46 protein-coding genes (1 of these 46 running past the window's edge) are annotated in these 57,671 nt (G+C 46.5%); 28 read left to right on the top strand and 18 right to left on the bottom strand.

Annotation, left to right across the window (positions count from 1 at the left end):
* Positions 1-3,432, bottom strand: partial view of a pullulanase-type alpha-1,6-glucosidase gene (gene pulA, locus OQJ86_RS16860; protein WP_265988514.1) — the 5' portion only. 558 nt of this gene lie to the left of the window's left edge; 3,432 of the gene's 3,990 nt are visible here — the first part of the coding sequence; its start codon is at positions 3,430-3,432; its stop codon lies off the left edge, out of view.
* A 515-nt stretch (positions 3,433-3,947) separates the two neighbouring features.
* Here pulA and OQJ86_RS16855 point away from each other — a divergent pair.
* The 6 genes from OQJ86_RS16855 (at position 3,948) to pdxY (ending at position 11,369) form a co-directional block, all read left to right on the top strand.
* A complete protein-coding gene (locus tag OQJ86_RS16855; protein WP_265988512.1) occupies positions 3,948-5,153 on the top strand; it encodes a tetratricopeptide repeat protein in 1,206 nt (401 codons plus the stop codon).
* A 473-nt stretch (positions 5,154-5,626) separates the two neighbouring features.
* A complete protein-coding gene (locus OQJ86_RS16850; protein ID WP_038868929.1) occupies positions 5,627-6,073 on the top strand; it encodes a helix-turn-helix domain-containing protein in 447 nt (148 codons plus the stop codon).
* A gap of 443 nt (positions 6,074-6,516) precedes the next feature.
* Positions 6,517-8,697: an ornithine decarboxylase SpeF gene (gene speF / locus OQJ86_RS16845; RefSeq protein WP_265988509.1), complete on the top strand. Its 2,181-nt coding sequence runs from the start codon at positions 6,517-6,519 to the stop codon at positions 8,695-8,697.
* A gap of 63 nt (positions 8,698-8,760) precedes the next feature.
* Positions 8,761-10,071 carry a putrescine-ornithine antiporter gene (potE, locus tag OQJ86_RS16840; protein ID WP_038868932.1) on the top strand — a complete coding sequence of 437 codons (1,311 nt, stop codon included), beginning with the start codon at positions 8,761-8,763 and terminating at the stop codon, positions 10,069-10,071.
* 138 nt (positions 10,072-10,209) lie between these two features.
* Positions 10,210-10,392 (top strand): AbrB/MazE/SpoVT family DNA-binding domain-containing protein, encoded by a 183-nt coding sequence (locus OQJ86_RS16835; RefSeq protein ID WP_038868933.1) that lies wholly within the window; start codon positions 10,210-10,212, stop codon positions 10,390-10,392.
* 107 nt (positions 10,393-10,499) lie between these two features.
* The gene (pdxY, locus tag OQJ86_RS16830; protein ID WP_005429237.1) at positions 10,500-11,369 is read left to right on the top strand and encodes a pyridoxal kinase PdxY; all 870 of its coding nucleotides are present in this window, start codon (positions 10,500-10,502) and stop codon (positions 11,367-11,369) included.
* Positions 11,370-11,458: 89 nt separating this feature from the next.
* On the opposite strand, the gene OQJ86_RS16825 is transcribed toward pdxY, so the two are convergent.
* The 4 genes from OQJ86_RS16825 to OQJ86_RS16810 all read right to left on the bottom strand — a co-directional run bounded on the left by OQJ86_RS16825 (position 11,459) and on the right by OQJ86_RS16810 (position 14,686).
* A complete protein-coding gene (locus tag OQJ86_RS16825; protein WP_054755460.1) occupies positions 11,459-11,953 on the bottom strand; it encodes a hypothetical protein in 495 nt (164 codons plus the stop codon).
* A gap of 169 nt (positions 11,954-12,122) precedes the next feature.
* The gene (locus OQJ86_RS16820; RefSeq protein WP_265988502.1) at positions 12,123-12,800 is read right to left on the bottom strand and encodes a 3-oxoacid CoA-transferase subunit B; all 678 of its coding nucleotides are present in this window, start codon (positions 12,798-12,800) and stop codon (positions 12,123-12,125) included.
* Entirely contained in the window at positions 12,800-13,453 is a 654-nt protein-coding gene (locus OQJ86_RS16815; protein ID WP_265988528.1) for a CoA transferase subunit A, read from the bottom strand. The genes OQJ86_RS16820 and OQJ86_RS16815 overlap by 1 nt, the downstream gene beginning before the upstream one ends.
* Before the next feature lie 27 nt (positions 13,454-13,480).
* Entirely contained in the window at positions 13,481-14,686 is a 1,206-nt protein-coding gene (locus tag OQJ86_RS16810; RefSeq protein WP_265988500.1) for an acetyl-CoA C-acetyltransferase, read from the bottom strand.
* 180 nt (positions 14,687-14,866) lie between these two features.
* Here OQJ86_RS16810 and OQJ86_RS16805 point away from each other — a divergent pair, with 180 nt between their 5' ends.
* Complete coding sequence (locus OQJ86_RS16805) at positions 14,867-15,754, top strand: TIM barrel protein (RefSeq protein WP_265988498.1); 888 nt, start codon at positions 14,867-14,869, stop codon at positions 15,752-15,754.
* A 31-nt stretch (positions 15,755-15,785) separates the two neighbouring features.
* Positions 15,786-16,535, top strand: coding sequence for a sulfite exporter TauE/SafE family protein (locus OQJ86_RS16800; RefSeq protein WP_265988526.1), 750 nt, complete (start codon positions 15,786-15,788; stop codon positions 16,533-16,535).
* Positions 16,536-16,547: 12 nt separating this feature from the next.
* Here OQJ86_RS16800 and OQJ86_RS16795 read toward each other — a convergent pair whose 3' ends face one another.
* Positions 16,548-17,438, bottom strand: coding sequence for a LysR family transcriptional regulator (locus tag OQJ86_RS16795; protein WP_265988496.1), 891 nt, complete (start codon positions 17,436-17,438; stop codon positions 16,548-16,550).
* Between the two features lie 70 nt (positions 17,439-17,508).
* Positions 17,509-18,951 carry a sugar porter family MFS transporter gene (locus OQJ86_RS16790; protein ID WP_265988494.1) on the bottom strand — a complete coding sequence of 481 codons (1,443 nt, stop codon included), beginning with the start codon at positions 18,949-18,951 and terminating at the stop codon, positions 17,509-17,511.
* A 537-nt stretch (positions 18,952-19,488) separates the two neighbouring features.
* Here OQJ86_RS16790 and iolE point away from each other — a divergent pair.
* The 9 genes from iolE (at position 19,489) to iolG (ending at position 29,435) form a co-directional block, all read left to right on the top strand.
* Positions 19,489-20,382 carry a myo-inosose-2 dehydratase gene (iolE, locus tag OQJ86_RS16785; RefSeq protein WP_265988492.1) on the top strand — a complete coding sequence of 298 codons (894 nt, stop codon included), beginning with the start codon at positions 19,489-19,491 and terminating at the stop codon, positions 20,380-20,382.
* Positions 20,383-20,475: 93 nt separating this feature from the next.
* A complete protein-coding gene (gene iolD, locus OQJ86_RS16780) occupies positions 20,476-22,347 on the top strand; it encodes a 3D-(3,5/4)-trihydroxycyclohexane-1,2-dione acylhydrolase (decyclizing) (protein ID WP_005437835.1) in 1,872 nt (623 codons plus the stop codon).
* A gap of 98 nt (positions 22,348-22,445) precedes the next feature.
* Entirely contained in the window at positions 22,446-23,621 is a 1,176-nt protein-coding gene (locus OQJ86_RS16775; RefSeq protein WP_038881300.1) for a Gfo/Idh/MocA family protein, read from the top strand.
* A gap of 12 nt (positions 23,622-23,633) precedes the next feature.
* Positions 23,634-24,620 carry a 5-dehydro-2-deoxygluconokinase gene (gene iolC, locus OQJ86_RS16770; protein WP_039840559.1) on the top strand — a complete coding sequence of 329 codons (987 nt, stop codon included), beginning with the start codon at positions 23,634-23,636 and terminating at the stop codon, positions 24,618-24,620.
* 180 nt (positions 24,621-24,800) lie between these two features.
* A complete protein-coding gene (locus tag OQJ86_RS16765; RefSeq protein ID WP_045405835.1) occupies positions 24,801-25,670 on the top strand; it encodes a 5-deoxy-glucuronate isomerase in 870 nt (289 codons plus the stop codon).
* A 10-nt stretch (positions 25,671-25,680) separates the two neighbouring features.
* Entirely contained in the window at positions 25,681-26,508 is an 828-nt protein-coding gene (locus tag OQJ86_RS16760; RefSeq protein ID WP_005437843.1) for a class II fructose-bisphosphate aldolase, read from the top strand.
* Between the two features lie 72 nt (positions 26,509-26,580).
* Entirely contained in the window at positions 26,581-27,414 is an 834-nt protein-coding gene (locus OQJ86_RS16755; protein ID WP_005437844.1) for a MurR/RpiR family transcriptional regulator, read from the top strand.
* Positions 27,415-27,599: 185 nt separating this feature from the next.
* Positions 27,600-28,427, top strand: coding sequence for a sugar phosphate isomerase/epimerase family protein (locus OQJ86_RS16750; RefSeq protein ID WP_265988486.1), 828 nt, complete (start codon positions 27,600-27,602; stop codon positions 28,425-28,427).
* Positions 28,428-28,448: 21 nt separating this feature from the next.
* Complete coding sequence (gene iolG / locus OQJ86_RS16745) at positions 28,449-29,435, top strand: inositol 2-dehydrogenase (protein ID WP_265988484.1); 987 nt, start codon at positions 28,449-28,451, stop codon at positions 29,433-29,435.
* Positions 29,436-29,529: 94 nt separating this feature from the next.
* Here iolG and sstT read toward each other — a convergent pair whose 3' ends face one another.
* The 8 genes from sstT to malT form a co-directional block, all read right to left on the bottom strand.
* The gene (gene sstT / locus OQJ86_RS16740; RefSeq protein ID WP_038868957.1) at positions 29,530-30,747 is read right to left on the bottom strand and encodes a serine/threonine transporter SstT; all 1,218 of its coding nucleotides are present in this window, start codon (positions 30,745-30,747) and stop codon (positions 29,530-29,532) included.
* 358 nt (positions 30,748-31,105) lie between these two features.
* Positions 31,106-32,182, bottom strand: a complete 1,077-nt coding sequence (gene rsgA / locus OQJ86_RS16735; RefSeq protein WP_042600543.1) for a ribosome small subunit-dependent GTPase A — start codon at positions 32,180-32,182, stop codon at positions 31,106-31,108.
* Positions 32,183-32,439: 257 nt separating this feature from the next.
* Positions 32,440-32,748, bottom strand: a complete 309-nt coding sequence (locus OQJ86_RS16730; protein ID WP_265988480.1) for a glucose PTS transporter subunit EIIB — start codon at positions 32,746-32,748, stop codon at positions 32,440-32,442.
* Positions 32,749-32,926: 178 nt separating this feature from the next.
* The gene (locus OQJ86_RS16725) at positions 32,927-33,394 is read right to left on the bottom strand and encodes a copper chaperone PCu(A)C (RefSeq protein ID WP_042604779.1); all 468 of its coding nucleotides are present in this window, start codon (positions 33,392-33,394) and stop codon (positions 32,927-32,929) included.
* A complete protein-coding gene (locus OQJ86_RS16720) occupies positions 33,384-33,995 on the bottom strand; it encodes an SCO family protein (RefSeq protein ID WP_045405864.1) in 612 nt (203 codons plus the stop codon). The genes OQJ86_RS16725 and OQJ86_RS16720 overlap by 11 nt, the downstream gene beginning before the upstream one ends.
* A 9-nt stretch (positions 33,996-34,004) precedes the next feature.
* Complete coding sequence (locus tag OQJ86_RS16715) at positions 34,005-34,430, bottom strand: hypothetical protein (RefSeq protein WP_005437869.1); 426 nt, start codon at positions 34,428-34,430, stop codon at positions 34,005-34,007.
* Positions 34,431-34,613: 183 nt separating this feature from the next.
* A complete protein-coding gene (locus OQJ86_RS16710; RefSeq protein ID WP_265988477.1) occupies positions 34,614-35,531 on the bottom strand; it encodes a DUF368 domain-containing protein in 918 nt (305 codons plus the stop codon).
* Positions 35,532-36,228: 697 nt separating this feature from the next.
* On the bottom strand, positions 36,229-38,937 hold the full coding sequence (gene malT / locus OQJ86_RS16705; protein WP_038881313.1) for an HTH-type transcriptional regulator MalT: 2,709 nt from the start codon (positions 38,935-38,937) through the stop codon (positions 36,229-36,231).
* Positions 38,938-39,506: 569 nt separating this feature from the next.
* Here malT and OQJ86_RS16700 point away from each other — a divergent pair.
* The 5 genes from OQJ86_RS16700 (at position 39,507) to OQJ86_RS16680 (ending at position 50,053) form a co-directional block, all read left to right on the top strand.
* Positions 39,507-41,960: a glycogen/starch/alpha-glucan phosphorylase gene (locus OQJ86_RS16700; RefSeq protein ID WP_265988476.1), complete on the top strand. Its 2,454-nt coding sequence runs from the start codon at positions 39,507-39,509 to the stop codon at positions 41,958-41,960.
* 375 nt (positions 41,961-42,335) lie between these two features.
* Entirely contained in the window at positions 42,336-44,516 is a 2,181-nt protein-coding gene (gene malQ, locus OQJ86_RS16695; protein WP_038868971.1) for a 4-alpha-glucanotransferase, read from the top strand.
* Between the two features lie 250 nt (positions 44,517-44,766).
* A complete protein-coding gene (gene glgB / locus OQJ86_RS16690) occupies positions 44,767-46,971 on the top strand; it encodes a 1,4-alpha-glucan branching protein GlgB (RefSeq protein WP_038868973.1) in 2,205 nt (734 codons plus the stop codon).
* A gap of 166 nt (positions 46,972-47,137) precedes the next feature.
* Entirely contained in the window at positions 47,138-47,812 is a 675-nt protein-coding gene (gene mtgA / locus OQJ86_RS16685) for a monofunctional biosynthetic peptidoglycan transglycosylase (protein WP_265988473.1), read from the top strand.
* A gap of 180 nt (positions 47,813-47,992) precedes the next feature.
* On the top strand, positions 47,993-50,053 hold the full coding sequence (locus tag OQJ86_RS16680) for an alpha-amylase (RefSeq protein WP_265988471.1): 2,061 nt from the start codon (positions 47,993-47,995) through the stop codon (positions 50,051-50,053).
* 88 nt (positions 50,054-50,141) lie between these two features.
* On the opposite strand, the gene OQJ86_RS16675 is transcribed toward OQJ86_RS16680, so the two are convergent.
* Positions 50,142-51,314 (bottom strand): MFS transporter, encoded by a 1,173-nt coding sequence (locus tag OQJ86_RS16675; protein ID WP_265988469.1) that lies wholly within the window; start codon positions 51,312-51,314, stop codon positions 50,142-50,144.
* Between the two features lie 192 nt (positions 51,315-51,506).
* On the opposite strand from OQJ86_RS16675, the gene OQJ86_RS16670 reads away from it, so the two are divergent.
* Positions 51,507-52,304, top strand: coding sequence for an AraC family transcriptional regulator (locus tag OQJ86_RS16670; protein WP_038868977.1), 798 nt, complete (start codon positions 51,507-51,509; stop codon positions 52,302-52,304).
* A gap of 129 nt (positions 52,305-52,433) precedes the next feature.
* On the opposite strand, the gene OQJ86_RS16665 is transcribed toward OQJ86_RS16670, so the two are convergent.
* Both OQJ86_RS16665 and OQJ86_RS16660 read right to left on the bottom strand, forming a co-directional pair.
* Positions 52,434-53,150 (bottom strand): DsbA family protein, encoded by a 717-nt coding sequence (locus OQJ86_RS16665; RefSeq protein WP_038881328.1) that lies wholly within the window; start codon positions 53,148-53,150, stop codon positions 52,434-52,436.
* 97 nt (positions 53,151-53,247) lie between these two features.
* A complete protein-coding gene (locus tag OQJ86_RS16660; protein WP_265988467.1) occupies positions 53,248-53,616 on the bottom strand; it encodes a hypothetical protein in 369 nt (122 codons plus the stop codon).
* Positions 53,617-53,992: 376 nt separating this feature from the next.
* Here OQJ86_RS16660 and OQJ86_RS16655 point away from each other — a divergent pair, with 376 nt between their 5' ends.
* The 5 genes from OQJ86_RS16655 (at position 53,993) to OQJ86_RS16635 (ending at position 57,550) form a co-directional block, all read left to right on the top strand.
* Positions 53,993-54,733 carry a nucleoside recognition domain-containing protein gene (locus OQJ86_RS16655; protein WP_038881332.1) on the top strand — a complete coding sequence of 247 codons (741 nt, stop codon included), beginning with the start codon at positions 53,993-53,995 and terminating at the stop codon, positions 54,731-54,733.
* Positions 54,733-55,200 carry a YjiG family protein gene (locus tag OQJ86_RS16650; protein ID WP_005374849.1) on the top strand — a complete coding sequence of 156 codons (468 nt, stop codon included), beginning with the start codon at positions 54,733-54,735 and terminating at the stop codon, positions 55,198-55,200. The genes OQJ86_RS16655 and OQJ86_RS16650 overlap by 1 nt, the downstream gene beginning before the upstream one ends.
* Before the next feature lie 9 nt (positions 55,201-55,209).
* Positions 55,210-56,334 (top strand): M20 family metallopeptidase, encoded by a 1,125-nt coding sequence (locus OQJ86_RS16645; protein ID WP_265988460.1) that lies wholly within the window; start codon positions 55,210-55,212, stop codon positions 56,332-56,334.
* Positions 56,335-56,555: 221 nt separating this feature from the next.
* A complete protein-coding gene (locus OQJ86_RS16640; protein WP_009698021.1) occupies positions 56,556-56,930 on the top strand; it encodes a YkvA family protein in 375 nt (124 codons plus the stop codon).
* 176 nt (positions 56,931-57,106) lie between these two features.
* Positions 57,107-57,550, top strand: a complete 444-nt coding sequence (locus tag OQJ86_RS16635) for a DUF6795 domain-containing protein (protein ID WP_061035292.1) — start codon at positions 57,107-57,109, stop codon at positions 57,548-57,550.
* Positions 57,551-57,671: the final 121 nt, after the last annotated feature.

Raw genomic sequence — 57,671 nt, 5'->3', positions numbered from 1 at the left:
GTAATCACCAGCTTCAAGTACACCCGTTACCGAGTACATACCGTTGCCAATGAATGACATTTCCCATTCTTCTGATGGATTCCAACCGTTCATGTCACCACGAACATAAACCTTGGTTTCACCGTAAGGAGGAATGCTCGATACGTCTTTGTTATCTGTATCAACAGGCAGACCAGCACCTTGTGCGTTACCTTGAGGTTGTACAAATACCGCTGTTGTAAGTGCTGGAACCGTGAAAGTCTCACCGGAGAAGCTTGCGCTCTTAACGGTCATGTCAGCGGAGTTCTTCTGAACGTCATGCAGTTCGAAACCCGTCGCGCCCTCAATTTTGAAAGATTTCTCTTCTGCTGTTGAGTTCACTACCGCGACGATGGCGTCGTAGTTTGTATCTAGATCTGCACCAGCTGACGTACCGTCGTCAATAGACATCACAATCAAGCCTTCAACTTGGTCTTTGCCTACGTTGCGGAAATCAACGCGGTTCATGACCTCTTGAGCAGTATCTAAACGGAACAGTTCGCTTGAGCTACGGATAGTTAGTAGTTCTAGGAATTGTTGTTTAGTAAGTTCAATATCAGTCGAGTCTGGTTTTGCTGTGCCATCCGCAACGATGGTTTTGATTAGCTCCCAGTTCGCGCCGTCTTTGTCTTCACGAGGTAGGCCTACGTTCCAGTTGTTGTCGCTACCGTCGAAGTAAACACGGTTGAACCAGTCACCTGAATCGTAAGAGTCACGCTGCATTGATTTAGAGCGTAATAATTCTGAACCCATGTGAATGAACGGAATACCTTGACCAAGCATTACCGTAGATAGAGATACCGTTTGCATACGAGCGCGCTCAGCGGAAGAAGTGCCAGTCGCAATCTTGTAAGCGTTGTTGTCCCAAAGGGTTTGGTTATCGTGCTTAGATACGTAAGAGATGTTCTCAGAAGGCATCTTAGTGTAGCCCGCAGGTGCACCGTTGTAGTCTACGTTCTTACCAAGCTTCGTATCCCCTTTGTAATCGAGTAGAACGAATTCTGCTAGGTTGCCAGCCATGCCTAAACGAACGATATCTTGGTTGTGTAGACGACCGTTTACTGAATCTGCATCTGTCTTTGTTTCTTCGTTAGGGTACCCTGCGTTACCAAAGCCCTGGTTGAAGCGAAGTGGGTGTTTACCTTCAGAGTCCATGCCGCCATCGAATGGGCTACCACCACGGACCGCATCACGTAGACGGTCAGAGAAGGTGCCGATTTCTGTGCCAGCCATATTTAGCTGTGTTGCTTGGTCGAAGCGCGCGTTGTTCGCGACTTCACCGAAGTCCCAACCCTCGCCGTAGAACAGCGTATTAGGATCAACTTTACGTACTTGTTCTAGCGCGTACACCATCACGTCTTTTGGTTGGTGGCCCATCAAGTCGAAGCGGAAACCATCGACTTTGTAATCATCTGCCCACACAAGCAATGAGTCAACCATCAGTTTACCCATCATTAAGTTCTCAGTTGCTGTGTTATCACAACAAGTTGAGTTCTCAACGCCACCTGTGTTGACGTTTAGACGGTGGTAGTACCCTGGGACGATTTTATCGAGAACTGACTTGTCGTTTACGCCAGATGCGTTGGTGTGGTTGTATACCACGTCCATAACCAGCTTCAGATCCATTTTGTGTGTCGCTTGCACCATTTCACGGAATTCAAGGATACGTTTAGAACCGTTTGGATCAGTCGCGTAGCTGCCTTCTGGTACAGTGTAGTGGAATGGGTCGTAGCCCCAGTTGAAGCTGTCTAGCATGCGTAGATCGTTCATCAGAGCTTGTGCAGCACCTGTTGCTGGATCGTAGCTATTTAGGACATCTTCAATCACTTTTGCATCGTCTTCGGTTTCACAAACAGAGGCTTCAGGCTTAATGCCACATAGCTTGCCTACCGTATCCGTGATATCAACGCGTTTAGCTTCGTTTTCATCAACGGTTGCGATATCGAAGGCAGGAAGAATGTGAAGCGTTGTTAAACCAGCATCTTTCAGAGCTTGAAGGTGAGTAACAGATTCACGCTCAGCTTCCGTCAACGCAAGGTATTTGCCGTTTAACGATTCTGTGCCTTTCGTGTCACTAAAGCTAAAATCACGTAAGTGTGATTCATAAAGGACATGGTCTTCGTCTTTTTCAACCGTTGGGCGATCGTAATCATTCCAGCCTTGTGGTTGCAGGCTAGCACTGTCTAGATCCACAACTTGTGAGTAAAGCGAGTTTTCAGAAAGGCTTAATGAATATGGGTCAGTCACAAGGCGCGTTTCTACCACACCTGTTGTTGGGTGATAAACCTTCACTTCGTAGCGGTAGTATTTATTCAATGCATCGCTTTGCGCTTCAGAAGCCCAGATACCAGTAGTTGGGTTTTCTGTCATCGCAACGGTGGATTCTTCTTTCAAATCGGCATCGTAGATGATCAGGTCAACGTCTTGGGCTGTTGGTGCCCAAAGTTTGAATGTTGCTGCATTGCCTTCAACAATGGCACCAAGTTCCTGACCAATGGCGTTACCTGCGTCTGCATCTGCGAATACCGCATCAAGCACACCTGGCTTTTGGACTTCAGTGGCAGAGATAACATCGCCACTTGCGTTGTATGCCACCATCACGATTTGTGACTTCAGAATAGAGCGTAGCGTATCAGAATCCACATCAATGCCTGCGGCTTGTAAGCTCGCAAGGTGACGGAAACGAGATTTCAGTTCTTCAGACAGGTCTCCTGCTTTCGTCAACTCAACGGCTGTACCGCCAGAAATCTGCTTGTCTTCGTCCATCTTGATGTCGTTGGTTAAGCTGTAGAATAGCTTCATCGAGTCGGCGTTTGCTGCCGCTTCCCAAGCGATAGTGTCGGCATCTAACCAGTGTGCTTTCTGGCCATCAATATCAACAGGACGATCTGCAATTGGCTCATAGTAAAGCTCACTGCTGCCGTGGAAGCCGAATAGACCTTGAGACTCACCCAGTTTGGTTAACTCCACTTTAGAGTTCGCGCTGCCAAAGGCTTTTTCATCGCCTTTGTGCAAGATGAAGTTCATACACTCGTGTGGGTCTGATGCGTCAGGGTTCACTTTAAGTACGTAGTAAGCGCCGTAAGTTTCGCTGATGCCTTCGAACGGAAGCGGTGCTGCCCAATCCGTACCGCCGTCAGCGATCCCCATTGCTTCTAGGTCAGTACTGGTACAGCCTTCGCCATTCCAAAGGTGTAGGCCCCAACCGTCGTAATCACTTGCTGTTGAAGCCGAAGCAACATCGCGTTTGTAATAGATGACAACTTCGTTCTCTCCCGCAGGGTGAAGGCCGGAGCCAGGGTTCGTAGTGTCATCGCTAGAGCTGTCACTGCCACAGCCGCTGATCACTGCTACAGAAAGTAGAGGTAGCACGGTTTTGGCAATCGCTGATAATTTAAATGTTTTATTGTCCACGTTTACAAATCCATTGTTATTGAATTGAGAATAGATTGGGCAAGATGCCGAAAAGGAAATGTTCAACTAAATGCTAATACACTGAACTATCAGCAAAATGTGAGAGCAGGCGGTTAAGTTTTTTACAAGAGAAAATTTTCTATCACACTAGATTTTGTTCACAAATTAAATAATAAAACGAGCGCATAGTGAGATGTTAAGCACAGCCTAAAAATGTAAATTTCTATAGGAGGAGATCGGGGGGATGATAGGGGAGGAGAATGTCTAAGCCCCAAAACTGTGATTAGGTTCTATAAAAGTAAGGATGATATTTTTCTTTAAAAAATAAGTTTAGGTGATATTGAATAAATTGCCCTCACAGTAAAATTGTAAACTTCAGATTTTGCCTACATGGTCGTTATATAATAAAGGCGGTGTACAGTGGAATGATTGCTTTCACACCCAAATTAACAATTTTCTAGATTCCCCGAGCTACGGGAAATCCTTATGGGCCCTGACCTAAAAAGAGGCTATTTATGAGTAGTATGGGCATTGCCATTGTGGCAACTGGCCTTTCACTCGTCCTGATATTTGTGTGGATGATCTCGTTGTCGATGCGTAAGCAACGTCTCGAGACCGAGAGGAAAGCTCGTGAAGCGGCATACCGCAAAGCGTTGCAGAAGGCGCGAGAGCAAGAGCGTAAAGAACGTGCGTTTAAGGCGGAAACGGGGCATATCCCGACCATTCTTTATTTAGCAAAAGAAGCGGAACGAGAGAACATTAAACAGGCGCTCTATTGGTATGATAAAGCGGCCAAGTTAGATAATGTCACTGGTATGTACGGTGTAGTAAGACTTGCCGAACGTATGCGTGAAGATGTGATCTTAAGAGAGCAGGCAAACTTCTGGCGTACGGCTATTTCGGGCATGGAAGGCGATATCGATGCGAAATTCGCGACCGGAAAGGCGCTTGTGTTTGGGCGTGGTACTGAGAAAAACATTCCTAAAGGTCACCAATTAATCGAAGAAGCTGCCGATGAAGGCTGCATTCCAGCCATGCTGTATATGGGCGAATGGCAGTTGTCACCAGAAAACACATCAGGTCAGCGGGCTGATGCATTGTTTTGGTTTATGAAAGCTGCAGAGCAAGACAGTGCGGATGGCAAAATCCAAGTAGGTCTATGCTATCTCAATGGCATTGGTACTGAAAAAAGTATGGTCAAAGGCTGTTATTGGTTAGAAAGAGCGGCGGAAAGCGGCAGTGCTGAAGCCATGTTCCATGCAGGTGAAGCGTGGAAGGACACTGGTAAAACCGGTAACGCGATTGCTTATGTTTGGCTATTTTTGTCTGCTAACATGGGCTACGAGCCAGCACGTGTAGTAAGAGATGAAGTCGCCAGTAACATTGGGGTTGATGTTGTGGTCGGTTTGCAATCTATTGCGAAGCCACTACAAAGAAAGTTGGCTTCTGGCGTGGTGAAAAAGCACTCAATCATCAGAGCCTTAAACAAGGTTTACAAGCGTGAGCCATATTTCCCTGGAGAAGAAGAACTGAACGAGTTGCTTAATGAAGAGCATCATGAAGAAGTAAACGTACCTGATGGGATGCCAGAGTTAAACTTCGAAAGCGAAGTGTCCGCACAACAAGAATTTGCGCCTCCACCAAAACAACCTTCCAAAGAAGTGCTCGATTTTACGCAAAACTTCTTACAGCCACAGAATCTCAACAAGCCTCATTCGTGAGGCTTTTTTATCACTCAAATTCTTCTTTACTCTATCGATTGCATAATTGTTGGGTGATCTTTATGCAAAGCTTCAACAGAATTTTACCTGCCATCAATCTATTCTTATATAAAACGACAAATAGAGGGAAATCCCCCCTTGCTGCCAATACATGAATTAAGCTCCAATCCGTTATTATTGATTAGCTCGTACTATAGCTATGAAAATAATTTTTTAGCCTAAATTGTGTTTTTCTAATGACACTCATTACTTTAGTTAATATTTGGTATTAAGTTTTATATTACTAAATCTTAATTTCTATTTTTGATTTCAATTAGTGTCTGTTGATCTTTAACTAAATTAAGCGCAATATACCCAAAAATAAAAATAGCGCACACTCTGCGTATAAATACAGTAAGAAGCAACCTGTTATTATCCTTTTTAACATAAAGGGGCCACGTCATGCTCTTTTTATGTCCATTAGAGATTTGTGTATGTTGAGAATCATTAGTGCAGATAAGTTCATCTCTTCAAGGTTTATCTTGGAATACAGCAAAGTGGAGTTTGCATCTTTGTTGGGTGTTTCCGTAGCTAAGATAACCAATATCGAGAATGGCAAATCTTCGATTCCCCCGGTGTACGATTACGCCATCAATCATTTGCTCAGTGAGCATCCGTTTAAAGATAGTGCAGTGGACGCCTTGTGCTCCCATGAGACACTTAACTTCGCTCGTCGTGTTGATGTAAACAGTAAGGTTCAGCGTCTTTCTTGTAAGCGCTGTGACAGTCGAAGGTTACACGTTATGGCTGGTATGAGTGGTTTGTATTTTGTCGAATGTATGGACTGCAAGCACACCATGTATTCGTCAGGTAATGCGGTGAAACGGTATCAATTGTGGTCAAATAACGGCGTTAAACTCGATAGCCATTTGTTCGATTAGACTTGATCTCTACGTTTGTCGAAGAAAGCACCAAAGAAAAAACAATAACGTGAAAAGCCATCAGCAGAAATGTTGATGGCTTTTTGTTTATGGTTTATAAATTGTTAAATATAAGCGTGTTTATTGTGTTTGTTATTGCTAATAAATCAATCCTGTCAAATATAGAGTGATGAAAATCGCAAAATTTTATTTTCTTTTGATTCCTTTTTTAATAATAACTGGTGAGGTCACATAATTCTTCACCTGAATTCAATTTAAACCAAAATTCAATATCATTGGCTTATTGAAAGGAAAGTGATAAAGATCGCGAAATTTTATTTCGAGAAAATAAGAGTTATAAATATGAACGAATAATCACGAAATTTGTTTTTTTAATTTTAAATGTTAAATTCATTTGTAATATCTGTCTTATCGTTTTTACAGAACAAATAAGAGATATTTCAATGAAACGTTTAATTATCGGTGTTAGTAATTACATGCCAGAAGACTTCAGTTTATTATCTGAATCTTTGGATGAACAATTTAACCGAACTTTAAAACCGCTAGAGCATGTCGAATTAACTGACGTTGGCGCTGCAATTATTACTTCTTCAGATATTAAGGCTGGTCTGCACAAAATTATTTCTGAGACGGGTTATGGTATCCCGGTCTTCTTAGTAACAGATGAAAATCCGGTCTCCGCCGACGATTATGTCTGGTTAACCGGTGTTATTGATCTAGAAAGACAATCAATTGAATACTACGGTCGTCAAATCAATGAGGCGGTGACCAAGTACGAATGCCGCCTATTACCGCCTTTCTTCAAACAATTGACTCACTATGTGGAAATGGGCAATTCTGCATTCGATTGCCCAGGACACCAAGGCGGTCAGTTCTTCAAAAAACACCCAGCGGGTAAACAGTTCTACGATTTCTTCGGTGAAAACCTATTCCGCAGTGACTTATGTAACGCGGATGTTGATTTAGGTGACTTGCTGATCCACGAAGGTTCTGCTCACCAAGCTCAAGCGTACGCAGCAAAAGTGTTCAACTCCGACAAAACCTACTTCGTACTCAACGGTACTTCGGCTTCAAACAAAGTGGTTTGTAACGCGTTAGTGACCGAGGGCGACTTGGTGATGTTTGACCGTAACAACCACAAATCAAACCACCACGGTGCGTTAATTCAAGCGGGCGGTACGCCAGTTTATCTAGAAACGGCACGTAACCCTTGGGGCTTTATCGGTGGTATGGATGAGCACTGTTTTGATGAAGAATACATTCGTGCTCAAATTGCGAAAGTATCACCAGAGCGTGCGCGTGATGAACGTCCATTCCGTCTTGCGATCATCCAATTGGGTACTTACGACGGTACCATCTACAACGCACGCTACGTGATGGATAAGATTGGTCATCTTTGTGACTACATCCTATTTGACTCTGCATGGGTAGGCTACGAGCAGTTCATTCCTATGATGAAAGACTGTTCTCCATTGCTACTGGATCTGAAACCAGAAGATGCGGGTGTGATCGTGACTCAGTCTGTTCACAAGCAACAGGCTGGCTTCTCTCAAACCTCGCAAATCCATAAAAAAGACCACCATATTAAAGGTCAGGCTCGCTACTGTAACCACAAACGCTTCAACAACGCGTTTATGATGCATGCGTCAACCTCACCATTCTACGCGCTGTTCTCTGCTCTAGATGTGAACGCGAAGATCCACGATGGTGAAGCAGGTCTACGTCTATGGCGAGATGCAGTTAAGACAGGTATCGAAGTACGTAAAGAAATACTGAAAAGCTGTGAGCTGATCCGTCCATTCATTCCGGATGAAGTTGAAGGCCAGCCATGGGGTAGCTACGACACCGATCTTATCGCAACCAATAAGAAGTTCTTCATGTTCGAGCCAAATGCAAGCTGGCATAAATTCGAAGGCTACGGTGAAGGTCAGTATTTCGTTGACCCTTGTAAATTGCTATTAACCACAGCTGGTATTGCAGAAGATGGTAGCTACGCAGACTTTGGTATTCCTGCAACGTTATTGGCTAACTTCCTACGCGAAAACGGCATCATCCCTGAGAAGTGTGATTTGAACTCTATCTTGTTCCTGCTTACTCCAGCAGAAGATATGGGCAAGATCCGTCATCTTGTGGCGCAAATCAACCGCTTCGAGAAGTTCATTCGTGATGATGCACCGCTAAACATCGTGCTGCCTCGCGTTTATGAAGCAAACAAAGAACGCTACCGCGGCTACACCATCCGTCAGCTATGTCAGGAAATGCATGACATGTACAAAGAGCTGAATGTGAAACAGCTACAAAAAGCGATGTTCCGTAGCGAATACTTCCCAACCATGGTGCACAAACCAGATGTGGCAACACGCAAATACTTCCGTGGAGAGTGTGATTACTTACCACTTAAAGAAGCGGTAGGCCGTGTCGCAGCAGAAGGCGCGCTTCCTTACCCTCCTGGCATCATATGTGTGATCACTGGTGAGGTTTGGACACAGCACGTTGTCGACTATTTCTTGTCTCTAGAAGAAGGCATCAACCGATTCCCAGGCTTTGCACCAGAGATCCAAGGTGTGTACCTAGAAGACGTCAATGGCCGCACCACCGCCCATTGTTACGCCCTAAAAGATTAATCTACCCGTTCGCACCGTGCGTGAAAACCGCGGTGCGAACCGTTTATTCGTGGAGAATAATTTATGAGTACTGAAACCAAAAAAATGTCGGTGGTGCAGCTTACCATTCTGACGTTCATTAACATGGCTGGCTCGGGCATCATTATGCTGCCAAGTAAGCTAGCGCAAGTAGGCACCATTTCGATTTTGTCTTGGTTGATTACGGCTGCTGGCTCTTTGGCTCTCGCGTATGTGTTCGCAAAATGTGGTCGCTTTAGCAAACGTGACGGTGGTATGAACGGTTATGCGTCGTACGCGTTTGGTAAATCGGGTGCGTTTATGGCGGGTTGGACCTACGGCTTATCATTATTGATTGCCAATATCGCAATCGCCATTACCTGTGTCGGTTACGGCTCAGCGTTTTTTGAAGTGACTTTGTCGCCAGTAGAAACCTGTCTGTACACCATCGCTATCCTTTGGATTTGTACCTTCGCTAACTTTGGTGGTGCGAAGATCACAGGTCAAATCGGCTCGTTTACGGTTTGGGGCGTTATTCTTCCTGTCTGTTCTTTGGGCATTGTTGGTTGGTTCTACTTCAGCCCAACCATGTACATCGAAGCGTGGAACCCACACCACCTACCATTTGGTGAAGCGGTAAGTGCGTCGATCGCGATGACACTTTGGGCATTCCTAGGCCTTGAATCGGCTTGTGCAAACTCAGAAGCGGTAGAAAACCCAGAGAAGAACGTTCCAATCGCAGTATTGGGCGGTACGCTGATCGCGGCAGTGGTTTACATTGTTTCAACCAACATCTGTTCTGGCATTGTGGCGAACTCTGAGCTTGCTGCATCTACGGCGCCATTCTCAACGGTATGGACAGTAATGCTAGGTTCTACGGCAGGTAAAGTGGTTGCGGGCATGGCAGTGCTAGCTTGCGCGGGTTCACTACTTGGTTGGCAGTTCACCATCGCGTCGGTATTTAAATCGTCTTCAGATGCGGGCTTCTTCCCGAAACTGTTCTCAGAAGTTGATAAACGCGGTACGCCAATCAAAGGTATGCTTGCTATTACAGTCATTCAATCCGTCTTGTCGCTTATGACGATCTCTCCGACGTTGAACGAGCAATTTGAAGCATTAGTTAACCTTGCGGTTGTGACTAACGTTATTCCTTACATTCTATGTATGGGGGCGATTTTCATCATGCAAAAAGTGGCGCATGTACCTGACCGAGAAATGAAAACCACCAACATCATCGCTTTGGTTGGCTCTCTCTACAGCTTCTACGCGTTGTACGGCTCTGGCTATGAAGCCATGATGTGGGGCTCTATCGTTACCTTCCTAGGTTGGAGCGCTTATGGTCTGATTGCTTCTAAGCATGAACCGCTAGTGAACTAAGTTTTTTCAATCGAGCCTTCCCATACGCGGTGTGGAGGGCTCTTTTGTTTTTATCCATTTGGCAGATTAAGGACACAAAAGAAAGTTACTCGCTACTCGTAACGTGAAAACTCATTTTCGACAATTGGGGGACGAAAGATGATTAGCCAACCTGTTAAGATCGGTGACGATACCGTCGTAGTCATTCCAAGCGTGATCCTGAGCGAGCTCGGGATAAGGGAAGGGGACACCCTCGAAATTGCGCTCAATAAAGACAAAATGGAAATTAAGAAAATGGTACTGAAAACCAGCTCTCCAACCGATTCCAGCGAAGAAGGCTAGAATTGAGTTAGAGAATCTTGGTTTGTCGGATACACTACTGGTTTCGCAAATCTGGCGCTCGCCGCTGTCTTTGAACTATTGATAACAACAAGAAGAGGTCTGGTACTATGCAAGGTATCCTCTCTATACAATCTCATGTTTCTTTTGGTCACGCTGGTAACAGCAGTGCCGTTTTCCCAATGCAACGCATGGGTTTCGAAGTGTGGCCTATTCACACGGTTCAATTTTCTAACCACACCCAGTATCAAGAAGGCTGGACGGGTCGTGCGTTTTCGGCTGATGACATCAGCGAATTAGTTCGTGGTCTTGGCAACATTGGCGCGCTAGAGAAGTGCCAAGCGGTTCTGACTGGTTACCAAGGCAGTGCTGAGCAATGTCTGGCAGTAGAAGATACCGTCACTAAAGTTAAACAAGCGAATCCAGAAGCGCTTTACGTATGTGACCCAGTGATGGGCGCGCCAGACAAAGGCTGTATTGTGGCGCCGGGTATCGCAGAAAACTTGTTGAATCGTCTCATGCCAATGGCGGATGTGATCGTGCCTAACCAGTTCGAGCTAAGCCAATTTGCAGAGATGGAAATTCACACGTTGGATGACGCGATTAACGCTTGTCAGCGTGCGCTAGCAAAAGGCCCTAAAGTGGTGTTGGTGAAGCACCTTTACTGCCTGTCAGATGACAGCTTCAATATGCTGCTTGCGACACCAGAAGGCACTTACCTAGCTAAGCGTCCTCATTTTGAATTTGCCAAAGCACCTGTAGGCGCTGGCGATTTGATCTCGGCAATCTTCACTGCTGGCCTGTTGAAAGGTTGGACGCCAAAACAAGCGTTCCAACACTGTCACGATGCTTGCTATGGCGTACTTAACGCGACTTACCAAGCGGGTGAATGGGAACTTCAAACCATCGCAGCGCAACAAGAGTTTGTAGAGCCAAGTGCGCACTTCCCATTGGAAGAAGTAACACTCAGCCAAGCGTAAATTCAGGCTGTAAGCAGTAAAAAGGGAGCATTGAGCTCCCTTTTTGATTTCTATAGCCTGTTCTACACAACCACAACGTTAAGTCTGCCCTAACAGCGAGAGGTATCAACCTTAAAGCTGTGTCCATCAGCGCCTTTTCCATCTAAGCGGTAATACGCATAGCATTTGCCTACCATGAGCGCTTCTGGTGATTCGTCATTGCCATACCCAACCATGGAGTATTGATTGTTCTCGATGAAGACTAAATCTGTCTGTTTCATCTCATCGGTGATGGTTAGGTTATCGAAGAAGCTAACCTGCTCACCGCACTCACTTTGGGTTTCTGGGTAGCCATTGTAAAACTCTTGATACCCAGCAGCGGTTAAGACGCACTGGTCGGCCCCTTGGTCTTGCTTAAAGGCTTTCGCATTCTGATTGAGAATAGAAACGTGATACTGCATGTCGGCAAAGATTACTTGAATGGCGGCTGTGCGGGCATCAGAAGTTCGTTGATTGGAGTGATAAACGGCATACGCGGTTAAGCCTCCGAGCACGACAGCCGTTAGCAGCCACTCTTTTGACGAAAATCCAGACAACAATCTCATTGGTTTTTACCCTAAATACAACTCAACCATGCGCATAACAGGGCGGGATTCTACGCATGGTTTGAGGGAATTTTAAGGGCAAACTGCGTGTTTCAGAAAAACCTGACACAAACTTGAAGAACGATCAAATTATGAAGAGAGGAGCATATTGCTCCTCTTGCATTTAGAGTTAATTTGGTGTCGGCATTGGAATAAGGTTAGGCGATACAATCAGTTGAGCTTCCGTCGCTGCTTGTACCTCTTCAACGGAAAACTCCGGCGCGAGTTCGGCTAACATCATGCCTTTATCGGTGACTTCGAATACGCCCATCTCGGTAACAATCAAATCCACCTGACCCACAGCGGTCAGCGGTAAAGTGCAATGTTTGAGTAGTTTCGGATTGCCTTTCACCGAGTGTTCCATGGCGACAATCACTTTCTTTGCGCCGACCACAAGATCCATCGCGCCGCCCATTCCCGGTACCATTTTGCCCGGAATAATCCAGTTGGCGAGGTTACCACGTTCGTCTACTTGCAGCGCGCCAAGTACGGTTGAATCCACGTGACCACCACGAATGATGGCAAAAGAGTCGGCGCTGTTGAAATAGCATGATCCTGCGATTGCTGTAATGCTCTGCCCGCCAGCGTTGACCAGATCAGGATCGATTTCTGCCTCTGATGCGAGTTTATCGATGCCAATTAAGCCATTTTCCGCTTGCAGTAGTAGCTCGACGTCTTTGTCTACTTCATTGGCAACCAGCGTTGGTAGGCCGATCCCTAGGTTAACGATGTCGCCATCTTGCATCTCTTGAGCAACGCGCCATGCAATGCGGCGGCGAACGACTTCTTTATCTAATTGTGCAGTCATTAGTTGTCCTCCACTAAGATGTAATCGACGTACAAACTTGGGGTATGCACGGCTTCGGGTTCAATGTCGCCCAATTCCACAATCTGCTCTGGTTCCACCACCACGGTTTCTGCCGCAGTTGCCATTAAAGGGTTAAAGTTTTGAGTGGTTTTGCTGTAAAAAACGTTGCCTCGACGGTCAACTTTTGAACCACGAATCAGCGCTAAGTCGGCCTTCAGTGGCATTTCTAAGAGATATTGTTTGCCATCAACTTCAATTACGCGTTTGTTCTCTGCGACGATGGTGCCAAGTCCTGTTGGTGTTAGTACGCCACCCAAACCAGCGCCTGCACTGCGAATGCGCTCTGCCAATGTACCTTGAGGAACCAGCTCTACTTCAAGTGTGCCTTCGTTCATTTGCTTGCCCGTTTCAGGGTTGGTGCCGATGTGTGAGGCATACAGTTTCTTCACCCGTTTTTCCGCGATGAGTCGGCTAGAACCACGACCGGGTGAACCTGTGTCGGTACTGATTAAGGTAATGTCTTTGATGTCCTTTTTGATCAGCAAGTCAATCAAACGCTCCGGGGCTCCCGTCGCCATAAAGCCACCAATCATGATGGTCATGCCATCGTGTAGTAGGTCTCCAATTTGCTCTGTAGTGGCTGCTTTTTTCATGTTTTTCGTGTCCATGAGAGGCTCCTTCTAGCAACGTTTTAAAATCAACGCCGTGCCCATGCCGCCGCCGATGCAAAGTGATGCCAAACCGTAATCGCGGCGAGTGCGTTGTAGTTGATAAATCAAGGTGGTCACAATGCGGTTACCTGATGCACCGATTGGGTGACCCAGTGCAATGGCACCGCCACTTAAGTTACTGCGTTCTAGCAGCCACGCTTCATCTATATTGTGTTGCTCGGTAAGAGAGCGAACCACGCCAAGTGCTTGTGCAGCAAACGCTTCGTTAAGCTCAAAAACGTCGATATCTTCAATCGCCATTTCGGCTTTGGCTAAGGTATTGGCAATCGCAGACACCGGACCTAAGCCCATCACCTCTGGAGCGATAGCACCTTGTCCGTATTCGATGAGTTCAGCTATTGGCTTGAGGTTGTGGCGTTTCACTGCGCTTTCGGAAGCGAGCAAAATTGCGGATGCGCCATCGTTAATACCGGATGCATTGCCTGCGGTAACGCTGCCTTCTTTATCGAATGCAGGGCGCAGCGCCTGTAGACCTTCAAAGGTGCTGTCGGCTTTCGGATATTCGTCGTTCTTCACTTCGAATTGGCGCTTGCGATCCACAATGGTAATTGGCGCAATTTCTGCTTCAAAATGACCATTTTCTATCGCGCTGACGGCTTTACGTTGGCTTTGTAAGGCAAAGGCATCTTGGTCTTCTCGGCTGATTTGGAATTGCTTAGCGATGTTTTCTGCCGTAACACCCATGTGGTAGTTGTGGAAGGCATCCGTCAGACCATCTTTGATGATGCTGTCTTCTTGGAGTTGATGACCCATGCGGTAGCCGCGACGAATCTGGCCAGAAGAGACATAAGGTGCGTTAGACATGCTCTCCATGCCGCAAGTAAGCACTAACTCAGCATCACCCGCTCGGATGTGGCTTGCACCGTCCATAATCACTTTCATGCCACTGCCACAAATCATATAGAGGGTGTAAGCCGGAACGGATTCTGGAATTCCTGCTTTCATTGCGGCTTGGCGACCCGGCCCCATGCCTGTGCCTCCAGTCAGTACGTTGCCCACAATCACCTCGTCGATCTGTTCTGGGGCGATGTCCACTTGCTCCAAGGCTGCCTTGATGGCATGAGCGCCTAATTCCACACCAGACAATGACGCTAACGAGCCATTAAAGCTGCCAATTGGGGTGCGCTTTGCCGCCACAATAAAGATTCGTTCCATACCGCTGTTTACTCCGTAGTCGTTCTGTCACAACCAGTGTAGGAAGTGCGATGTGGTCGCGATATAGCCAGGAATTCAAAGCCGCTTTGCGAAAATGCAAAGTACAAACGAGGCGCAAATCACGAACTTTTACCCCTACCAATCTTAAGGTGAAAGGAAATCAACTTAGGAGAAAAACACATGCTTGATCGTATTGCTTGCGCCCCATGCTGCTGGGGAGTGGAAGAGGCATATCATGCGACCAACCCAAGCTGGGGAAAGGTGTTAATGGATGCGAGTGACAGTGGTTATCGTGGCATTGAGTTAGGGCTAGATGGCTTCTTCCCTGAAGATGCGGAACTGTTGAAAAGTGCGTTTCGTGTACGTGGATTGCAGATGTGCTCTGGCAAGGTACAAGTGCCATTTTGCGATTCTGCAAACATGTCTGCCATTTTGGAAGATGTCGATACCGTTTGTCAGCGTTTAGATGCATTGGGTGTAAAGAACTTACTGGTGATGGAAGGCATTCACGCGGAACGCTATGGCTATATAGGACAAAGCGTCACTGCACCGCGTTTGAAAATGGAAAGTAAACGAACCATGATTGCCAACCTTGAACGCATCATTAACGTGGCTAGCCAATATGGTTTGCGTTGTTTACTTCATCCGGGCATCGGTGGTTACATCAGTTATAAAGACGAGATCGATTTTGTCATGAGTCAGATTCCAGCGAGCAAACTTGGATTGTGCATCGATATCGGGCATGCATTTTTAGATGGGATGGACCCGCTGGGGCTTATCCGTCAGCACGGAACGCGCATCGAGCATATTCATGTTAAAGATGTGTCGACGGACAAATTGAGGTTAGCTATTCGCGATAAGTTGGAGTGGGTTGACGCATACAGCAAAGGGCTGATTACGCCACTAGGGGATGGTGATATCAAGCTACAAAAAGTGATGAGTGCACTTAAAGCGGCTGACTATCAAGGTTGGATCGTAGTCGAGCATGAACACGGTACGGCAGACGTGAGTCAGGTTTCGCGTGATTTAAAACGCAGTCGCGATTATCTCGCTCAGATTGTGGCGTAGTTCGATATTCGATTCTAAGAAGGTGACGATGATGCTCAGCGATCCTTGGTTCTATCTTTTGGCGATTCCTGCGGTGTTAATCTATGGCATTGGTAAAGGTGGGCTCGGTGGGGCACTGGGCATTTTGGCTGTTCCTATGATGGCGCTGGTGGTGCCGCCAACACAAGCCGCAGCGATTTTATTGCCCATTCTGTTGGTGATGGATGCCTTTGCGGTGCGTCATCATTATCGAAATGCCGATGTTCGAGTGCTTAAAACCATGCTGCCTGGGGCTTTGCTTGGCGTGGTATTAGCGGGCTTATTTCTGAGTATCACCCCAGAGTCGGGGTTGAAGAGCACCGTTGGCATGCTGTCTTTGCTGTTCTGTTTTCAGTATTGGCTAAGTGGTGACTCACCCTCTCAATCAGGGAAATTAGGTGCTTGGATTTGGAGTACTCTGAGCGGCTTTTCCAGTACTGCAATTCATGCTGGTGGCGGTCCAGCGAGTATTTATTTACTGCCATTGAAACTGCCTAAAATCACCCTGATAGCGACGATGGCGGTATTATTCGGCATAGTGAATGTAGCGAAACTCGTGCCTTACATTTGGCTTGGTGAGTTTGATTCGACCAACTTGATGACTGCGCTAGTGTTGATTCCACTCGCGCCTGTTGGCGTTAAGATGGGTGTGTATCTTTTGCATCGCGTCAGTCAGGAAAGAATCTATCAGCTCTGTTACTTGTTCTTGTTTCTTTCAGGCGCCAAGCTGACTTACGATGGCGTCAGCAGCTTATTGTTTTAAATCCAATCCGTCTTAACAAGGGGTTTTTAATAAGAACTCTTTGAACTTTATCGCCACTGGAGATGCAGTTTTGGGTGAATGATAGTACAGATTCAAACTCCAAATACTGGTCTCATACTCTTCCAATAACGGTACTAACTCGCCTTTATCTACTGCTTCTGTTGTGACAAATTGCGGTAAGTACGCGACGCCTGCACCCTTTAAGGTGCCACTGAGCAACAGGTCACTGTCATTCACTTCAATAGTTTTTGGCACTTTCAGCACCATGTTTTCCATTCCTTGACGGAAGATCCAATCATTGCTGCCTGTCAGTGTGGTTGCAATCAAGCAAGCGTGGTCTCTTAGTGCTTCTGGATGCGTAGGCAAGCCATGCTTTTCAAGGTATTGAGGCGAAGCCACGACGATAAATGGGCACTGCATCAGCTCACGTTTCACCAGTAATAAATCTTTTTCGCGGTAGCCTTGGAAGCTAGCGTTAGCGCTGATCATCAGGTCACAAGTACTGGCATGATCCAATGCCCAAGGAGTGACGTTGATGTTGAAGGTCACCTTTGGGTTAAGCTTGGAATAATCGGCGATTTTGTCCATCAGGTAGTGATTGGCGTACACGGGCGTGCACGCGATGTTGATATGACCTTTTTCGCTGTCTTGGAAGTCTTCTAATTTGCGGCTGATACGCTCGGCACTGTCAACAAGAGGAGAGAACTCTTCATATAAGGTTTGGCCTGCTTGAGTGGCCTCCAATAATCGGTTCGAGCGGTGGCATAGGGTAGTACCGAAGTGTTGTTCCAGCTCTTGCAGCCAGCGACTTCCAGCGGAGACTGAAATATTGAATTTGCGCGCTGCGGAGGAGATAGACCCAGAGCGGATCACATAGACAAAGAACGCCATTTTATCGAGCATGAGGTTTGCCTCCAAAAGCAAAAGGGAACAAGTGCTAACACCTGTTCCCTTTGTAAAACATTAAGTTATCTTATGCACGTGCTTCAGTCGCAGTTCCAGATACTTTTTTACCCAGTTTTTTCGCCATCGCTTCTTCCATTTTCTCCAAGCTGACGCCTTTGGTTTCAGGCACATACTTGACGACCACGAACATACAAATGAGCGACAACACACCGAATAACCAGAAGGCAAAGGCACCGTTGAAGTTCTCTTGTAGGTAGGCGTTTTCATTGAACATTGGGAATGACTGCGTCACGATAAAGCCAGTAAACCATTGTGCACCGACCGCGATAGCCATGGCACGAGAGCGGATACTGTTCGGGAAGATTTCTGAAATCATAGTCCAACATGCGCAGCCCCAAGAGGTCGCGTAAGACACCACGTACAGACAAAGTGCGAATAGCGCCGCGTAACCTTCCGTTTGCTGGTAAAGCACGTAGCCAACGATGAACATACCGAACGCACAGCCAAAGGTGCCGTATTTCATCAGTGGCAAGCGGCCGACTTTATCGATCAGGTACATACCCAAAGCGTTACCACCGATAAATACGATACCCACGAACGTGGTTTGGAATAGCGCGTTTTCAGTAGAGCCTGTGATTGGTTTTAAGATCTCCGGAGTGTAGTACATGATCACGTTGATACCGGTTAGCTGCTGGGCTGCCGCGACAAACGTACCGATAACCAAGATTGCGAACAATAATGGCGAACGCAGGCTGACCTTGTTCTTCTTCGCGCCATGACTTTCTACTAACGACTCTTGGATCTCTTTGATCAAGCGGTCCGCGTGTTTCGGGTTAGAAATTCGAGAGAGAGTATCTTTTGCTTCGGCGACTTTGCCTTTTAGTACCAGCCAACGTGGAGATTCTGGGATGAGGAACAACAACATTGCGAAAAGCGCGGCAGGAATTACTTCAGAGCCGAGCATCCAACGCCAGCCCATGTCTACTAGCCAAGCTTCTGACATGCCTTTTGCGATGAGGTAGTTAACGTAGAACACACCAGTCTGGCCAATAACTGCCGATTGCTGGAACATGCTCACTGCGCGACCTCGATAATCTTTTGGCGCCACTTCTGACATGTACATTGGCGATACTACACAAGCAAGGCCAACGGCGACCCCGCCGACGATGCGTAGAACAGTGTAGAAGGTGAAGTCGGTTGCGAGGGCGGAGCCTATAGCGGAAATAATGAAGAGGATGGCGGCGATAAAGAGGGTGTTGCGTCGACCGTATTTAAGGGCTGCCCAACCTGCGCTTACTGCGCCAATAATACTCCCTAGTACAACGCTGGATACGGCCCAACCGGTTTGTGCTGCTGACAATCCGAAATATTCACGGATTGGTCCAATTGCCCCAGAGATAACAGCAGTGTCGTAACCTAATAAGATGCCTCCGAGTGCAGCGATACAACAAATCCTAATGATGTAGGCGAGGTTGTGCTTTCGAGCTTCGGCCTTGGATGTAGCTTCCATTGTTTTTTCCTTTATTAGATCCCCAATCCTTCCCTTAACCATCGAATAAGAGCCAGTTGGGTAGCGGCCAATACTCCGCTTTGTAGGGTACGAGTATTGGATATCTATATTGCCGACTTGTTGTGTTTATTAGATGTATGAAAATTATTTTTCATTTGTCGGTTGGTTTAATCATATTTACTCTTTTGTTATTCGACTAGGTGTCTGTTCGTTTTTTATCCTAAAGTGTTATCCAAATCAAATAATGAAAAACATTTTTCATTTGATGAGCTTTATTTAACTTGATGATTTTAAATGATAAATTGTAAACTAGATCCAGATCATACTCGCTTGAAAGGCACGTGGCTATTAGCTTTTTTCATGATTTAACAATTTGATAACATCGATTGCTTTGATTGAAAAATATTTTTCAATTTGTCTTTTTTTCGCTAATGTAATTTCCAGTGAAACGAAATTGGTGAAAGAAAAGCATCGATAAAAACACGCTTTTGCTTCACGACATTTATTAAATAACGCAAACATTGTCGGAGAATAAAAATGAGCAACGTGCAATATGGAATTAGCCCACTGACTTGGACCAACGATGATATGCCTGAATTAGGCGGCGATATCCCATTGGAAACGTGTCTAAGTGAAATGGCAGAAGCTGGTTTCACTGGTACAGAGCTAGGTACTAAGTACCCACGTGAGCCAGAAGTTCTAATCCCTCTACTAGAAAAACATGGCCTAGTGCTCGCTTCTGGCTGGTACAGCGGCAATCTAATGAAGCTGACTGCGGAAGAAGAAATCGCAGCGATGCAAGAGCACATCAAATTGCTTAAGGCTGCTGGCTGTAAAGCAATGGTGTTCGGTGAAGTGAGCAACACGGTTCACGGCGACATCAACACGCCACTTTCTCAACGCGTGATCCTTACTATGGATGAGTGGAAAACCTACTGCGCGAAACTCACTCAAGTTGCGGAATACCTTCTAAACGAGCACGACATCAAGCTGTCTTTCCACCATCACGTCGGCACCATCTGTGAAACGGAAGATGACATCAACATGATGATGGAATTCACCGGCGAAGCCGTTTTCCTAACCCTAGATACAGGTCACATCACTTACGGTGGTGGTAACCCAGTGACCATGATCAAACGTTGGGGTCACCGTATTGGCTACATGCACTTTAAAGATCTGCGCCTAGAAGTGATGAAAGCCGCGCGTGATGCAGACAAATCGTTCCTAAACGCAGTGCTTGATGGCGTATTCACTGTTCCTGGTACAGGTGACGTGGATTACGACGACGTATTCGCAGCACTGAAAGAGCGCAACTACCAAGGCTGGTTGCTGGTTGAAGCAGAGCAAGACCCAGCGAAAGCGCACCCATTGACGTACGCGAAAACCGCTTACGAGAACATCACAGGCTACGCGAAGAAATACGGCCTATAAGAGCACAAGCAAGGAAGGGGAGATTCGTCTCCCCTGTATCAAGCCACGGAGACAACGTGGCTACAAAAATGATTGATACTACCGGGGAAGACAATGAAAACTGTACGCCTAACTGTTGCAGAAGCGCTAGCTCAGTACCTAGCCGCACAAATGATTGAAATTGATGGTAAAAAAGAACAGCTGTTTGGTGCGGCATTTGCCATCTTTGGTCACGGTAACGTGACGTGTTTTGGCCAACAGCTAAAAAATATCGAAGACAAAATTCCGACTTGGCGTGGTCAAAATGAGCAGTCGATGGCGACAGCGGCAATCGCATATGCCAAAGCGAACTTACGTCGTCGCATCGGCATCGCGACCAGTTCAATTGGTCCGGGTGCAACCAATATGGTTACCGCAGCAGGTATCGCGCACACAAACCGCTTACCAGTGCTTTTGATTTCTGGTGATGCTTACGTTAGCCGTCTGCCAGATCCTGTGCTTCAACAGCCAGAGAATTTCTACGATCCTTCTATCACTTGTAACGATGCGTTCAAACCGCTAACTCGTTACTGGGATCGCATTATCTCGCCAACGCAATTGATGCACTCATTGCCTCAGGCAATTGACACCATGCTTGACCCAGAAACCTGTGGTCCTGCGTTTATTGGCTTACCACAAGATATTCAGGGCGTGGCTTACGATTTCCCTGAAGTCTTCTTCCAAGAAAAAGTGCACCGCATTCGTCGTCCAGAGCCAGAAGTGGCAGATCTAGAAGATGCAAAAGCGGCGCTGCTTAGCGCGAAACAACCTTTGGTTATCTCTGGCGGTGGCGTGCATTACTCACTAGCAACGGACGAGTTGGCTGCCTTTGCGAAAAAACACAACATCCCAGTGGTTGAGACCATTGCTGGTCGCGCCACGATGCTGCAAGACAATCCTCTAAACGCAGGTCCAATCGGCGTGACCGGTTCAGACTCTGCAAACTACATGGCAGCGCATGCGGATGTGGTGTTGGCGGTGGGTACTCGCTTACAAGACTTCACGACGGGCTCTTGGTCGGTGTTCAAGAACCCAGATATGAAGCTAGTTACCATCAATACCGCACGTTTTGATGCCATTAAACATCGTGCTATTCCAGTTAAAGCAGACGCAAAACGTGGCTTAGTTGAGCTGTCTAACCTACTGGGCGATTTCCGTAGTAGTGACGAGTGGGCGGCAACGGCGAAAGCGCAAGCAGATGAATGGAAAGCCGTGGTGCATCGTCGTACTCATCCTCAACCAGGCGACCTACTCGACGGTACGTCTTCTTATGCAGAAGTGATTGGCAAGCTCAACAAATCTATGCAGCCGGGCGACACCGTACTTACGGCAGCGGGTGGCTTACCAGCAGAGCTCGCGATGAACTGGCAGAACTACCAAATTGGTAAGTTCGACATTGAATTTGGCTTCTCTTGCATGGGCTATGAAATCGCAGGTGGCTGGGGCGCGAAAGTTGCGAACCCAGATAACGATGTGGTTGTGCTCGTCGGCGATGGCTCTTACCTGATTCAAAACTCAGACATCTACTCGTCAGTTCTGACGGGTCACAAGATGATTGTCGTGGTATGCGACAACGGTGGTTTCGCGGTGATCAACAAGCTGCAAAACAATACGGGTAACGAGTCGTTCAATAACCTATTGGAAGATTGTCGCCGTCCTGATGGCGAGGTGGCTCGCGTGGACTTTGCTAAGCATGCCGAAGCGCAAGGCGCAATCAGCGAGAAGTTGACCTCAATCGACCAGTTTGATGACGCATTCCAACGTGCTAAAGAAGCCGACCGTACTTACGTGATTGTGGTTGACATCGACCCAGTATCGCCAATGGCTTGGTCTAAGTGTGATTGCTGGTGGGAAGTGGGACTTCCTCAAGTGACACGCAATGACGACACCGCTGAGAAAGTGGCGGCATGGGAAGAAGGCAGAGCAGCGCAACGCGCCGGCGTTTAAGCCCAAACCGATTTATGTATCAAAACATCCAGCTTTAAAACAGATTTCAACAATTCGATTTATAGGCTCTTAAGTAAGAGCCTATCAAGGAGTCAAACATGTTTAATGAAGAACGTCATTTTGAGCAACCAATCCGTTGGGCAATGGTCGGCGGTGGTCGCGGCAGTCAGATCGGTTACTCGCACCGTAATGCGGCACAGCGCGATGGCTTGTTCAAATTGGTCGCTGGTGCATTCGATTTGGATGCGGATCGTTGCCGTGATTTCGGTGAGAACTTAGGTCTAGATGGCGACCGCTGCTACGCAAATTACAAAGAAATGTTTGAGAAGGAAGCGCAACGCGAAGATGGCATTCAAGCTGTTTCAGTCGCAACGCCAAACTCAACTCACTACGAAATTTGTAAAGCAGCACTGGAAGCCAACTTGCACGTTGTGTGTGAAAAACCAATCACCTTCACGACGGAAGAAGCAGAAGAACTCAAACAGATCGCAGCAGAGCGCAATCGCGTGATTGGCGTGATGTACGGTTACAGCGGTTTCCCAATGGTTCAGCAAGCGCGTGAAATGGTGAAGCGTGGTGATCTGGGTGAGATTCGTGTTGTGAACATGCAGTTTGCTCACGGCTTCCACAACGAAGAATACGAGAAAAACGATCCAGGTTTGAAATGGCGCGTCAGCCCAGAAGTCTCAGGTCCAACTTATGTTCTGGGTGATGTGGGTACGCACGCTTTCTACCTGTGTGAAGTGATGACAGGGCTTGAAATCGACCGCCTGTCTTGCATGCGTCAAAGCTTCATCCAGTCACGTGCTCCGCTCGAAGATAACGCTCACATCATGATGCAATTCAAAGATGGTGCGGTCGGTACGCTTTGGGCATCTGCAGTGAATGCAGGTTCGATGCACCAACAAAAAATCCGCATCGTCGGTTCGAAAGCGTCCATCGAATGGTGGGATGAGCAACCAAACCAACTTCGTTTTGAAGTCCAAGGCGAAGCACCACGCATTCTTGAACGTGGCATGGGCTACCTATACCAAGATGCTCCGGGTGTGGCTTCCAACCGTGTTGGTGGTGGTCATGCCGAAGGTTACTTCGAATCATGGGCGAACCTATACCACCGTTTTGCGTTGGCATTCGATGCGGCTGACCGTGATGACCAGCAAGCGCTATCTGAAATTTGGTTCCCAGGTATCGACGCAGGTATCGAAGGCGTGCGCCTATGCGAGAAGTGTGTGGAATCTGCAGACCAGAACGCCGCTTGGGTTGAATACAAATAATAGGAACAGACGATGACAAACATTGCACTTGAAACAAATCGACCATTGGATGCCATCGTTTTAGGACGTGCGGGCGTAGATCTCTACGCTCGCGAAGCTAAAACCGACATGGCAGATATCTCTGGCTTCAACAAATTCGTTGGCGGCTCAGCAGCAAACATTGCGGTGGGCATTGCCAAGTTAGGCGGTAAGGTCGGCTTTATTGGCTGCGTGGCTGACGATGCATTCGGTGGTTACGTTAAAGGTTACATGACGGAGCAAGGCATCAACCTTGACGGTATGAGAACCGATGATTCTGGTTCGCGTACTTCGGTGGCATTCACAGAGATGAAGCCAAAAGATTGCACCGTGCTTATCTACCGTAACAACGCATCGGATTTGACCATCAAGCCAGAAGAGATCGACCCAGCTTACATCGCTAGCTCAAAAGTCTTGGTGGTCACGGGAACGGCATTGTCGGAAAGCCCAAGCCGTGAAGCCACTTTGATTGCGATGCAGCATGCGCGCCGCAGCAATACCTTGGTGGTGCTGGATGTCGATTACCGTCCTTACTCTTGGCGTACGGACACCGATGCTTCGATTTACTACGGTATTGCCGCGGGTCTTTCAGACATCGTGATCGGTAACCGTGAAGAGTTCGACATGATGGAAACCGTCATTGCTCCGGGCAACACCGATGATGACCAAACGGCGGCTCGATTCCTCACGGAGAACACGCAAGTGGTGGTGGTGAAAGCCGGTGAGCATGGCTCGAAAGTGTACGACCGTGCTGGTCATAAGTTCGAGCAAGGCATTTTCCGAGTAGAAGCCAATAAGCCATTTGGCTCTGGTGACTCATTCGCCGGCGGTCTGATTTGGACGCTAGTTACGGGTGGTTCGTTAGAAGAGGGCGTACGCAACGGCACGGCTGCAGCGGCGATTAATGTCAGCGGTCACAGTTGCACAGAAGCCATGCCAACCAAGGAACAACTATTCGATTTTATTGAGACGCGAAGTTAAGCACGGTTTGGTGCTTTCGGGCACCACATTGCTGCGCGTTTGGTCTCCCGGGCCGGTATGTCACTTGAGGGTAACCAAACAGTGCGCGTACACACCATCGTGGCCCGGCTTTTTTGTTAAGCCACTTTCAGAAGGATAGGACAGTCTCGTTATCAAACGAACTGTGAGGAGAAAAGAAAAATGGGAAAACACATTCCACCATTTGATAACAAGAATGAACCAATTATTGGTGCGAACGACGAAGTAACACCGCTATGTTACTTCAACCAAGTGTTCTTGAATCAGAACGAAACCTTTGACCATGTCATCGAAGGGTATGAGTCTGTCATCGTATTGGCTGGCGGTACTTGCAGCATCACCGTAACGAAAGACGGCGAGAGCGAAACGTTCGACAACATTGGTAAGCGTAAATCAGTTTGGGACGGCAACCCAGAAGCGGTTTATGTACCACTTGGCTACCGTGCGACCATTCAATGTGTGAGCGACAAGGCTGACGTCATGATTGCGGGTGGTAAGTTTGAAGCGTCACTGGAGCCTTTCTGTGTCCGCGAAGAGACCGTGGATATGGTTCAGTACGGTTCAGATGACACCAAAACACACCGCAAGATCAAACACGTGCTGGGTCAATCCAACGCAGATAAACGCGGTCGCTTATTGGTGAGTGAGCTATTCACCGTTGGGGCTGGTGGTTGGTCTGGCTTCCCTCCACATAAGCACGATGAAGATCGTGTTAAGCCTGACGGTAGCAAAGAAACCCTTTACGAAGAAGTGTACCAATTCCGCTTCAACCCAGACTTCGGCTTTGGTGCGCAGTTCCTATATGAGCACGAAGACGACTTTGGTCCGGTTTACCATGTGCGCACGGGCTCAGTGATTGCCATCGACAAAGGCTATCACCCAAGTGTGGCTGCTCCGGGTTACGAAATGTATTACTTCACCATCATTGTTGGCAAAACAGAGAAATCTTTGATTCAGCACTTCGATCCGCACCATGAATACCAAGTGGAAACGATCCCTGGCATCAAAGACATGATCGCGAAATTTAAGTAGGGGAATCATCATGTTGGTAAATTTGAATGACCTATTGCCGGAGGCTGCGGCGTCTAACTACGCTGTCCCTTGCTTTAATGTGTTCGGCTTTGAAGATGCACGTGCTGTTGTTGAAGCGGCAGAGCAAGTGAACAAACCTGTAATTTTAGCCTGCAACAAAGACGTAGTGGATTTTTATGGCGTAGAAACCGCTGCGGCGATGTTCCTAAATCTAGCGCACAAGAGCACAGTGCCTGTTGTGCTTCACCTTGACCACACTTACGAAGAAGACATCGTCTTTCGTGCGCTTAAAGCTGGGTTTAGTTCCGTGATGTTTGATGGCTCGCAACTGACGTTGGACGAGAACATTGCTCGCACCAAGAAAGTCGTGGAAGTGGCGCATGCGTTAGGAGCATCGGTAGAGGGTGAAATTGGTTCGGTGCCTTATGAAGAAGGTCGCGACCACATAAAATCTATCTACACAGAACCGGAAGACGCGGCGCGCTTTGCAGAAGAAAGTGGCGTTGATTGTGTCGCAATTTCTGTCGGCAACGTTCACCGCTTAACCGAGCCAACTTGTACTATCGATTTTGGTCGCTTAGACCGTATCGCAAATGCTGTGGCTGTGCCGCTGGTGATTCATGGTTCGAGTGGTATTCGCGATGAAGACATGCTCAAGCTCAAGCAAAGCCGCGTGTCCAAGTTCAATATTGGCACCTGTTTGCGTCAGGCTCTGGGTCATAATCTTCGCGATTACATGAATCAGGAACCACAAAAGTTTGACCGTATTTACTTCATGCAAAAGGCGATGCCTTATGTGAAAGAAGAAGCGGTACGAAACTTTGAATTATTATCTTAAAATAGCGGCCCCTTTTGTTACTATAAGGGGCCTCTATCTCCAAGCGTTCATTGATAGGAGAGCAGTATAACTATGGATGTTGAAGTGAAAGCACCTGCAGATTTAGACACACTAAAAGAGTTAATCGCAAAGCGTTACGACAGTTTGAGCGGGCGTTTGCAGCAAGTCGCGGATTTCGTAACTGACCAGCCGATGCTGGTGGCGGTAGAAACCATGGCGACCATTGCCAAGCAAGCCAACGTACCCCTGTCGACCTTGAGCCGATTCTCTAATGCGATGGGCTTTGATGGCTTCACTTCTATGCAAGTACTGTTTCGCGATCAATATTTAAATCGCCCGAGAGATTACAAAGAGCGCGTTCGTAAAGCTCGTGAGATGGAGGATGTCCCGCATGACTCGCCTCAAGCCATCTTCCAAGATTTCGGACACGCGAACATTGAAGCATTAGAACAGCTTCAAATGTCGGTCTCTCCTCAAAAATTGGAACGTGCAGTGGCTCTGATGGATGGTGCTGAAACCATCTACATTCAAGGTACTCGCCGCGCTTACCCAGTGGCTTTCTATCTTTGGTACGCCCTCATGAAATCTGACAAGAGTGTCGTGCTCTTGGATGATCACGGTGGCATGTTGTCTCCGTTAACTCGACGAATGAACGATAAAGACGTTCTGTTTGCTATCACCTTCAATCCATACGCGGAAGAAACCAGCCAGCTGATTGATGATGCTTGCAAAAAGAACGTGCCGATTGTCTGCATTACCGATAACCAAATGACGCCTCATGGCAGCAAAATGGATGTCTGTTTTGAAGTGCAAGAAGGCGAATTGATGGGCTTCCGTTCGCTCAGCAGCTCCATGTATTTGGCGCAGGCGATTGCGGTGAGTCTGATTTGTCGAGAAGTGAAGTAATTTCATCGCTCAGTAATCTCGAATAGGGACGCGATCCTGCGAGCGAATACGCAGTAAAGCGCGCAGATTTTTCCATACCTTTGTCCACTGATTAGGTGCAACTTAGCGGTTGTGCTGCGGGTTTGCTCGAGCTGAATTCGGCTTATGTCCTGCAATGTACAGGGCAATGAGAAGAGGTAAATCTGATGCGTTTTGCTCTACATGGCATGTGCTCTCTGCACAGCAATATTCTATCTGATGTCCGACTTGCCAAAGAAACTGGCTACCAAGGGCTCGAAATCCACACCGAAAAACTCTGGCGTTATATTCAAGCTGGCTTCACTGCTGAACAACTCAAACAGCGCATGGATGAGTTTGGCATTGTCCCAACAGCGATCGACATCATTGGCGCAGTTGAAGTGACAGATAAAGCCGGCCAACTTCAATTGTTCCAAGATTCAGAGACGTTGTGCCGTTTTGCGCAAGCCGTGGGTGCACCTACCATCCAGCTCAATGCTTTTGAGGCATTAAATGGCTTAAACAAAGAGCAAAACATCGAACTCACGGCGCAGAACATTCGCCAGATTGTCGACATTGGTAAGAGCTATGGTATCCGTTTCCAATATGAAGGCGCGGCTTGGACTCCAATCGCCAAGTTGGAAGATTACTTCCGCCTGTACGACGCCGTCGGCCGCGACAACTTTGGTTTTGTTCTGGATACATGGCACTTATGGGCATGTCGCGGGGCAACGTTGGAGCAAGTGGCAAATATCGATGCCGAGCTGATTTACAACGTGCACTTGTCTGACGGTAAGCGTCCTGCTCCGGGCGAGGCTTGGCCCGATGAGCGCGCTCTACGTGGTTACTTGTTAGGGCAAGGTGAGGTGCCATTAAAAGAATGGGTCGATGCGATTCGCCAAACAGGTTACGACGGCTTCTATTCTGGTGAATTCCTCAATGACCAACTGTGGGAAGGGGATTACTACGACATAGCCACAGATATGTTGGCGGGCATGAAGCGTCAATTCGATTAAGCGACACAGAAGGGAATTACTATGTTTAATATTGCTTTATTTGGAGCGGGTCGAATTGGTCAAGTCCATGCGGTCAATATCGAACGTTCACCAGAAACCACGATTTATTCGCTTATCGAACCTTATGAAGTCTATGCGGATCAGTTTTGTGCGCAGTATCCGCAGACAAAACGCCAAACCGTAGAAGAGGCGATGGCGGATGACGACGTTCATGCGGTGTGCATTTGCTCTTCAACCGACACTCATGCGGATTTGATTGAGCGAGCAGCAAAAGCAGGTAAAGCCATCTTTTGTGAGAAGCCAATCGACCTTGATTTGGGGCGAGTACGTGATTGCTTGGGCGTAGTAAATCAGCATCAAGTGCCTTTCTTATTAGGCTTCAATCGCCGCTTTGACCCGCATTTCCTGAGTCTTAAGAAAGCGTTGGATGACGGCCAAATTGGCGAACCAGCAAGCGTAATTATCACCTCTCGTGATCCTGCGCCACCGCTAGCACAATACAGTAAGTCGTCCGGTGGTATGTTCCGTGATATGACGATTCACGACCTCGACATGGCGCGGTTTATCTTAGGGGAAGATCCCATCGCGGTTACTGCACATGGCAGCTGCAAGGTAGATCCTGCCATCGGTGACGCGGGAGATATCGATACCAGTGTGGTGACGCTTACATTCCCTTCTGGCGCGATGGCGACGATTCATAACAGTCGTCGCTCTGGTTACGGGTACGATCAACGTCTCGAAGTGCATGGCGAGAAAGGTATGCTGCAAGTGGCGAATCTAACTGAAAATCTAGTCAGCCGCAGTACAGAAACAGGGCAAACAGGCGCAACACCGAAGTACTTCTTCTTAGAGCGTTATGAGCGTGCTTACGTGGCGGAATGGCAACACTTTGTTGAAGTACTGAAAGGCGAAGCGCCATGCTGCTCTGGCATAGATGGCGAGATTGCTCTGACGCTAGCGGATGCTGCGTTAGAGTCGATGCAAACAGGGAAGACGGTTCGTTTGTAAGTCTCCCTTAACAGGAAACAAAAAGGGGAGCCGCATTGGCTCCCCTTTCTATTTCCTACACCAAAGATGCGTAAATCTTACTGATGCTTAAGTCTTACTGAGTTTTTTGCTGTTCTGATTTGCAAACAGCGGCAGTGAAGATAACGTCTGTTGAGCTGTTTAGCGCTGTTTCAGCAGAGTCTTGAATTACACCAATGATGAAACCAACTGCTACAACCTGCATTGCTACGTCGTTTGAAATACCAAACAGACCACATGCCAGTGGAATCAGTAGTAGAGAACCACCAGCAACACCAGATGCGCCACACGCTGATACTGCGGCAACAATACTTAGAAGTACTGCTGTCATGAGATCAACTTCGATGCCCATAGTGTGTACTGCTGCTAGCGTTAGCGTTGTGATGGTGATTGCTGCACCTGCCATGTTGATGGTCGCGCCCAGCGGGATAGATACAGAGTACGTATCTTCGTCTAGGTCTAGCTTCTTACATAGGTTCATGTTCACTGGAATGTTCGCAGCACTTGAGCGTGTGAAGAATGCTGTTACGCCACTTTCACGTAGACATTGGAACACCAATGGGTATGGGTTTTCTTTCGTTTTGAAGTATACGATCGCTGGGTTAACCACTAACGCAATGATCATCATCGAACCTAGCAGTACCGCTAGCAGATGTGCGTAGCTCGCTAGTGCGCCAAACCCTGTTGTTGCAAACGTGGATGCAACTAGACCAAAGATACCGAATGGCGCAAGACGAATGATGAAGCGAACAATGTGAGAAACACTGTGGCTTAGATCTTCGAATACCGCTTTCGTCGTTGCTGATGCGTGGTGAAGAGCAAGACCAAGACCAACACCCCAAGCAAGAATACCAATGTAGTTAGCTTCTACTAATGCGTTTACTGGGTTATCAACCAGTTTGAACAACAAGGTTTGTAGAACTTCTGCGATACCTTGTGGTGGCGTTGCACCTTCAGCACCGGTTACTAGCGTTAAATTGGTCGGGAAAAGGAAACTTAGTAATACCGCGGTTAGTGCTGCAAAGAAGGTACCCGCTAGGTAAAGAACCACGATTGGGCGCATGTAAGTGTGTTGGTTTTTCTTTTGGTTCGCGATAGACGCTGCGACCAAAATGAACACCAAGATCGGTGCAATGGCTTTTAGTGCGCCAACAAAAAGGCTACCAATCATGCCAACACTTTGAGCATGGCTTGGAGAAATTGTTGCTAGTAAGATACCAAAGACGATACCGACGAGGATTTGGAGAACGAGGTTACCGCGAGCATATCGGGCAACGAGACTGTTGTGTTGCATACATCATTCCTGCAATGTGATGTCTGAGCAAGCGCGCAAAATTCAGTCATTACACGGCGTAACGTTCCTCGTAAAACAAGGGCTGAAGGTTGGAATTGCTTTGCTAAGACGTCCTGATTATCAATTATCCTGTTTTTATAAATTCAGCCATATTCTTGCTGAATATCACATATCTTAGCTTGGTAATATTTTGTGTCTAGTTTTAGTTTGTTCTTAGTTTAAATGTTTGCTTGATGTTGCTATTATTGGTCTTTTGTGTTGATTTGTGTCGCCAAGTATGAATGATGGTTTTTCATTAAGTTATTAAAAAAGGAGGCGTTAGCCTCCTTTGTTCTATTGATTACCTAAATACTACAACTTAGTAACCTTGTTGGCGTTTTCGCTTTTCTCCGACGACATTACGTACCATCTTTCCAAATTGCTTGCTTTGCGCTCGCTTCTTAGCAAGTGTCGCGCCGTTATGGGCTTGTTCGCGCAGTAACTTCTGGTAGTTAGTAAAGCGGCGCATCTCCAACGTGCCATCTTCAATCGCAGCTTGAACGGCGCAACCTGGCTCTGTTTGATGCTGACAATCACCAAATCGGCATTGCTCTGCTAATGCTTCGATATCAGAGAAGGTCTCACTAACGCCAGCTTCGCAATCGGTCAATTGGATCTCACGCATTCCTGGCGTGTCCATTAAGACGCCGCCAGAAGGTAACAAGTGAATAGAGCGAGAAGTGGTAGTGTGTCGACCTTTGCTGTCGTCTTCACGGATACCACCCGTTTCTTGTTCTTGTTCGCCTAGTAGCGTGTTCACTAAAGTGGATTTACCCACACCAGATGAGCCAATAAAAGCAACGGTTTGCCCTTCGCCGCACCAACTCATTAACTTGCTTACGCTCGATTCATCTAGGCCATTTACGCTTTCGACCATTAGCAATGGATCGAGCCTTTGCACCTGAGTTTTTAGTTCATCGACATCGTCACATAAATCGGCTTTGGTCAGCACAATCACGGGCTCAACATCGGCTTCATTGACCAAAGTTAAATAACGCTCAATGCGGCTGAGGTTAAAGTCGTGGTTGACTGAACAAACGATAAATACGGTATCCACATTTGCGGCGATAAGCTGCTCGGCAACCTTGCTGCCTGCGGCTTTACGACTGAATAAGCTGCGGCGTTCAAGTAAACGAGAAAACTGCTGTTGGTGGTTTAGTATCACCCAGTCGCCCACTGTCATGCTGGGTAGTGAGGCTTGGATAGGCAAATGGGTTTCACCTTGCTCGCTTACCACGACATAGCCACTGCGATGGTGAGCAATCACTCGCGCGAAGAGCGTGTCTTCGTAATCGTCTAACGTCAGTTGTTGTTGAAAAAACGGTTTCCAACCTAATAGCTTTAACGGGTTAGGTTGAGTAAGTAGTGTTTCACAAAAAGAATGTGTTTTATTCATTGTTGAATTATCCCAGACGCCACAAAGCGCCTTAATACAAATCGTATGAGGGTCTAATTCGCATAGAGCTGACCCCGGTGGAAACCGGGCAAAGAAGGGAGGTGCTGTGGCTTAGCCACGAGAAAAAGTTGGACGTTTACCCTTTCACTGCCCAGTTAGTGTTATTCATTACAATCATCATATTTCCTCTTCGTTGGTGAGTTAACGGCCGGAGTATAGCGGCTGTGATTCGAATCTTACAACTCCTTTGCGCTTTTTTAGAGCGATACGTGCTTTATTCGACGTTCTTCCATCTCTTGTGAATAAGTATTGGCTTTTACGCCGTAGATGATTTGGATATGTCGCTCATCGATGATCACCACACCATGCGCTCCATGTTCTTTTAATGCTTTTTGGTTCACGATAGCGGTGCTTTTTAACGTTAGGCGTAGCCTTGTCGCGCAAGCGCCCGTTTCGACCAAGTTATCCAAACCGCCAATGGCTTGTATCACGGTGTCGACATCTTGTTCCAGATTTGGATTCACTTGCGTCAGCATTTTGAAGACGCGAGAAAGGGCTTTTAACATGGCGAGAAACTCGTTTGGCAGCAAAGCCTTGTTTATATCTCAGCTGCGGCTGCTTAGCTCTGATTTAGGACACAAAATCATGCATTGATAGCTTGGTGAATACTGCTCAGAGAAAAGGGAGAGGAATAAAAAAGCTCCTCACGTTGGAGGAGCTTTGAACTGATTTGCCGAGCAACAATTAATGCTGATGCTCGTGCTTTTTCATTCCAGCCATGACTTTTTTAACCGGTGCGGTAAAGCTTTGCTTTTGACCATTGTCGTAAGTCACGGTGACTTCGATTTCGTCGCCTTCATTAAGCGGCTGTTTAAGGTCGAACAGCATGATATGCAGGCTGCCAGGTTTTAGCTCGGTGGTTTCTTTTGCTGTTAGTGTGATGTGATCTACTTGACGCATCTTCATCACATCACCTTCTTTAATCACATCGTGCAGCTCAACTTTGCCTGCTGCTGGTGTTTCTGCTGCAACGATATTGATGTCTTCTTGGCTTCGGTTAGCGAATGTCACGAAGACCGCGCTTGTCGTTGCGCCTGGCGCCATCGCTCGTGCGTATGGTTCATGAGGCATCACGTTTAAGTTTGCTTGAGCAAATGGGCTCAGAAGAAGGGCGGTAAGTGCCAGACTCTTGATGGCTTGTTTAGCTTTCATTGGTTTTTCCTTCTGCTGTCAATTTTGAAATCGCCTCGACAATTGGTGCAGGCGTTAGGGTATGAGGCACTTTGGTGATGAGTGTGCCGTCGGGCTTCAAGAAATAGAAATATGAGCTGTGGTCGAGAGTGTATTTCAGCTCAGAACCTTCGAGTTCCGTTTTACGGAAGATAACACCGTACTTGTGAGCAAGTGGGGTGGTGACATCCAACGGTGCTGACAGGCCTTCAATCATAGGGTGGAAGTAGTGCGCGTATTTGGCGGATGCATCGGCTTCGTCGCGCTCTGGATCAAGCGAGATAAACATCGGGCGCAACTGTGCTTTTTGCGCATCATCGATTTGATTGAGTGCGCCTGCTAGCATGGCTAATGAGGTCGGACACACGTCTGGGCAACGCGTAAAGCCAAAGTAAACAATGCGAATGCGATCATCGCTGGTATCGAAGATATCGACAGGTTTATCGCCTTCGCCGAACAACACACTTTGTTCGGTCGCGACTTGTTGTTTTTTCTCTACGTCTTTTTGTCCATCTAGATACGTTTTGGTACCAAAGCCGAGGACAAAAGCAACCACGAGAAAAAGAGACCAATTACGGCTCATATCAATTCCTTATCTTTGCATTTTGAGGGCTGGGTAGATGGTGTCTTTACCGTCGGAAAGCTCACCAACCCACGTCATCGAATCTTGTGTACAAACGGGCAATGTCACGTCGCCCACGAATTTACCCGGCGCCACTTTCTTCAGCATGAATTTTGGCTCGCCCATTTCCATTTCTCGACCAACCAAACTTAATACAAGCTGATCGGCTTCGCTGTCTTGCCATTCGACTTCGAGTTGAGCGGGGATCAGAGGTTGAGCAGTATCGACGCTAAGCGTCATCGCAACATCATGTTGGATGCAAGGTTCAGTAGAGAGGAAACAGTATTCATCGAGCGACTTAGGCTCGGGCGCTGAAGAGAAGTTTTTGATCAGGGTAGGCGCGTAAAAGCCAGCAACCAGTGCAACGGCTATCCCTGCGATTTGTAACACTTTCATTAAGATTCAGTATTTATCACTTAACATTGTCTGCATCCTAGCACAGATGGAATGTACGAAAACTCGTAACTTCAACAAATTGTGCGCTATCCCCATCTATTTGAAACCTATTGTTTGTAAAGCGTAAATAAAAAAGCGGAGCCAATGGCTCCGCTTCTTAAATGATGGAATAGTGGTTCAGATTTATTTGTTTGAATCCGCAAACTTTTCTAAACCAAGTACCAGTGCAATAGCAGCTAGCATCATGATCACGGCTAACACCAGTTGTGATGGTTGAGACGTGATGTGCTCAAACTCAAACGGTGACAGGTTTTGCTCTAGCAATGGCACTTGTTCACCTTTCGAGTTTGTACGCCATGTTAACGTCTCTTTCCAAGGCCAGATCTTCGGTAGCGTGCCGATCATCAAGCCTGTTAGGAACATCAAAGTTAAATCGCGGAATTTGCGCAGTAACCAAGATAACAGGTGAGAGAAAGACAATAGACCGACCACACAGCCAACAAGGAACAATGCAAGAATATCAACTTGGAACCCTTTCACTGCGCCTAGTACAGGAGCGTACATGCCGATCAACAGCAAAATAAAGCTGCCTGAGATGCCCGGTAGGATCATTGCACAAATCGCAATCGCACCTGCAAGAATGGTGTTGATTGCAGTTGGCTCCATGTGAAGTGGTTTTAGTACCGTGATGCTGTAGGCAAAGCCAATACCAATCAAGAGGGCAACAAAGCGAATCGCATCGCGTTTCTCTACTTGGCGAATGATGTGGTAGACCGACACCAAAATCAGGCCGAAGAAGAAAGACCAGATTGGAATTGGGTGGGTTTCTAGTAGCCAACTGATCAGTTTTGCCAGTGTTGCGATACTAGTGAAAATGCCCGCAAACAATGAAATCAGGAAGAAGCCGTTAATATGGTTAAATACGGCTTTGAAGCCATCTTTTTTCCAAATCGAGAAAAGTGATGGGTTAATACGTCGAATGCTTTCTAGCAGCGTGTCGTAAATGCCGGTAATGAATGCAATGGTGCCGCCTGATACGCCAGGGACAACATCAGCTGCACCCATGGCTATTCCTTTAAAGTAGGTGATTAGATAGTTCATTTCTCAAGTACTAAGTCATGTTGATGGCAGTGAGTATACAAACATTGATGTCAAAAAAGTATGAAATAGTGTTTCGGAAGAGTTCGAAATGATGGCTTATCGGAGAAACACAAACTCTATCGCGAGTTTGAACAAATAAAACAGAACGATAAGCGAGATTTAGCAATGTGAAGAGGGGAAATATAAAAGGCGCAACACTGTCTAAATCATCCTAACTAAACAATAAATATCGTGAATCTGGCCATTTGATGATTTATTTATCATTTATGAAGTATGATTGCGTCTTGCAACTGCGTTTTGCGTTTTGGTTTTGCATATTGCAAATTTATCCGTTCTGGTCTGATCTGATATGAGATCTTGTGCCCAAAAATAAAGCTTTTCAAATTGGCATGATTAATGCATAATTCTTTTCGACCCTTCTTAAGCCGAGGGTCACCTAGCCAACTGACGTTGTTAGTGAATACACATTGTTCACATCATACATAAGCCAATCGCCTTAATTGCGGTTGGCTATTTTTTTGTCTGTAGTATACCCAAATAACCTTGAGATGCTTGATTCTGCGAGAATGACTCGGGTATATATGTACAACGTTTCCTACGTGCTTTGCAATTTGCACTTTTCAACGATTAATGAGCAATAAAAAGGGCTGACGCATAACGCCAACCCTAGTATCTAGCACTAATTTATTCAGTCCGATCAGTACCCCATCAACTGCAACAGATTTTCCGCTGTTACGATGGCTTCCTTACGGTTAGCAATGTTGAGCTTTTGGTACAAGTTACGAATGTGAGTCTTAATCGTTGTGCCTGCGACATCCAACTCTTGCGCGATTTGTTCGTTGCTAAAGCCTGAGTAGATTAGACCAAGAACTTGCCATTCGCGTTGAGTCAGTGGACTTGTACGAACCAGTTCCGGTACGTTCGGGTGATTCACCAATTTCTCAATAAAGTCTTCATCGAAGTGAATAGAACGACTGCGTTGGTTTGATGAAATGTCTTTCATCAATTGCTGAGCACGATGACGTTCTAGGTCACCGAGTTCGTGACGAAGACTTAGCTTCTCTAACAGACCACCAATGGTGGCTCCATCAGTAAGGAAGTTACCTACCATGCCAGTTTGGTTCGTCATAACTAGGGCTTCTTTCAATAGCGCTTTCGCTTGGTCTTCGTCTTTTTGGCGTGCTGCCAAGATAGCCTCTACAACCAAGTTGCGGTTTGTATCCGTCACCAAATTCGTACGACTAGCTTCGCTTTGCAAAAAGTTCAGTGCCTCACGTGCTTCATCATATTGGCCTAGGTTGATATGAGCGCGAGCAATGTTACGCCATTGCAGTTGTTGGAAGTGATTACATGCGGATTCAGGGCGAACGGCAGTATTCAACCATTCTTGAATCGCTTCTGTGTTACCGCGCGCTTGCCAGAACAAGATCAGAGAAAGTGATGCGTTCGCAGTCCAATCTACGTGGTAAGTAGACTGTTTCATCAAGTGTTGGATGTGCTCAATGAATTTTCCTGCTTTATCGAGTTCACCACGGCCAATTGCAATACGTGCCAGCATTGAGTAGCTATGTAAGTGCTTGCTTGGTGAGTGATTTTCCAGAATTTGCAGACCTTTGTACGCACACTCTTCCGCTTCATCCAGACGGTTCCAACACCACAATACTTGAGCGCGAATACGCAGCAAGAATTCATGAAGGGGTACGTGTTGTAGCTGCTGGTCTTCGATCAGACGGAAGCCTGAGTCTTGCAGTTCAAATGCTGCTTGAACGTAACCTTGCGCAATCATAATTTCGCTTTGCTGCAGGATTGCCCACAACGCTTGGTGGTAAACCTGATACTGGCGAGCCAGCTTTTCGGTTTGCTGCATCATTGGCAACGCACGATCGAGCTTACCTAATACGTGGTTAACTTCACCGACGACCGATGTCGCCACGATGCGACTGCGGTACACGGTAGGGTCAAGTTGACTCAATGCCAGTTCGGCTAGTTCCAATGCACGCTCTGGTTGGTTGCTGTTGATCGCAACTTGAGCGAGCAGGGCGTGGGCTTGGCCTTGGTAGCCAGAATCCAACTCGATATCTCGCTTAGTGTGTTCTTCTTCGGCTTCTGCCAGCAACTCGCCCACTTGATTGTAACGGTGTTGGCTTTGTGCCAACCATGCTCTTAGCATCGACAGTTTTGGATGGCTGAAGAGTAACTCTTTATCCAGTTTGTTGATCGCCGATTCTAAGGTGGTTAACTCACCTTGGTTAAACATCTTCCAACCAAATTCATTTAAGATTTCGACGATCAAGTCGGTATCATGAGATTTCTGCGCATGATGAATGGCTTGATGCGGTGCTTTCTGGTTCAACCAAGCAACGGCGGCATTACGATGTAGGTCTTTTTCTTGTTGTGGAATTCGAGCAAGACGTTCATGAGAAAGGAATTCGCCAAATAAATTGTGGAAGCGGAACCAGTTTTGCTCACCTTCCAGCGGATAGATGAACAGACCATAACGGTTCAGAGATTCAATCATACCTAGCGCGTCTTCACGCTGTGTGAGTGCGAAAACTAACTCATCATTGAAATGGTCCAGCACCGACACTTGCATTAAGAAGTGGCGTGTTTCGTGATCAAGCAAATCAAACACTTCCTCGACAAGGTAATCCCATAGGTGCGCATGATTAAACTGGGAAACCGACTCGACGGTTTGTGCCAGTGTGCGGTTTTGATGCTGTGCTTGCAGCGCGATCAATTGCAACGCTGATGGCCAACCTTCTACATAAGTACGTAGATTGTTTGCCATGTCTTCATCAATGCCATCGGCAATACGTTGGTTGAAGAAACGTGTGGTCTCCTCTGTATCGAATGCCAACATTTCGTTGCCAATCTCAATCATCAAATCGCGTACGCGTAAGTTAGCCGTACCTAAAGGTGGTGCCGCACGGCTTGTCACAACCACGGTTAGGTTGTCTGGCATGTGCTTTAAGAAGAAGCGCATGGACTCATGAATTTCGTCGTTGGTGATCAAATGGTAATCGTCCAAAACGACGTAACACTCATGCTGAAAATCTGCCATCTCAGCGAAAACTTCGCTGAATAGAGAACGCAACGAAGAGAACTGACGTTTCTCCGCCAGTTTTTGAGCATTAGAGCAGTTGTAGTTGGTGGCTTTATTTAAGGCTTGCAGTAGATAGTTAACGAAGCGGAAACCATCGTTATCACTGTCATCAATGCTGTACCAGCCAACATTTGGTTTGTCTGACAGCCATTGTGCTGCCATGGTGGTTTTCCCGTAACCAGCAGGCGAGCGGAATAATACTAATTTGTAGTAAGGCGCTTGTTGTAGTAAGTCCAATACTCGCGGACGGACGATCGCGTTATGCAAACGACCTGGACGAGTAAGTTTAGATGGAATCCACATTATTGATTCTGTCCTTGTTTTTTGAGCTAGCGAAACTAGAAAACTGACCCACACCACTAAAAATTTTAGTTTGTATGAAAAGTGTACAGGCTTGTGAGTCGTTTGGGATGGTACGACATCAGAAATACCTCTTACTTTGATCCACTTCCTAATTCTCGAGAGTTGATGAAAATGCCGTCAACTACGCCCTATATTTGTGATTCTGGTCACTTAAACGTCGATGGTATTGATTTCATGTAGTTTGAGTTGCACATCTATTACGAAAAAATTATTGATGTTAAAAGACGTAATGTGATCGATTAGACACTTTTTACATTGGAGTGGGAAGGGGTCATAAAAACCGTCATGAACAAATTTTAATCTTTCTCAAGATTGGTTGTGATCCGAATCACTAAGAACAGGACGAGAGACAGCTGTGTTGCGATTTGGATCACTAACTTTTCAATGGTACTCCCTCTACGCCCTACCCCCTACTCCCACGAAGGAGGAGAAACAGGAGGATGTTTATTCACAGAGGGAAATGCAGGATGTATGGCAGATGAATTACTAAATGACGTGAGAATTTCTTAATGAAACCAACTCAACAAAAACAATTTGACAAGAAGTCGTTCCAAGAGAGTGTGAAGAAGCATCTATCTGTAACTTATGCACACACGATTGAAAATGCAGATAGCCGTGCATGGTACCTAGCAATGGGTCGCGCTCTGGCTGAATTTACGACTTGTGATTTGCTTGCTACTGAAGCGGACGCTCGCATCCAAGAAGCGAAAAGCGTTAACTACCTTTCACTAGAATTCCTTATCGGTCGTTTAACGGGTAACAACCTAATCAGCATGGGTCTTTACGAAGAGATCACTGAAGCAATGGCTGAACTAGGTCACAACTTAACCGACCTTCTAGAAGAAGAACGCGACCCATCATTGGGTAACGGTGGCCTAGGTCGTCTAGCAGCATGTTTCATGGATTCATGTGCGGCGCAAGAATTCCCTACTGTAGGTTACGGCCTGCACTACGAATACGGTCTATTTAAGCAGTCGTTCAAAGACGGCCGTCAACAAGAAGCACCAGACGCATGGCGCGGTGTAGAAGGTTACCCTTGGGAAGTGGCTCGTCCAGAGCTTGCGCAAGAAATCGGTTTCTACGGTCACGTTGAAGTGGTAAACGAGAACGGTAAAGAAGTTCGTAAATGGGTTCCTGGCATGTCTGTAAAAGCAATGCCTTGGGATCTACCTATCGTAGGTTACGAATCAGACACGGTTTACCCTCTACGTCTTTGGGAATGTCAGGCAATCGCACCATTCTCACTAGCAAGCTTTAACAACGGTGATTACTTCGAAGCTCAGCACGCGCTGATAGACGCAGGTAACATCACTAAAGTGCTTTACCCGAACGATAACCACGAGAAAGGTAAAACACTGCGTCTAATGCAACAGTACTTCCACTCTGCAGCGTCTGTACGCGACATCCTACGTCGCCACGAAGCTGCAGGCTACTCGCTAGCGGATCTACCGAAGCAAGAGACTATCCAGCTTAACGATACGCACCCAACAATTGCTATCCCTGAGCTAATGCGCATCCTAATGGATGAAAAAGGTCTTACTTGGGAAGCGGCTTGGGAAATCAGTTCTAAGACATTTGCGTACACCAACCATACGCTACTTCCTGAAGCACTAGAGACATGGCCAGAGTCGCTAATCCAGCGTCTACTTCCACGTCACATGGAAATCATTTTTGAAATCAACCACCGCTTCCTACAAGAAGTTCGTAAGATGTGGCCTGGTGACGGTGAGAAGCAAGCGAAGCTGTCTATCATCCAAGAAGGTTTCAACCGCATGGTTCGCATGGCAAACCTATGTGTCATCGGTTCTTACGCAGTAAACGGCGTAGCAGCACTTCACTCTGAATTGGTTAAGAAAGACCTATTCCCAGAGTTCCACGAGATGTACCCAACTCGTCTACACAACGTAACGAACGGTATCACGCCTCGTCGTTGGTTGAAGTTCTGTAACCCAGGTCTTTCTAAGCTAATCACTGAGAAAGTAGGTCCGGAATGGCCAGCGAAACTTGAGCAACTAGAAGGTATTGCTAAATACGCAACAGACGCGAAATTCCAAAAAGAATTCATGGCTGTTAAGAAAGAAAACAAACAGCGTCTTGCTGATTGGGTTCTAGATAACATGGGTATCGAGCTAGATACTAACGCTATCTTCGACGTTCAAATCAAGCGTCTACACGAGTACAAGCGTCAGCACCTAGATCTGCTACACATTCTGTCTCTATACCACCGTATCCTGAACGAACCAGGTTTCGAGTGTGAGCCACGTGTATGTTTCTTCGCAGCAAAAGCAGCACCGGGTTACCACCTAGCGAAAGAAATTATGTTCGCAGTGAACAAGGTCGCAGAGAAGATCAACAACGATCCACGCATCGGTAACAAACTGAAAGTGGTATTCATCCCTGACTACCGCGTGAGCATGGCTGAGATCATCATCCCTGCGGCAGACGTTTCACAACAAATCTCGCTAGCGGGTAAAGAAGCATCTGGTACAGGTAACATGAAGATGGCTCTTAACGGTGCCCTAACTATCGGTACGATGGATGGTGCTAACGTTGAGATTCGTGAAGAAGTGGGCGACGAGAACATCTACATCTTCGGTCTTGATGTTGAAGGCGTGAAAGCGGTGAAAGCAGCTGGCTACAACCCTTACGATTACTACAATGCTGACCACTTACTGAAAGCGTCTCTAGACCTACTAACAGGCGAAGAGTTTACGCCAGGTCAACCAGGTCTGTTGCGCGCGACATTTGATAGCCTACTAGATGGCGGTGACCCATACCTATGTCTTGCTGACTTTGCATCTTATGTTAAAGCGCATGAAGACATGGGCAAACAATACAAAGACCAAGCGGGTTGGGCTAAGAAAGCCATTCTTAACACCGCCCTAGTTGGTAAGTTCACATCAGACCGCTCTATCCGCGACTACGTGAACAACATCTGGAAACTTGAGACGGTAAAACGCTAATAGTGATACCCAAGTAACCCCAGGATGCTTTGTTCAGCGAGATTGACTTGGTTTTCAGGCAAGGCAACGATTTGAAGATATAGTGGTTCTATATCAAAAATTGTTAACGAAGCATGTAAGACAAGGCAACTCGCCCTCTGGGAGCGTGTCATTGACCCGATTTCGGTGTCAAACAACTTGGAAAGAGGCTGCTATTCCGCGGCGTTGCTTTCCTTGAACTCGAATCAATGACAACGCTCTGAACTGTGCATCTTGAGGTCACTTGGGTATAAGACCAAGGTAGCCGAGTGCTACCTTTGGTCATTTTCAAAGATAAATTATTGATAACAATAAAACCCTACATGGAAGGTGTTGGTATTACCTTCGGAGAAAGCGATGAAAGAACAAACAGCATTAAAGAAAGTCGCAGACATGGCGCGATTAGCAGATAGCTACGTCAGCGCGTGGGGAGACGAGGCAAAAGTTTCTGAAGAAACACTGCGCCGCTTGCTCACTTCACTTGGCTACGATACTAGCAGCGATGAGAAGCTATTGGCTTCAGCTGAGAAAAAACATAAGAAAGACGTACTAGCCCCTGTTCTTGTTTTACGCGACGGCGAACCAGTCGAAGTGGAACTAAACCTAGGTACGAGTGCTCGCGAGAGTGAATTTAGCTGGCGTTTAGAAACAGAACAAGGAGAGGTACTTGAAGGCTATCTTCAGTCGCAAATTGTTCGTGATGAACGAGCTGAGGGTGGCCCTCTAGTGTTTGCATTGCCAAAGAACTTGGCATGGGGTTACCACAAACTGATCATCAGCCGTAAGCGTCGCAAAACGCCTTACGAAATGTCACTGATCATCACACCTAAAGCGTGTTTCAAGCAAGAAGATCTAAACCAACACAAAAAGCTATGGGGCCCAAGCATCCAGCTTTACACACTGCGTACTCAGCATAACTGGGGTATCGGTGATTTTGGCGATCTAAAGCAACTGGTGAGTGATATCGCATCTCGTGGCGGTGACTTCATTGGTTTGAACCCGATTCATTCATTGTTCCCTGCGAACCCAGAAGGTGCGAGCCCGTACAGCCCGTCTTCTCGTCGTTGGCTGAACATCATGTACATCGACGTAAGCTCTGTACCTGAATTCGCGTTAAGTGCAGAAGCACAGCAACGTGTTGGCAGCGCAGAGTTCCAACAACGTCTGCAAAAAGCGCGTGAATCACATTGGGTGAATTACACCGAAGTGTCTGAGCTGAAGATGAGCGTGTTACCGCTACTATTTAGTGAGTTCAAAGCGCGTCACTTAGACAAGAACACTGACCGTGCTCGTGCATTCCTAGAGTTTGTAGAGCTTGGCGGTGACAGCCTACTTCACCAAACGGCATTTGATGCTTTGCATGGTGAATTGCACGCGGAAGATTCAAGCGTGTGGGGTTGGCCTGTATTCCCTGAGAAATACCGTACATTTGACTCGGCGGCGACTCAGAAGTACATCAAAGATAATCAAGAGCGTGTTCACCTGTACATGTACCTACAGTGGATCGCTGACGATCAAATCAAAGAAGCTCAAGCACTGGCTGAAGAAAAAGGTATGACCGTTGGTCTTTACCGAGATCTCGCTGTAGGCGTTGCGGATTCAGGTAGTGAAACGTGGGCTGATGAAGGCAACCTAGTTCTAGATGCAAGTATCGGCGCGCCGCCAGATATTCTTGGTCCTCTAGGTCAAAACTGGGGTCTACCACCGCTAAACCCACAAGTGCTAGAAGCAACTGGTTACGATGCGTACATCAAGCTATTACGTGCCAACATGAAGCACTGTGGTGCACTGCGTATTGACCACGTTCTTGGTCTACTTCGTCTATGGTGGATTCCAAAAGGCGAAAAGGCGACTGAAGGTGCTTACCTTTACTACCCAGTTGAAGACATGCTGGCAATCCTAGCTCTTGAATCTCACCGTCATCAGTGTTCAGTTATCGGTGAAGACTTGGGTACCGTGCCAGATGAAATTGTCGATATCCTACGTGACGCAGGCGTTCACTCATACAAAGTGTTCTTCTTCGAAACATCAAAAGACGATGGCGGCTTCATTTCTCCGAAGCATTACGCTGAACAGTCGATGTCGGCATTGTGTACACACGACATGCCAACCCTCCGTGGTTTCTGGCATTGCGATGACTTAAAGATGGGGCGTGAGATTGGTCTTTACCCAGACGAGCAACAATTAGAAGGTCTATTTGAGGATCGTTTGAAGTGTAAACAAGGCATTCTAGACAGTGTTCGTTGGCACGGTTACTTGCCAGAAGGTATTGGCCATGATGCTCAATACGTTCCAATGGACACGTACTTGAGTGAAGCGCTTCAATTGCACGTTGCTGCGGGTGATTCTGCATTACTGAGTGTTCAGCTTGAAGACTGGTTAGAGATGGATCAACCAGTTAACATTCCTGGCACGGTAGATGAGTATCCAAACTGGCGTCGTAAGCTGTCGATGAACCTTGATGAAATCTTTAGCCGCGAAGAAGTAAACCGCATTTCGAAACGTCTCACTGAAGTGCGTGCGAAAGTAGGCAAATAATGAGTATTGAGTGATGTAGGAAATCGTGAATTTAATTGCGTAGAGGTACGAAAGTACAGCCTAGGTCACTCATTAAATCGGTACGATCCGTTAGGATGGAGTACCGTTATTATGCCCGCAACAATAGCGGGCATTTTTGTTTTTTGATGCCACTTTATTCATTGAATGGATAAAGTGAGCGGTTTTATATTTTTGTGAATTCGCAACGTTTGGCTGAGGAAATCCGATATTCAAAAACCACTAGGAGAATATCGGTGCTAGGGAGAAAGATTTGAAAACTAAGGTAAAGAAAAACCACAAACGCGCATACGAACTATTGGCTGAGGCGGCTTACTCAGACCCGTTTGCTACACTGGGTCCTTTTGCGAATGATGAAGAAGGTTCATTAAGAGTCTGGATGCCAGGTGCAGACAAAGTTGAACTGGTTGTCGAAGGCGAGCCACGTGTGGAATTAAAGCGCGATGGTGACAGCATTTTTGTCCTAGAAGAAGTGCGCGATTTGCACTTAACACACTACCAATTAGCGGTGAATTGGGATGGTGTTGAACAGCTTGTCGACGACCCTTACCAATATCACAATATTTATCAAGAATATGAGCACCTGCATACGCCAAAAGACATGTACCACTACATGGGCTCACATTTCGTGACGATGGAGCGAGATGGTAAAAATATCTCGGGCGTTCGATTCCTTGTTTACGCACCTCATGCATCCGCCATTAGCCTAGTTGGCAGTTTCAACCAGTGGGATGGCCGCCGTCATCCGATGCAACGCCTTGATTACGGCATTTGGGGCTTGTTCATTCCTGATTTGGAAGAGGGCGTACAATACAAATTTGAGCTCAAAGGACCAAATGGGGAAGGGCTTCCTCACAAACAAGACCCTTGGGGTTTCTTCTCAGAGCAATACCCGTCTTTCGCATCGATTACGTACGATCATAATCGTTACCAATGGCAAGACACCAAATGGCAAAACCGAACGGTCACGCAAAAACGTGATGAGGCTTTATCCTTCTACGAACTCCATGCTGGTTCTTGGAAGCGCAATGCGGACGGTGATTTCCTAAATTATCGTGAGCTGGCGACTGAGTTGGTTCCATACTTAGTCGACATGGGATATACCCACGTCGAACTCATGCCAGTGTCTGAACATCCGTTCTTTGGTTCATGGGGTTATCAGCCAGTTGGCCTATTTGCCCCAACCAGTCGTTACGGCTCACCTGACGATTTCAAATTCTTCGTCGATGCGTGTCACCAAGCTGGCTTGGGCGTGGTACTGGATTGGGTGCCTGCTCACTTCCCGTCGGACGATCATGGCTTAGCGAACTTCGACGGTACGCCACTGTTCCACGATCCAGATCCTCGTCGTGGTTGGCACCAAGATTGGAACTCATACATTTACGATTTAGGTCGTGAACATGTTCGTCGCTTCCTTGTGTCTAACGCACTGTACTGGTTCGAGCAATTCCATATTGATGGTATTCGTGTTGATGCTGTCGCTTCAATGCTCTACCTAGACTACTCACGCAGCCACGATCAGTGGATCCCGAACGTCGACGGTGGTAATGAGAACTACGATGCGATCGCAACCTTGAAGTGGATGAACGAAGAGGTGTACAAGCACTTCCCGAATGCGATGACGATTGCAGAAGAATCGACCGCATTCCCGGGTGTGTCTGCTCCGACGTTTATGGGCGGTTTAGGCTTTGGCTTTAAGTGGAACATGGGCTGGATGCACGACAGTCTATCTTACATTCAAGAAGATCCTGTTCACCGCAAATACCACCACAATACCATCACATTCCCGCTTGTTTATGCACATAGTGAGAACTACGTATTGTCGCTATCTCATGATGAAGTGGTGTACGGCAAAGGTTCTATTCACAACAAGATGCCGGGTGATGAGTGGCAGCAAACTGCAAACCTACGTGCGTACTACGGCTACATGTATGCGCAGCCAGGTAAGAAACTCAACTTCATGGGCGCTGAGTTAGGCCAGACGGCTGAATGGAACCACGACGATCAGTTGCAATGGTTCTTACTTGAGTTTGGTCGCCACCAAGGTGTACAAGCGCTGATTCGTGACTTAAACCACTTATACCGAAACGAAGCGGCGATGCACGACCAAGATTGCGTGCCTGCTGGTTTTGAATGGCGTCTGCAAGATGAAGCTGATTCCAGCATTTTGGCGCACGAGCGTATCAGCCAAAAAGGCGAGCGTGTATTGGTGATCAGTAACTTCACTCCAGTTCCGCATGAGCGTTTCCGTTTGGGTGTTCCAATGGAAGGCAAATATGAGCTTCTGTTGAATACTGATGATGTGAAATACGATGGCAGCGATTTTGAAGTGCTGGCCAGCGTAGAAACAGAAGAAGTAGAAAGCGAGTCGCTACCTCAGTCTCTTGAGCTGCGTTTACCGCCACTATCAACCGTATTCTACAAATTGGCAAAGTAAGTTGAGTTCGTAAAACAAACTTAACTAGCCAAAATACATAATTATTACCAAGCCCGCTTTACAATGTAAATCGGGCTTTTTTTGACCGTTTTTTCACTAACGGTAAACAGACTCCATACTCTATACTTGCACCATATTGTTTTATGAAATCAGGCTAGGTCGGACTTTGAGAAAGATTAAATCCCTTCTGTTCAATATCTTATTGGTGCTTTTGCTTTTACCAGTGATACTCGTTGGCATAGTGAAATACGTCGATCCACCAATTTGGGGATGGAAGATCAGCCGCATGATTTCTCCTCCAGAGGGATTTCCTGAAGAGAGTCAGAATGAGTGGGTGCCTTTGAACGATATTTCTAAGCACATTCAATTGGCCGTGATCGCGACAGAAGATCAAACGTTCCCGACCCATTACGGTGTGGATTTCGATTCTTTATTTAAAGTGATTTCTCAAGCCGGAGAAAATGGCCCTTCGCGTGGTGCGAGCACGATTACGCAACAAACCGCGAAGAATGTGTTTCTCTTTCCTTCACACTCTTATGTGCGCAAAGCGTATGAACTTTATTTTGCTCTGCTGATGGAAGCGATGTGGAGTAAAGAACGCATTCTCGAAGTGTATTTGAATGTGGTGGAATTTGGCCCAGGTATTTATGGCGCGGAAGCCGCTGCGCAAAACTACTTTGGTATTCCTGCTAAACAACTTTCAACACGCCAAGCAGCAAGGCTTGCAGTGGTGTTACCAAATCCGTATCGCATCAAAGTCTATCCTCAGACTTCTTACACCATCAGCCGCGTCAATTGGGCGATGAGACAAATGCGCAACCTTGGTAGCGTTCAGCTTTAAACTCCCTTTTATCCTGCTCATAAATAGAACTACGCCCCAATAAAAGCAAAATGTGAAGCGTCACAAGCTTTAGGGCGTAGCTTTTCAGAATGATGTGCTCAGTTTTTCATCCATTTACTATTAGTGTGAATAAAACTACAACACGAATACTGCGCCTATGCGCAACCAATGGACTGAACGATGAAACTGAATCTGATTACGACTACCTTATTGCTTGCATCGGCAAGTGCCATCGCCGAGCCAAACATCACCATTTCTACCACGACCAACAGCCGTGACTTTCCTTTAAGTGCAGAGCAGCCTTTGGTTGTGCCATTAACCAAAGATGGCTATACGCTCACAATCACTGGCGTTGAAGGCGACTGTGTGGCGCCTCATGGTCAGAAGGTTAAATTCAACAAACCTATCGCGCTGAACTGTGGACAGCCAACAGAACTGCCGTTAAAAATCCGCTTTACCGGCGACTACTCTTTCGCTTTTGATGCGGAAGCGAAAACACTGCGTTTTAAGCGTGAACCAAAGAAATCTGCTAACACTGAGTTCAAACGCCCAATCCCACAAGTGCAATGTGAGGTTTACCAAGGCGGCGAAGTCACCATCGCGTTAGGTGACAGTTTCCCAGATGGCACCAAGTTGCGTGATGCTTACTCTGGGCAAATGGTCGAAGTAAAAGATCAGCAAGTATCGCTGACGCCAAGCAAAGATTCAGGCGGGTTGGTGCTACTAGAGCCAGTGAAGAAAACCAAAGAAGCAGTACCGTTTGATTATCGCAATGCCAACATTTACTTCGTGATGGTCGACCGTTTCAATAATGCCGATACGAGCAATGACAACAGCTATGGGCGCAAGAAAGACGGCAAAGAAGAGATTGGTACCTTCCACGGCGGTGACCTAAAAGGCGTGATTGAAAAGCTAGATTACATTAAGAGCCTAGGAACAGATGCGATTTGGTTATCGCCAATCGTTGAGCAAGTACATGGTTTTGTGGGTGGTGGCGATAGCGGTTCATTCCCGTTTTACGCTTACCACGGCTATTGGACACGTGACTTTACCAAGATTGATGAAAACTTCGGTAACGAAGCTGATCTTAAAAAGTTGGTGGAAGAGGCACACAAACGTGGCCTTAAAGTCTTGATGGACGCAGTAATCAACCACACCGGTTACTCAACGTTAGCCGATTTGCAATTTGACGGTATTGAGGTGTTAAAACCAAACGCTGATTTACCGAAGAAGTGGGGCGACTGGCAACCAAAAGCGGGTGAAAATTGGCATAGCTACCACCAGAATATTGATTACCAGAGTCCAAACTGGGCGAAATGGTGGGGCGGTGATTGGGTAAGAACAGGTCTACCGGGATACCCTGCACCGGGCAGCAGTGATATCACTATGTCTTTGGCGGGTTTGCCTGACTTTATCACCGAATCAGACAACGCCGTGAAGCCAGCGCAGTGGCTCTTGGATAACCCTGGTACTCGCGTTGAGGCGCGTGATAATTACACCGTCTCGGATTACCTAATTGAGTGGCAAACTGATTGGGTGAAACGCTTTGGTATTGATGGTTACCGTGTTGATACGGTGAAGCACGTTGAAGGTGATGTGTGGAAACACTTGAAAGAAGAGGCTTCAAGCAGTCTTGAGCAGTGGCGTAAAGAGAACGGTAAGTCAGGTCAGCCATTCTGGATGATGGGTGAAGTATGGGGGCATACCGCTTATCGCAGCCCTTACTTTGACGATGGCTTTGACGCCTTGATTAACTTCGACATGCAGAAGAAGTTAGACAAAGGCGCAGCGTGTTTTAGCCAAATGGCAGACACCTACCAAAGCTATGCGAACACAATCAATACTGAGAAAGATTTCAATCCGGTGAGCTACATGTCTTCTCACGATACCGAACTGTTCTTCTCTCGTTTCAAAGATTATGGCATGCAGCGTAATGCCGCGAATGCACTGCTTCTTAGCCCAAGTGCTGTTCAGGTTTATTACGGTGACGAAGTGGGTCGTAACATTGGTCCTTACGCAGACGATTTCCATCAAGGCACACGCTCTGACATGGTATGGAAACTGTCAGATGAGAAGCAAGCATTGCTAAAACATTGGCAAACACTTGGTCAGTTCCGTAAAGCGCACCCAGCGATTGGTGCGGGTCAGCATCAAGTGATTGAACAAGAAGGCGCGTACGTGTTCTCTCGTTCGCTTGGCAATGACAAAGTCGTTGTGGCGTTTGTTGGTCGTGAGAAATAAACGACACTACGGCATCAGCCCCTTCTCACTTGAATGTGGGAAGGGGCTGCGTGAGTGCTAACAGGTTTTTCTTCCTAGATAGTCGTATTTAAAACTCAATCTCAGAGGTTTTGAAAGTAATCAGTCCAACAAGATATTTGATGATGGATATGACACAAGCAATGCCAGCACAGCCGATTAAAGTCATCGCCAAATCACCAAACTCAGCGGCTCTGTGAAGGCCAAATCCGATGACCAGATAATAGAACAAGCCTAATAGTGCTCCTGCACTCCCTAAGTGATCGCGATAGTGAGTTAACGCGCCGCTTAAGAGGTTTGGAATAGCCAGTCCAAATGATAGGGAAACCAATACCACAGGGATGAAAAACCAAACTGACTCTTGCATGATGAATACACCAAATCCGCCAATCAAAAGTAGCCACGATGCAAACATCACAATCTTTTCGTGACTTAAATGCATGCGTATTAACTTCATATTGATGACAGAACCTAATACAGAACCCAGTGCGAGTATGAACCCTGTATTGCCGAAAAAGTTAACGCTTGCACCCAGTTTTTCAAACATAAATGGTGCGATGCTGTAATAAGAAAACAGCGCAATGTTAAACAACCCTACCATGAGTGTGATGTACCAGATGTGCGCATCGGTCAGCATCTTTATACCGACGGATAACAGGCTATCTTTTTTGGTGTGTGTTGGCTTTGTCTCCGGCAATTTGAACAACGACCAAACCAACAGTGCAATGATGAACACGACCATGGCGATGAAAACCCATTGGTATCCGCCGAATGATGTTAGCCAACTGCCAGCCAACATTCCGATCACAGGGCTAATGCCGATCGATGTTCCAACAATCGAAAAAACGTGGCTGAGCTCTTTACCATGATAGCCATCACGAATGATGGTTTGCGTGCAGACAGAACCAACCGCCGCTCCAAAAGCGCAGCAACCAAAACCGGTTAGCAGCAAATTGAATGTTGGTGCGAGCATGGTAAAAATGGCTGCAATAATAAAGACGATAAGCCCTAGTATCGTTGATACTCTTCGACCTATGACGTCACACATTCTCCCCCAAAAAACCACACCAAACGCAAAAGCGACAAAGAAAATGGACATCGCTTGTGCGGCTTCATTGCTACTGACGCCAAACGTACTTTTCACGGAAGTCAGTGCAGGGCTATACATTGTCTCGATGATCTGTGGAAACATTAAGAGCACAACAGCCAACGGAATGGACACTTTTTCTATTAATTTATTCATTGTTAAGTTCTCAAAAATACCTCTATTGCTGAGCGTCGTTTGAACATTTAGTTTGATGTTGAGTGAACGACATTCGATTACGTGTTTCACGTTTCTTGGTTTACGTGATGCAGCAAAGTATATCTGTGCCATGCTTTGGGTTTATAATGAGAATCAAACATAAAATATCGAAATAAGGACAGGTTGATTTCAATGGCATTACTTTCGAAAGGTGATCATTTTTGTGCTGATGAACACAATGGATTGGTCATTGGCGTCGCTGTCGAGGTATCGGATCATGATTCAGGTATTCATTTCCATGCGAAAGACCAGTTACTTTCATCACAACATGGTTGCATGACGATAACGCTTGAGGACGTCAAGTATGTGTTGCCACCTATGAGAGCAGCATGGATTCCTAAAGGGGTATCACACAACGCTCAGTCTACGAATGTGGCACAATACCGTTCTCTCTATTTTGACCCGTCATTGACAGAGCGTTTGCCGCGGAAGATTCGAATTTTCGATGTGACGCCTCTGATGAGAATCTTGATCGAAAGGATGTCTTTCTGGCCATTTGATAAACCTGAAAGTGAACAGGTCAATACCCTGAATTTATTTATAGAAGAGCTTAACGATTCTGAAGATGTCTATTTACAATTGCCGTTACCCAAAGATTATCGATTACAGTCGTGGATCGCGAAAATCGATGATGAAGCGTTTACAGCGCCTTCTTTGGCTAAGTTAAGCCAATGGGTTGGGGCGAGTGAAAAGACGATAACGAGGATCTTTAATCGTGAGACGGGGATGCCGTACCAAAGTTGGCGTCAGCAATGGCGTCTGCTGGGGGCGATTGAGCTGTTATCCAGTGGCATGAGGCTATCGGATGTTGCGCATCGGTTGGAGTTTTCAAGTGACAGCGCATTCATTTACTTTTTCCGCCAAAAGACGGGGACCACGCCAATGAGTTACTTAAACAATGAGCCAAGTTTTGGGAGCCAACTCAAATAGTCGTCCAATTGCTATTTAGCCTCGTGCTCTTATGATAAAGAAAAGCCCTTCCTTGACGACTCAGGGAAGGGCTTTGTTATTTTCGATTCTTACTTAGCTACTTCAATAGCTATCGGTATCAATCGCTATTTATTTCTTTAGCTCTTGGTCGATGACTTTCTCAAGCTCTTCGAAAGGTACATAACCCGGAATGACTTGGTCATTAATGATGATTGCTGGTGTGCCACGTAGACCTAGGCGAGTGAAGTACTCGTAGTTCTTATCCAACAGCGCTTTGGTCTCTTTGTCGTCAACAAGCTGTGCTTCGGTGCCTGTTTTCTTAGCGATTTTTTGCAGCGAACTTGCATCGTGTGGTCCCGGTTTTTTCACCAATAAGTCATGTACTTGCTTGTATTTGTCATGTTGGTTTTGCCATACGTTCAATGCGTAGCTTGCTGAGTTGTAACCGTTCTTCTCGTACTGTTCTTTGAACGATACCGTCATGTTCAGTACTTTTATTTGCGGGTATGCTTTCTCTACCTTCACCAACTCGCCTTCAAGACGCTTACAGAAAGGACAGCTGTAATCAGTCACATTGATGATAGTCAGTTCTGGATTCTCCGCCCCGAAATACGAGTGCTTGCCATCGTTCAAGTAAGTGCGCACTTCTTCAAGCGTAGAGCTGAATGATTTTTGGTAGGCGACGTACTCTTGTAAGTTTTGATGCAAAGAGTCGAGGACTTGCGGGTTCTCTTGCAGTATCTGCGTAATGTCATCCAGTTTCTCTTGAGTGGTTTTTTCTGCTGCTTGTGAAAACATTGGCACTACCGTAAGTGCTACCGTTAAAAGGGTACGTGTGAATTTCATGATCTTTCCTAAAACTATCGGTCTTCACTGTTTTGTTAGTGAAGTGGTTAAAAATAAAACAATTAATTTGGGGGCAATAGGCCCTAACAATCGGGTTTTATTCTCTAAACACACACAGTTTTAGGTGCACCCGAACTTTTTCGGGTATCGGCTCAGTATGAAGACGGAAAGCGTTACGTTCACCACCACAGATAGAGAGTAAGATCAACGTAAACAGAAATAAGGGAACAATGAAGCTATCCAGATGGTTTTGTGAAACCTGAATCAATTTTTCAGACAGTTCACACTGTTTCGTTAGGCCTTTTTCGCTCTTTTGTTGTTGCGCAGTAGCGTGTTCAGCCGTGACTTGATCCGCTATGAGAGGGCAAGATTGATAGAGGCCTGCATTTTTACTTAAACAGATCACGATTACCCAAGCTACGAGGGCAAGTGTCCAGCGAGCGATGTTAGATTGTGATCGAAGCAAAAGGCAAATCCTAGGTGAAACTCTATATATGACCGCACAACCCTAAATTAAATTTCATTGGGCTTTTGTTAGTTTTTGGTCAGAAAACACCAAATAAGCAACAAAACATGAAGCACGTCGAAGGTGTGGTTAAATACAATTTTGCTCAAAAGTTAAACATACTTTGTTAAACGTTTGATTCGTACGGATGTTAGATAAATCTACCTTATCTTGGTCATAAATATTTATTATCTTTTAAATGTGATTCAAATCATAAAATAAAACTTCATAACTGAGTGAGATGATTGTTCGGCAAACGGATTGATTTTGATCATCTCTCTAGCACATTATTCAAGGGATCATCTATGTGTTCTGTTCCACATATATAGGTGAATTTATGACAAGCCCTGTTCATGCTGAACGCAAGGTAACGATTGGGTGTTACATCGCACTCGCGTTTGCGGTTGTGTTCTTCTCTGGTTTAATGCAATCCAACGAATGGTATGGTGTATTCGACTTTACCACTCTTAATGGCTCTTTCGGTAAAGTGGCTTACGGCGTAACGGAAGGTGCGGATGGCGCGGTACAAGCTGCGACTACATCTTTCCGCGGTACTGGCGGTAGCGGTGCTCGTGACGGTTTCATTTTTGCTCTTACTTTGATTCCAACCGTTATGTTCGCATTAGGTATGATCAACGTACTTGAGCACTACGGTGCACTTGAAGCAGCTCGTAAGCTTCTTACTCCTCTTCTACGTCCTCTTATGGGCATCCCTGGTAACTCTGGTTTGGCTCTGATTGCTTCTCTACAAAGTACTGATGCAGGTGCAGCAATGACGCGTCAGCTAAAAGACGAAGGTCACCTAACTAAGCGTGAAACGGACGTATTTACGATGTTCCAGTTCACTGCGGGTGCAACTATCGTGAACTTCTTCTCATCAGGTGCGGTATTGTTCACTCTGACGATGGCTGACGGTTCTCTAGCGGTAACGTCTTCAATTGGCTTGGCGGTTGTGGTGATGTTCGCATTCAAGATCGTTGGCGCGAACCTGTTCCGTATCTATCTGAACATGACTGAAGGTAAAGAAGATAAGCAAGACCAAAACAAATCTGAGAACCTAAAAGAGGAGACGGCATAATGGGTGACGTTAAAGCGAAAAAACCAATGGTGACGGATATCTTCGTCGAAGGTGCTAAGAAAGGTTGGGTGATTGCGACTACCTCTACGGTTCCTAACGTATTGATGGCGTTCGTTATCATCAAAGCGCTGCAAATCACTGGCGCGTTGGATCTGATGGGCACTGTGTTTTCTCCAATCATGGCGGTGTTTGGCCTTCCTGGTGAAGCTGCAGCGGTATTGATCGGTGCTTGGATGTCGATGGGCGGTGCAGTGGGTGTGGTTATCACGCTGTTTGACCAAGGTATCCTTAACGGCACGCACATTGCGATTCTAGCGCCTGCTATCTACCTTATGGGTTCTCAAGTTCAGTACATGGGTCGTATCATGGGCCCTATCGGTACTGAAGGTCGTTACATCCCAGTTATGATTGCAATCTCAGTATTGAACGCGTTTGGTGCAATGCTGGTGATGAATCTGTTTGTCTAGGAGTGAGTCATGCAATTCTCTCTAAATGAATATCTAGAAGAGCTACGTCCGCTAATCAATGTGGATTGTGGCACTTACACCACTGATGGTATCGAGTTCATCGCTTCTCAATTTGAAGAGAAGTACCAAGCGATGTCAGGTTGGAGCGTAAAACGCATCGACTGTGGCAGAGCCGGTGTTGGTCTTGAAGTTCGAAATAAGCCGGAAGCTGAGCAAATCGACGTGATGTTGATTGGTCACATGGATACCGTGTTCCCTGTGGGTACCGCTGAGCTTCGCCCAATGTCTCAAGATGCAGAGAAAGCTTACGGTCCGGGCGTCTCGGACATGAAATCTGGTTTGCTGAACATCGTATACGCGATGCGCAACCTAGACCAAGCGGTGTTGGATAAGTTGTCTATCGTTATCTGCATGAACCCAGATGAAGAAACGGGATCTCTGGACTCTGTGGATTGGATTCAATCAGTAGCGAAAAACGCTAAGAATGTACTGGTTGCAGAAGCAGCACGTGCAGACGGCGGTTTAGTGAAAGCGCGTAAAGGCATGGCTCGCTACAAAATGACCTTTAATGGCGTTGCTGCTCACGCAGGTAACGAGCCAGAAAACGGTTGCAGCGCAATCACTGAGATGGCGAACTGGATCTTGGCAGTCAATGCAATGACCAACTTTGAATCTGGTACCACGTTGAACGTCGGTATTGTCTCCGGTGGTAACGGTGCGAACATTGTCCCTGAACATGCTGAAGCGATTGTGGATGTGCGTTTCTGGAGCAACGAAGAATACGATGATGTTGATAGCAAGCTAAACGGTATGCTGGAAACACCATTCGTTGATGGCGTGAGCATCGAGCTGGTTCGTGAAGCTTATAAGCCTTCGATGGTGCCAAGCCCACAAACAGAAAGCCTGATGATGCTAGTTGAAGAAGCGGCAAGTGAACTGGCGATCGACATCAACTGGAAAGAAGTAGGTGGTGGCTCTGATGCAAACAACACGGCAATTCTTGGCGTTCCAACTTTGGATGGTCTAGGGCCTATCGGTGCAGGCTTCCACAGTGATCAAGAGTACTTGTTGCTTGAGTCTATTGAACCACGTATCAAAATGCTGATGCGTGTCCTAGAGAAGATTGCTCAATAAGGCATTCTGCTTCTAAAGCTTGCTTCCCAAAGCTGTTGGTTTCAAAACCATTTGGTTTCCAAGACTTTTTGTTTCCAACGCAATAATCCCCGGACTTCGGTTTGGGGATTTTTTATCTAGCTAGTTGGCTTCCTTTCTTCATTATCAATACTTGCCATTAATCCTACGTTCAGGTTTATCGCCTTAATATCTATGCCACAGTCATAAATTTAGGAGGCACGATGACCACAAGCATGTCTGTAAATTCGGCGTCCGATGACGTTTTAGACCAAACGATGCAAGCGCCAGATGAGAAAACCTTTTGGCGCAAAATGAAAAACTCTGTCAAGAAAGCAGGTGAAGAGATTGCTGTTATGGGTATCAAATCATGGCTCGCGATGGCAGATTCCAACACCTCTGTTCGCCACAAAGCTATCCTAGGTGGCGCATTAGCTTACTTCGTTCTCCCCACTGATATGGTGCCCGACGTACTAGCAGGCGTAGGCTTTACCGATGACATGGCAGCACTTACCCTAGCCGCGAACTCGGTCGGCAATGCCATTACCGACGAGCATGAAGAACAAGCGAGAGAAAAGCTGAGTTCGATGACGGAGTAGGAGGAAAAGTGCCCATCAAACATGGTCTATGTTTGGGCTAACTCAAACGAGAAATTGTTATTTTTAATATTTACTCAAAGTACACGAGCTCGTCGCAATGCACTTTACAGTGGTAGATTTGATCTATTGGAAAGGGTACTTTTGGATTTAAGTTTTTAGCTAAAGAGAAGCCTTCCATGTACAGGTATACGCCAGATATCCGCGGAATGCTAACTTTGAAAGGAAAACCGTTGTCATCTCAATTAGTGGTCCTTCGAGTTGGTGTTCGTGGAACCATACATGAGTTTCAAATTCTTACTGATGCCAGCGGAGCGTTTGCTTTTCCTGCACTTGAAGAGCACAAGTCACAAGGCGTGTTAAACCTAGATCAGAAGTTCGTGCTCGTTTTCCTGAAAACTCATCTAGCAAATGGAGAAGAGGTGACGATATGGGAATCTTCAATTGATGGTTATGAGACTTATGAGTTTGCTAGCGAAAATATGGGAAATTTGAATTGTGAAGTAACCAATGAAGTTTACTACTTCGCTTTTTCTTATTCTGGAACTGGTGAAGATGATACTTATGTATACAGTCAGTGCAAGTTAACTGGTTATGTAGACTCTGGAATATACGAAGAATAAAAATGAACTTATTTATCATTTCGTTGAGCTTCGACAGCTAAAACAAAATGTATGGTCCGCCCCGTTATTGCAACTACAATTTAGTAATAACGGAGTTGGTTTGCGCTAATGTATTCGGAGT

It is taken from the genome of Vibrio sp. Sgm 5 (assembly GCF_026241575.1).
In the GTDB taxonomy this organism is placed as follows: domain Bacteria; phylum Pseudomonadota; class Gammaproteobacteria; order Enterobacterales; family Vibrionaceae; genus Vibrio; species Vibrio jasicida.
Note: the sequence above shows the minus strand (reverse complement) of the source record. Positions and strands in the feature narration are given on the sequence as shown.

Bases quoted from the DNA above. Each gene is read 5' to 3' on its own strand.
- OQJ86_RS16835 (WP_038868933.1), top strand. From the start codon at position 10,210: ATGATTAGCCAACCTGTTAAGATCGGTGACGATACCGTCGTAGTCATT.
- OQJ86_RS16750 (WP_265988486.1), top strand. From the start codon at position 27,600: ATGCGTTTTGCTCTACATGGCATGTGCTCTCTGCACAGCAATATTCTA.
- OQJ86_RS16790 (WP_265988494.1), bottom strand. From the start codon at position 18,951: ATGGAAGCTACATCCAAGGCCGAAGCTCGAAAGCACAACCTCGCCTAC.
- OQJ86_RS16720 (WP_045405864.1), bottom strand. From the start codon at position 33,995: ATGAGCCGTAATTGGTCTCTTTTTCTCGTGGTTGCTTTTGTCCTCGGC.
- OQJ86_RS16850 (WP_038868929.1), top strand. From the start codon at position 5,627: ATGTTGAGAATCATTAGTGCAGATAAGTTCATCTCTTCAAGGTTTATC.
- speF (WP_265988509.1), top strand. From the start codon at position 6,517: ATGAAACGTTTAATTATCGGTGTTAGTAATTACATGCCAGAAGACTTC.
- OQJ86_RS16765 (WP_045405835.1), top strand. From the start codon at position 24,801: ATGGGAAAACACATTCCACCATTTGATAACAAGAATGAACCAATTATT.
- malQ (WP_038868971.1), top strand. From the start codon at position 42,336: ATGAAAGAACAAACAGCATTAAAGAAAGTCGCAGACATGGCGCGATTA.
- OQJ86_RS16795 (WP_265988496.1), bottom strand. From the start codon at position 17,438: ATGCTCGATAAAATGGCGTTCTTTGTCTATGTGATCCGCTCTGGGTCT.
- OQJ86_RS16700 (WP_265988476.1), top strand. From the start codon at position 39,507: ATGAAACCAACTCAACAAAAACAATTTGACAAGAAGTCGTTCCAAGAG.
- OQJ86_RS16730 (WP_265988480.1), bottom strand. From the start codon at position 32,748: ATGTTAAAAGCCCTTTCTCGCGTCTTCAAAATGCTGACGCAAGTGAAT.
- OQJ86_RS16810 (WP_265988500.1), bottom strand. From the start codon at position 14,686: ATGGAACGAATCTTTATTGTGGCGGCAAAGCGCACCCCAATTGGCAGC.
- OQJ86_RS16655 (WP_038881332.1), top strand. From the start codon at position 53,993: ATGACAAGCCCTGTTCATGCTGAACGCAAGGTAACGATTGGGTGTTAC.
- OQJ86_RS16640 (WP_009698021.1), top strand. From the start codon at position 56,556: ATGACCACAAGCATGTCTGTAAATTCGGCGTCCGATGACGTTTTAGAC.
- OQJ86_RS16725 (WP_042604779.1), bottom strand. From the start codon at position 33,394: ATGAAAGCTAAACAAGCCATCAAGAGTCTGGCACTTACCGCCCTTCTT.
- iolE (WP_265988492.1), top strand. From the start codon at position 19,489: ATGAGCAACGTGCAATATGGAATTAGCCCACTGACTTGGACCAACGAT.
- sstT (WP_038868957.1), bottom strand. From the start codon at position 30,747: ATGCAACACAACAGTCTCGTTGCCCGATATGCTCGCGGTAACCTCGTT.
- OQJ86_RS16675 (WP_265988469.1), bottom strand. From the start codon at position 51,314: ATGAATAAATTAATAGAAAAAGTGTCCATTCCGTTGGCTGTTGTGCTC.
- OQJ86_RS16805 (WP_265988498.1), top strand. From the start codon at position 14,867: ATGCTTGATCGTATTGCTTGCGCCCCATGCTGCTGGGGAGTGGAAGAG.
- iolD (WP_005437835.1), top strand. From the start codon at position 20,476: ATGAAAACTGTACGCCTAACTGTTGCAGAAGCGCTAGCTCAGTACCTA.
- OQJ86_RS16715 (WP_005437869.1), bottom strand. From the start codon at position 34,430: ATGAAAGTGTTACAAATCGCAGGGATAGCCGTTGCACTGGTTGCTGGC.
- OQJ86_RS16855 (WP_265988512.1), top strand. From the start codon at position 3,948: ATGAGTAGTATGGGCATTGCCATTGTGGCAACTGGCCTTTCACTCGTC.
- iolC (WP_039840559.1), top strand. From the start codon at position 23,634: ATGACAAACATTGCACTTGAAACAAATCGACCATTGGATGCCATCGTT.
- OQJ86_RS16755 (WP_005437844.1), top strand. From the start codon at position 26,581: ATGGATGTTGAAGTGAAAGCACCTGCAGATTTAGACACACTAAAAGAG.
- OQJ86_RS16775 (WP_038881300.1), top strand. From the start codon at position 22,446: ATGTTTAATGAAGAACGTCATTTTGAGCAACCAATCCGTTGGGCAATG.
- malT (WP_038881313.1), bottom strand. From the start codon at position 38,937: ATGTGGATTCCATCTAAACTTACTCGTCCAGGTCGTTTGCATAACGCG.
- OQJ86_RS16760 (WP_005437843.1), top strand. From the start codon at position 25,681: ATGTTGGTAAATTTGAATGACCTATTGCCGGAGGCTGCGGCGTCTAAC.
- OQJ86_RS16665 (WP_038881328.1), bottom strand. From the start codon at position 53,150: ATGAAATTCACACGTACCCTTTTAACGGTAGCACTTACGGTAGTGCCA.
- rsgA (WP_042600543.1), bottom strand. From the start codon at position 32,182: ATGAATAAAACACATTCTTTTTGTGAAACACTACTTACTCAACCTAAC.
- potE (WP_038868932.1), top strand. From the start codon at position 8,761: ATGAGTACTGAAACCAAAAAAATGTCGGTGGTGCAGCTTACCATTCTG.
- OQJ86_RS16650 (WP_005374849.1), top strand. From the start codon at position 54,733: ATGGGTGACGTTAAAGCGAAAAAACCAATGGTGACGGATATCTTCGTC.
- pdxY (WP_005429237.1), top strand. From the start codon at position 10,500: ATGCAAGGTATCCTCTCTATACAATCTCATGTTTCTTTTGGTCACGCT.
- OQJ86_RS16815 (WP_265988528.1), bottom strand. From the start codon at position 13,453: ATGAAAAAAGCAGCCACTACAGAGCAAATTGGAGACCTACTACACGAT.
- OQJ86_RS16825 (WP_054755460.1), bottom strand. From the start codon at position 11,953: ATGAGATTGTTGTCTGGATTTTCGTCAAAAGAGTGGCTGCTAACGGCT.
- OQJ86_RS16710 (WP_265988477.1), bottom strand. From the start codon at position 35,531: ATGAACTATCTAATCACCTACTTTAAAGGAATAGCCATGGGTGCAGCT.
- OQJ86_RS16680 (WP_265988471.1), top strand. From the start codon at position 47,993: ATGAAACTGAATCTGATTACGACTACCTTATTGCTTGCATCGGCAAGT.
- OQJ86_RS16670 (WP_038868977.1), top strand. From the start codon at position 51,507: ATGGCATTACTTTCGAAAGGTGATCATTTTTGTGCTGATGAACACAAT.
- OQJ86_RS16645 (WP_265988460.1), top strand. From the start codon at position 55,210: ATGCAATTCTCTCTAAATGAATATCTAGAAGAGCTACGTCCGCTAATC.
- iolG (WP_265988484.1), top strand. From the start codon at position 28,449: ATGTTTAATATTGCTTTATTTGGAGCGGGTCGAATTGGTCAAGTCCAT.
- OQJ86_RS16800 (WP_265988526.1), top strand. From the start codon at position 15,786: ATGCTCAGCGATCCTTGGTTCTATCTTTTGGCGATTCCTGCGGTGTTA.
- OQJ86_RS16820 (WP_265988502.1), bottom strand. From the start codon at position 12,800: ATGACTGCACAATTAGATAAAGAAGTCGTTCGCCGCCGCATTGCATGG.
- OQJ86_RS16635 (WP_061035292.1), top strand. From the start codon at position 57,107: ATGTACAGGTATACGCCAGATATCCGCGGAATGCTAACTTTGAAAGGA.